Origin of the sequence: Geodermatophilus pulveris, assembly GCF_900188375.1 — a bacterium.
Taxonomy (GTDB): Bacteria; Actinomycetota; Actinomycetes; order Mycobacteriales; family Geodermatophilaceae; genus Geodermatophilus; species Geodermatophilus pulveris.
On sequence record NZ_FZOO01000002.1, the window covers coordinates 1 to 57,671 of the forward strand.

Annotated in this window: 47 protein-coding genes and 2 pseudogenes (1 of these 49 running past the window's edge); 23 read left to right on the forward strand and 26 right to left on the reverse strand. The window is 73.2% G+C overall.

Annotation, left to right across the window (positions count from 1 at the left end; translation table 11 throughout):
* Nucleotides 1-939: IS3 family transposase (locus CHB98_RS03545; protein WP_143424919.1), on the forward strand; the 939-nt coding region annotated here is incomplete at its 5' end.
* 315 nt (nucleotides 940-1,254) lie between these two features.
* Here CHB98_RS03545 and CHB98_RS03550 read toward each other — a convergent pair.
* The 4 genes and pseudogenes from CHB98_RS03550 to CHB98_RS03565 all read right to left on the reverse strand — a co-directional run bounded on the left by CHB98_RS03550 (nucleotide 1,255) and on the right by CHB98_RS03565 (nucleotide 3,651).
* A complete protein-coding gene (locus tag CHB98_RS03550) occupies nucleotides 1,255-1,563 on the reverse strand; it encodes a helix-turn-helix domain-containing protein (protein WP_089304253.1) in 309 nt (102 codons plus the stop codon).
* Nucleotides 1,564-1,691: 128 nt separating this feature from the next.
* Nucleotides 1,692-2,542: pseudogene (locus CHB98_RS03555) on the reverse strand (HARBI1 family protein).
* 72 nt (nucleotides 2,543-2,614) lie between these two features.
* Complete coding sequence (locus CHB98_RS22945) at nucleotides 2,615-2,854, reverse strand: transposase (protein WP_089304254.1); 240 nt, start codon at nucleotides 2,852-2,854, stop codon at nucleotides 2,615-2,617.
* A 182-nt stretch (nucleotides 2,855-3,036) separates the two neighbouring features.
* Nucleotides 3,037-3,651, reverse strand: coding sequence for a metal-dependent hydrolase (locus tag CHB98_RS03565; protein WP_245820959.1), 615 nt, complete (start codon nucleotides 3,649-3,651; stop codon nucleotides 3,037-3,039).
* 221 nt (nucleotides 3,652-3,872) lie between these two features.
* Between CHB98_RS03565 and CHB98_RS03570 the strand changes: the two genes are divergently transcribed.
* The 10 genes from CHB98_RS03570 (at nucleotide 3,873) to CHB98_RS03610 (ending at nucleotide 15,711) form a co-directional block, all read left to right on the forward strand.
* The gene (locus CHB98_RS03570; protein WP_179224140.1) at nucleotides 3,873-4,853 is read left to right on the forward strand and encodes a GNAT family N-acetyltransferase; all 981 of its coding nucleotides are present in this window, start codon (nucleotides 3,873-3,875) and stop codon (nucleotides 4,851-4,853) included.
* Complete coding sequence (locus CHB98_RS03575; protein WP_143424920.1) at nucleotides 4,850-5,644, forward strand: methyltransferase domain-containing protein; 795 nt, start codon at nucleotides 4,850-4,852, stop codon at nucleotides 5,642-5,644. Before CHB98_RS03570 ends, CHB98_RS03575 begins: the two co-directional genes overlap by 4 nt.
* A complete protein-coding gene (locus tag CHB98_RS03580) occupies nucleotides 5,644-6,882 on the forward strand; it encodes a GNAT family N-acetyltransferase (protein WP_089304257.1) in 1,239 nt (412 codons plus the stop codon). Before CHB98_RS03575 ends, CHB98_RS03580 begins: the two co-directional genes overlap by 1 nt.
* The gene (locus CHB98_RS03585; RefSeq protein WP_089304258.1) at nucleotides 6,879-8,042 is read left to right on the forward strand and encodes a glycosyltransferase; all 1,164 of its coding nucleotides are present in this window, start codon (nucleotides 6,879-6,881) and stop codon (nucleotides 8,040-8,042) included. The genes CHB98_RS03580 and CHB98_RS03585 overlap by 4 nt, the downstream gene beginning before the upstream one ends.
* Nucleotides 8,039-9,994, forward strand: a complete 1,956-nt coding sequence (locus CHB98_RS03590; protein ID WP_089304259.1) for a hypothetical protein — start codon at nucleotides 8,039-8,041, stop codon at nucleotides 9,992-9,994. Before CHB98_RS03585 ends, CHB98_RS03590 begins: the two co-directional genes overlap by 4 nt.
* The gene (locus CHB98_RS03595) at nucleotides 9,991-10,833 is read left to right on the forward strand and encodes a hypothetical protein (protein ID WP_089304260.1); all 843 of its coding nucleotides are present in this window, start codon (nucleotides 9,991-9,993) and stop codon (nucleotides 10,831-10,833) included. The genes CHB98_RS03590 and CHB98_RS03595 overlap by 4 nt, the downstream gene beginning before the upstream one ends.
* Nucleotides 10,830-12,125, forward strand: a complete 1,296-nt coding sequence (locus CHB98_RS20935; RefSeq protein WP_143424921.1) for a polysaccharide biosynthesis protein — start codon at nucleotides 10,830-10,832, stop codon at nucleotides 12,123-12,125. The genes CHB98_RS03595 and CHB98_RS20935 overlap by 4 nt, the downstream gene beginning before the upstream one ends.
* A gap of 4 nt (nucleotides 12,126-12,129) precedes the next feature.
* A complete protein-coding gene (locus tag CHB98_RS20940) occupies nucleotides 12,130-13,371 on the forward strand; it encodes a glycosyltransferase family 4 protein (RefSeq protein WP_143424922.1) in 1,242 nt (413 codons plus the stop codon).
* Nucleotides 13,364-14,464 carry a glycosyltransferase family 4 protein gene (locus tag CHB98_RS03605; protein WP_179224142.1) on the forward strand — a complete coding sequence of 367 codons (1,101 nt, stop codon included), beginning with the start codon at nucleotides 13,364-13,366 and terminating at the stop codon, nucleotides 14,462-14,464. Before CHB98_RS20940 ends, CHB98_RS03605 begins: the two co-directional genes overlap by 8 nt.
* Nucleotides 14,465-14,538: 74 nt before the next feature.
* Nucleotides 14,539-15,711 (forward strand): CDP-glycerol glycerophosphotransferase family protein, encoded by a 1,173-nt coding sequence (locus CHB98_RS03610; RefSeq protein WP_179224144.1) that lies wholly within the window; start codon nucleotides 14,539-14,541, stop codon nucleotides 15,709-15,711.
* Between the two features lie 98 nt (nucleotides 15,712-15,809).
* On the opposite strand, the gene CHB98_RS03615 is transcribed toward CHB98_RS03610, so the two are convergent.
* Entirely contained in the window at nucleotides 15,810-16,244 is a 435-nt protein-coding gene (locus CHB98_RS03615) for an FAD synthase family protein (RefSeq protein WP_089304263.1), read from the reverse strand.
* A 56-nt stretch (nucleotides 16,245-16,300) separates the two neighbouring features.
* Nucleotides 16,301-17,698: a glycosyl hydrolase gene (locus tag CHB98_RS03620; protein WP_143424923.1), complete on the reverse strand. Its 1,398-nt coding sequence runs from the start codon at nucleotides 17,696-17,698 to the stop codon at nucleotides 16,301-16,303.
* Between the two features lie 473 nt (nucleotides 17,699-18,171).
* Here CHB98_RS03620 and CHB98_RS03625 point away from each other — a divergent pair, with 473 nt between their 5' ends.
* Nucleotides 18,172-19,089, forward strand: coding sequence for a glycosyltransferase family 2 protein (locus CHB98_RS03625; RefSeq protein ID WP_218822231.1), 918 nt, complete (start codon nucleotides 18,172-18,174; stop codon nucleotides 19,087-19,089).
* Nucleotides 19,090-19,381: 292 nt separating this feature from the next.
* On the opposite strand, the gene CHB98_RS21340 is transcribed toward CHB98_RS03625, so the two are convergent.
* A complete protein-coding gene (locus CHB98_RS21340; RefSeq protein WP_179224146.1) occupies nucleotides 19,382-20,689 on the reverse strand; it encodes a hypothetical protein in 1,308 nt (435 codons plus the stop codon).
* Between the two features lie 89 nt (nucleotides 20,690-20,778).
* On the opposite strand from CHB98_RS21340, the gene CHB98_RS03635 reads away from it, so the two are divergent.
* Entirely contained in the window at nucleotides 20,779-22,041 is a 1,263-nt protein-coding gene (locus tag CHB98_RS03635; RefSeq protein ID WP_089304265.1) for a polysaccharide biosynthesis protein, read from the forward strand.
* A 15-nt stretch (nucleotides 22,042-22,056) separates the two neighbouring features.
* Here CHB98_RS03635 and CHB98_RS03640 read toward each other — a convergent pair whose 3' ends face one another.
* From CHB98_RS03640 to CHB98_RS03655, 4 genes are all read right to left on the reverse strand, one after another.
* The gene (locus CHB98_RS03640; protein WP_089304266.1) at nucleotides 22,057-23,127 is read right to left on the reverse strand and encodes a phosphotransferase family protein; all 1,071 of its coding nucleotides are present in this window, start codon (nucleotides 23,125-23,127) and stop codon (nucleotides 22,057-22,059) included.
* On the reverse strand, nucleotides 23,124-24,449 hold the full coding sequence (locus CHB98_RS03645) for a hypothetical protein (protein WP_143424924.1): 1,326 nt from the start codon (nucleotides 24,447-24,449) through the stop codon (nucleotides 23,124-23,126). Before CHB98_RS03645 ends, CHB98_RS03640 begins: the two co-directional genes overlap by 4 nt.
* The gene (locus CHB98_RS22950; protein ID WP_425432509.1) at nucleotides 24,446-24,814 is read right to left on the reverse strand and encodes a WhiB family transcriptional regulator; all 369 of its coding nucleotides are present in this window, start codon (nucleotides 24,812-24,814) and stop codon (nucleotides 24,446-24,448) included. The genes CHB98_RS03645 and CHB98_RS22950 overlap by 4 nt, the downstream gene beginning before the upstream one ends.
* A 126-nt stretch (nucleotides 24,815-24,940) precedes the next feature.
* A complete protein-coding gene (locus CHB98_RS03655; protein WP_089304268.1) occupies nucleotides 24,941-26,488 on the reverse strand; it encodes a sigma-70 family RNA polymerase sigma factor in 1,548 nt (515 codons plus the stop codon).
* A 1,070-nt stretch (nucleotides 26,489-27,558) separates the two neighbouring features.
* Between CHB98_RS03655 and CHB98_RS03665 the strand changes: the two genes are divergently transcribed.
* Nucleotides 27,559-27,828 carry a hypothetical protein gene (locus tag CHB98_RS03665; protein ID WP_143424925.1) on the forward strand — a complete coding sequence of 90 codons (270 nt, stop codon included), beginning with the start codon at nucleotides 27,559-27,561 and terminating at the stop codon, nucleotides 27,826-27,828.
* 97 nt (nucleotides 27,829-27,925) lie between these two features.
* Here the strand turns inward: CHB98_RS03665 and CHB98_RS22630 are convergent, their stop codons facing one another.
* Both CHB98_RS22630 and CHB98_RS21345 read right to left on the reverse strand, forming a co-directional pair.
* On the reverse strand, nucleotides 27,926-28,105 hold the full coding sequence (locus CHB98_RS22630) for a LysM peptidoglycan-binding domain-containing protein (RefSeq protein ID WP_143424926.1): 180 nt from the start codon (nucleotides 28,103-28,105) through the stop codon (nucleotides 27,926-27,928).
* A gap of 545 nt (nucleotides 28,106-28,650) precedes the next feature.
* Entirely contained in the window at nucleotides 28,651-30,084 is a 1,434-nt protein-coding gene (locus CHB98_RS21345) for a P-loop NTPase family protein (RefSeq protein WP_179224148.1), read from the reverse strand.
* Between the two features lie 798 nt (nucleotides 30,085-30,882).
* Between CHB98_RS21345 and CHB98_RS21350 the strand changes: the two genes are divergently transcribed.
* Nucleotides 30,883-32,046 carry a glycosyltransferase gene (locus CHB98_RS21350; RefSeq protein ID WP_179224150.1) on the forward strand — a complete coding sequence of 388 codons (1,164 nt, stop codon included), beginning with the start codon at nucleotides 30,883-30,885 and terminating at the stop codon, nucleotides 32,044-32,046.
* 353 nt (nucleotides 32,047-32,399) lie between these two features.
* Nucleotides 32,400-32,537, forward strand: coding sequence for a hypothetical protein (locus tag CHB98_RS21355; protein ID WP_179224152.1), 138 nt, complete (start codon nucleotides 32,400-32,402; stop codon nucleotides 32,535-32,537).
* Between the two features lie 1,010 nt (nucleotides 32,538-33,547).
* Here CHB98_RS21355 and CHB98_RS03685 read toward each other — a convergent pair.
* Nucleotides 33,548-34,315 (reverse strand): tyrosine-type recombinase/integrase, encoded by a 768-nt coding sequence (locus CHB98_RS03685; RefSeq protein ID WP_179224154.1) that lies wholly within the window; start codon nucleotides 34,313-34,315, stop codon nucleotides 33,548-33,550.
* 82 nt (nucleotides 34,316-34,397) lie between these two features.
* Nucleotides 34,398-34,547, reverse strand: a complete 150-nt coding sequence (locus CHB98_RS21360) for a hypothetical protein (RefSeq protein WP_179224156.1) — start codon at nucleotides 34,545-34,547, stop codon at nucleotides 34,398-34,400.
* A 539-nt stretch (nucleotides 34,548-35,086) separates the two neighbouring features.
* Between CHB98_RS21360 and CHB98_RS21920 the strand changes: the two genes are divergently transcribed.
* A complete protein-coding gene (locus tag CHB98_RS21920; protein WP_143424928.1) occupies nucleotides 35,087-37,453 on the forward strand; it encodes a choice-of-anchor L domain-containing protein in 2,367 nt (788 codons plus the stop codon).
* Between the two features lie 682 nt (nucleotides 37,454-38,135).
* Here the strand turns inward: CHB98_RS21920 and CHB98_RS22955 are convergent.
* The 7 genes and pseudogenes from CHB98_RS22955 to macS form a co-directional block, all read right to left on the reverse strand.
* A pseudogene (locus CHB98_RS22955) lies at nucleotides 38,136-38,392 on the reverse strand (hypothetical protein); the annotation flags it as partial.
* A gap of 608 nt (nucleotides 38,393-39,000) precedes the next feature.
* Nucleotides 39,001-40,593: an N-acyl-D-amino-acid deacylase family protein gene (locus tag CHB98_RS03700; protein WP_089304277.1), complete on the reverse strand. Its 1,593-nt coding sequence runs from the start codon at nucleotides 40,591-40,593 to the stop codon at nucleotides 39,001-39,003.
* A gap of 11 nt (nucleotides 40,594-40,604) precedes the next feature.
* Nucleotides 40,605-41,495: a serine hydrolase gene (locus CHB98_RS03705; RefSeq protein WP_143424929.1), complete on the reverse strand. Its 891-nt coding sequence runs from the start codon at nucleotides 41,493-41,495 to the stop codon at nucleotides 40,605-40,607.
* On the reverse strand, nucleotides 41,492-42,412 hold the full coding sequence (locus tag CHB98_RS03710) for an ATP-binding cassette domain-containing protein (protein WP_089304279.1): 921 nt from the start codon (nucleotides 42,410-42,412) through the stop codon (nucleotides 41,492-41,494). Before CHB98_RS03710 ends, CHB98_RS03705 begins: the two co-directional genes overlap by 4 nt.
* Nucleotides 42,413-43,181: 769 nt before the next feature.
* Nucleotides 43,182-43,400, reverse strand: a complete 219-nt coding sequence (locus tag CHB98_RS22180) for a response regulator transcription factor (RefSeq protein WP_245820909.1) — start codon at nucleotides 43,398-43,400, stop codon at nucleotides 43,182-43,184.
* Between the two features lie 288 nt (nucleotides 43,401-43,688).
* Nucleotides 43,689-44,354 (reverse strand): response regulator, encoded by a 666-nt coding sequence (locus CHB98_RS03725; RefSeq protein WP_218822233.1) that lies wholly within the window; start codon nucleotides 44,352-44,354, stop codon nucleotides 43,689-43,691.
* Entirely contained in the window at nucleotides 44,351-45,523 is a 1,173-nt protein-coding gene (macS, locus tag CHB98_RS03730) for a MacS family sensor histidine kinase (protein WP_179224158.1), read from the reverse strand. Before macS ends, CHB98_RS03725 begins: the two co-directional genes overlap by 4 nt.
* A 177-nt stretch (nucleotides 45,524-45,700) precedes the next feature.
* Here macS and CHB98_RS03735 point away from each other — a divergent pair, with 177 nt between their 5' ends.
* Both CHB98_RS03735 and CHB98_RS03740 read left to right on the forward strand, forming a co-directional pair.
* Nucleotides 45,701-47,095 carry an FAD-binding oxidoreductase gene (locus tag CHB98_RS03735; protein ID WP_179224160.1) on the forward strand — a complete coding sequence of 465 codons (1,395 nt, stop codon included), beginning with the start codon at nucleotides 45,701-45,703 and terminating at the stop codon, nucleotides 47,093-47,095.
* 139 nt (nucleotides 47,096-47,234) lie between these two features.
* Nucleotides 47,235-48,176, forward strand: coding sequence for a patatin-like phospholipase family protein (locus CHB98_RS03740; protein WP_089304282.1), 942 nt, complete (start codon nucleotides 47,235-47,237; stop codon nucleotides 48,174-48,176).
* A gap of 49 nt (nucleotides 48,177-48,225) precedes the next feature.
* Here the strand turns inward: CHB98_RS03740 and CHB98_RS03745 are convergent, their stop codons facing one another.
* Both CHB98_RS03745 and CHB98_RS03750 read right to left on the reverse strand, forming a co-directional pair.
* Entirely contained in the window at nucleotides 48,226-48,861 is a 636-nt protein-coding gene (locus CHB98_RS03745; RefSeq protein WP_245820960.1) for a dihydrofolate reductase family protein, read from the reverse strand.
* A 664-nt stretch (nucleotides 48,862-49,525) separates the two neighbouring features.
* On the reverse strand, nucleotides 49,526-49,960 hold the full coding sequence (locus CHB98_RS03750) for an ester cyclase (protein ID WP_179224162.1): 435 nt from the start codon (nucleotides 49,958-49,960) through the stop codon (nucleotides 49,526-49,528).
* Nucleotides 49,961-50,269: 309 nt separating this feature from the next.
* Here CHB98_RS03750 and CHB98_RS03755 point away from each other — a divergent pair, with 309 nt between their 5' ends.
* Nucleotides 50,270-51,004 (forward strand): ANTAR domain-containing protein, encoded by a 735-nt coding sequence (locus CHB98_RS03755; protein WP_342744001.1) that lies wholly within the window; start codon nucleotides 50,270-50,272, stop codon nucleotides 51,002-51,004.
* Between the two features lie 419 nt (nucleotides 51,005-51,423).
* Here the strand turns inward: CHB98_RS03755 and CHB98_RS03760 are convergent, their stop codons facing one another.
* Complete coding sequence (locus CHB98_RS03760) at nucleotides 51,424-53,664, reverse strand: malate synthase G (RefSeq protein WP_089304285.1); 2,241 nt, start codon at nucleotides 53,662-53,664, stop codon at nucleotides 51,424-51,426.
* Between the two features lie 336 nt (nucleotides 53,665-54,000).
* Here CHB98_RS03760 and CHB98_RS22635 point away from each other — a divergent pair, with 336 nt between their 5' ends.
* Nucleotides 54,001-54,552, forward strand: coding sequence for an SDR family oxidoreductase (locus CHB98_RS22635; protein ID WP_281251837.1), 552 nt, complete (start codon nucleotides 54,001-54,003; stop codon nucleotides 54,550-54,552).
* Between the two features lie 19 nt (nucleotides 54,553-54,571).
* On the opposite strand, the gene CHB98_RS03770 is transcribed toward CHB98_RS22635, so the two are convergent.
* Nucleotides 54,572-55,222 (reverse strand): TetR/AcrR family transcriptional regulator, encoded by a 651-nt coding sequence (locus CHB98_RS03770; protein ID WP_089304772.1) that lies wholly within the window; start codon nucleotides 55,220-55,222, stop codon nucleotides 54,572-54,574.
* A gap of 74 nt (nucleotides 55,223-55,296) precedes the next feature.
* Between CHB98_RS03770 and CHB98_RS03775 the strand changes: the two genes are divergently transcribed.
* Together CHB98_RS03775 and CHB98_RS03780 are read left to right on the forward strand one after the other, a co-directional pair.
* Nucleotides 55,297-56,859 (forward strand): DHA2 family efflux MFS transporter permease subunit, encoded by a 1,563-nt coding sequence (locus tag CHB98_RS03775; protein ID WP_089304286.1) that lies wholly within the window; start codon nucleotides 55,297-55,299, stop codon nucleotides 56,857-56,859.
* Nucleotides 56,860-57,027: 168 nt separating this feature from the next.
* On the forward strand, nucleotides 57,028-57,671 hold the 5' portion of the coding sequence (locus CHB98_RS03780) for a pyruvate, water dikinase regulatory protein (RefSeq protein ID WP_089304773.1). 250 nt of this gene lie beyond the right edge of the window; the window shows 644 of its 894 coding nt (coding positions 1-644); its start codon is at nucleotides 57,028-57,030; its stop codon lies beyond the right edge, outside the window.

Sequence of the window (57,671 nt, forward strand, 5' to 3'; positions counted from 1 at the left end):
GCCACTCGCGATCACCGGCACCGACCCTGGCAGTCCTCACCGGGCCGCCGCCACCGAGGCTTACAGAGCTACCCGCTGGTCCGCGACCTGGCCGCTGAGGGCATCCCGGTGCGGCTGACCTGCGGGGTGCTGGGCCACTCGACTCAGGCCTACTACGCCTGGACTGGCGCTCCCATCAGCCAGCGCGACCTCGAGGACGCCTACCTCACCAACGCCCTCATCGACGCCCACGGCGACGACCCGGAGTTCGGCTACCGGTTTCTCGCCGACGAAGTCGCCGGCGTCGGTCTGGTCGCCGGTGAGCGGCGCATCTGGCGGCTGTGTTCGGAGCAGAAGCTGTGGTCGACCAGGGTGCGCCAGGGTCGGCGCGCGGGCAAGAGCCCTGGTCCGGCGGTGCACGACGACCACGTGCAGCGGAACTTCACCGCCCAGCACCCTGATCAGACCTGGGTCACCGACATCACCGAGCACTCCACCGCCGAAGGCAAGCTCTACTGCTGCGCGATCAAGGACCTGTTCAGCAACCGCATCGTTGGCTACGCCCTCGACGAGCGGATGACCGCGCAGCTGGCCGTCACCGCCCTGCGCACGGCAGTGGCCCGACGCCAGCCGGCCGGCGTGGTGGTCGTGCACAGCGATCGCGGATCGCAGTTCCGAGCAAGATCCTTCCGCGCCGTTCTGACCGCCGCCGGGCTGCAGGGCTCGATGGGCCGCGTCGCCTCCGCCGGCGACAACGCCGCGATGGAGTCCTGGCACGCGCTGCTGCAGAAGAACGTCCTGGACCGCCGCCGCTGGCGCACCCGCGACGAGCTGCACGGCGCGATCGTGTTCTGGATCGAGCACACCTACAACCGCCGACGGCGCCAGCGCGCCCTCGGCGAGCTCACCCCGGTCGAGTACGAACTCGCCTTCACCAGTCAGGCCGCCGTCGCGGCGTGATCAGTCCCAACCGCCGTCAACCGAACCTGCAGCAGTCCCCTCCGCCGGATCGCCGGCCGCCTTGTCACGCGCCTCTTGGGAGGTGTCGCCGTAGACGGTGTGACGGGTGGCCACTCCGAGGTCGTCGGTGACCCGGACGTTGATCTGCCAGCGCCCGTCCGGTCGGCGTCGCGGCGTGGATCCCTCCCTGTTGCCGCGACGCTTCGCCGAGGACCCGCTCGGCGGCGTCCGTGGACTCACCACTGACCCCTCTCGCCGTCACCAGGCGACGAGTGTCTGCGGTCGGGCCGACGTGGGCCGTCGTGGATCCACAGGTCAGGGCCGGTCCGGCCGACTGTGGACAACGTCGAAGAGCCTGTCCTGATCCGTGCTGGTTCTTCTGCGTCGAGAGCGCGTCCGGGCCGGCTGAGGCGGTGGGGCAGCCTGCAGGTGCTGCACGTAGCGCTCGAGCTCGGCGCGGGAGAGGCGGCAGCTCCGGCCGATGTGCACCGCGTGCAGCTCGCCGGCCTTCATCAGCGCGTAGACCGTCGTGCGCCCGAGGCGGAGCACCGCGGCGGCCTCCTCCGGTGTGAGCAGCAGCGGGTCGCCGGAGACCGGCTCCTGAGGTCGCTGCGCGTTGCTCATCTCGCCCTCCTCGTCGTGTGGCCCCGTGGGCCGGCGTCCGGCGCCGCACGCCCACCTGGAGAAGGCGCCATTTCCGGCCGGTTGGTGACAGTGAGCCATTCCCAGTAACGGCTCGGCCGGCCCGCTGATCATGTGGTGCGGTCGTGCTGATGGTGCAGCAGGACGAGAGCGGCGGCGGTGATGGCGCCGATGCGCCAGGGGCAGAGACTGACCCGGCGCAGTGCCTTGAAGGTGGTCTTGAGCAGCGAGTTGCCGCGTTCGGCCGGAGCTCGGGTGGCCGCGTGCAGCAGGTTGACGGTGCCTCGTCGTCGGTCAACGGCGCGTCGGAGGTCTTCTTGATCGGCGTGGTCAGCGCCGCGCGCTCGCCCTCGTAGCCGAGATCGGCCAGTACGGCGTGCTCGGCGTCGGTCCACTCGGTCAGCAGCGGCAGCGCCTCGGAATGGGTGCGCAGGGCGGTGGTGTCGTGCTCGCGCCCCGGCCGGACGTCCGAGGTCCAGATCGGCCAGCCGTCGGGCGTGGCAATGACCTGGACGTTGCCGCCGTGGGCGACGTGCTTGCCCGACCACCACAGGTCGACCTGGCGGCCGGACCGGTCGGTCCGGGCGGTCGGACCCGGCGCCGAGCAGCGGTCGGTGCGGATCAGCGTGCCGTCCACGGTGACATGCGAGTGGCCGGCGGCGCGGGCCGCCAGCAGCGCGCCGCGTAGTCCGGGCGCGCGGTCGGCGAGGACGTCGATGCCTTCATGCAGATAGCGGTAGGCGGTCGAGGCGCCGATGTCGTTGTCGGCGGCCAACTGGGCCAGCCGGGCGCCGTCGATGAACCAGCGCAGGACCAACACCGCCTGCCGGTAGCAGCCCAGCGCTCGACGCTTGGGCCGCGTGCGGCGTCGGCGCCGCTCGGCGGCCAACAGGCCCGACACGAACTGCACGGTCTCCTCGGCGACCGGGAGCACGGCGGTGTAGGTGACAGGATCGGACACAGCAGGACCTCGGGTGGGGCAGACGATCCGTGAGAAGACGTCCCTCCTACCGAGGTCCTGCGCTTCCTTTCGTCACCTCGCGCTCGTCGGCGTGTCCGGTCCGACCTGCCAGCCGCCCGCTACTGGGAAAGGCTCACTGAGCGCGGCCGGCCCTTCGGCCCGCTGACGGCGCTCGGCCGCGACCCAGTTCCGCAGCGTCTCGTGGTTGACCCCCAGCTCGCCGGCCACGTCACGGACGCTGCGCCGGCTGTCCAGGACCAGCTGCGCGGCTCGCTGCCGAAACTCCTCGGGGTACTTGCTCCGTCGGCCCAACGGGCCCTCCCTCCTCGGCTTGCGCCAAGTCTGGAGGTGTTCAGCCGACGGGGGTCACTTCAGCGAGAGTGAGTGTCTTGTACTCGACCAGGGTCAGTCGGCCGAGTTGGCGTTGCCGGCGGTGGCGGGGATGAGTGCGGCACCGGTCGCTGCGGGTGACCGGACACGGGGAACGAGCGGTCTCACGTCCGGCTGGTATCACCGGTCGGTGGCCGCCGGCTCTGCCCGCGTACCCCACCGGACCGGGGTGAGCGGCTCTCGAAGGCGTGTACCCGGCGGGCGACGGCGAGGGCGGTCACAGCGGCCACGACCCCGATGTAGAGCCCGTACGGCAGCAGCGCACCGCCCGAGCAGAGTGGCCAGGCCAGCGGCAGGCCGGGTCCCGTGGCGACGTCCCGCACGAAGTGCAGCAGGACGCCGACGGCGACGCCGGTCGCCGCGGTGCGCAGCCGCCGGGAGAGGGCGGCGACGACAAGCAGCACCAGCACCGTGATCAGCGAGTGGGTGACCGGGCGCCCACCCGGCGAGCTGGCCAGCGCGCCCCACAGGTACAGCGGCAGGTGGTCGACGTCGATCGCGACCGCGCCGAGCAGGACCCAGCGCAGGTCCAGCCGGCGTCGCGCCCAAGGGGACGCGGCGAGGAAGAGCCAGGCCGTGAGCAGGTGAGCGGGCTCGTCGAGCAGACCGACCACCGGCAGCGGCCAGGGCCGGATCGCCGCGGCCGAGTCCAGGAGGCCGATTGCCAGCAGCGCCAGGGTCGGCGTTACGGCCCGCTTGGTCCAGCGGGCACGCGGCATGGTCACGCCGTCGATCCTGCCTGGGTGCCGCGAACCGCCGGACGCCGGCCGTCGCGCGATGGCCTCGGGACATCGGCGTGGTAACCGGCGACCCCGTGCGTCACCTCTCCCGATGGGTGCGCGCCGTCCCCGGCTCGCGACTCCGCCCCTGTTCACCGACCGAGAGGATGCAGGTGGTCCACGGCGCAACCTCCCCGCCGTTCGTTTCGTCGAGGCGTGGCGTGTCCGGCGGCCCGGGCATCGAGCTGGCGGAGACCCGCGACCCGGAGCGCTGGGCGGTCGCCGCGCACGCATCCGGTTCGACGGTGACGCCGTTCCACTCGTACGGCTGGCTCGACCTGGCGGCACGCATGACCCGGACGAGGTTCACGGCGTTGATCGCGTGCGTCGACGGGGTTGACGTCGGGGTGGTGCCCTGGCTCTCCCGCACACGGGGCCCGGTCACGACGGTGAACTGGCTGCCTTTCCCCTACGTGGGCCCGCTGATCCCATTGGAGCACCTGTCCGGAGTGCTCCGGGCGCTGCGCAGGCTGGCCAGGCGTCGCCGAGCGGTGGTCTCGCAGTTCGGCTTCTCGCCGCTCGCAGCGGTGGGCCGCGATGACCTCGAGGGGCACGGCTTCGCCGTCACGCAGGACGGCACCTACGTCGTGGACACCTCCCAGGACGTCTCCCGGCTGTGGGCCGGGCTCGAGGGACGTGCCCGCACCAAGGTGCGCAGGGCCGAACGCGCCGGTGTGGTCCTGGCCGCAGCGGACGATCCGGAGGAGGTCCTGGCGCGCGTCGTCCGGGAGGCCTTCTCCGCCCGGGGGATGTCTCCCGGCTACACGGGTGACTTCCCGCCCCGGGCCTCTGACCTGGCGCGGTGCGGACTGAGGGTGCGCTGGGCCGTCGCGCGCCGGGGCGACGACGACGTCGGCGCGCTGGTGACACTCGGTCTGGGCACAGCGGGTCAGGTCTGGCAGGGAGGCGTCCTCCCGCAGCACCGCTCCACCCATGCGAACACGCTGCTCCACTGGGACAGCATCCGGTGGGCCAGCGAGAACGGACTGCACACGCTGGACCTCGTCGGACTGCCGGACGAGGGCATCGAGCGGTTCAAGAGCCAGTTCGGCGGCGTGCGGCGGACCTACCCGGTGCTGCAGCGCAGCGTTCCCGGTTGGTTCCGCCTGCAGCGCTTGGCGGTACGTGGGGGAAAGGGATGACCACCCTCGGGGGATCGGTGCCGTTCCTGCGCACGGCCCTGGACAAGGCCCACCGCTTCCGGACGGACGTGTCCGAGGTCGCTGCTCGGCGTGGTCTGGCGGCTGCGCTCGGGACCGCGGCCACCCTCTCCGTGGGCAGCGCACGACGAGCCGGCGCCTACCTCCTCGAGACGGCGGTCGACCTCAAGCTGGGAACCACCACGCGCGGCATGGTCAAGAACGAGCGCGTGCTCACGGCCTCGGCCGGTGCGGACGGTCACGTCTACCAGCCGGTGCCGGTGCGCAAGTTCCGCAGGATCCTCGCGGCCACCACCCTGCGGCCGGGTGACACCACGTTCCTCGACCTGGGTGCGGGGCGCGGACGTGCCCTGCTGCTGGCCGCCGACGCGGGCTTCCGGCGTGTCGTCGGCATCGAACTGGACCCCGGTCTGGCTGCGGACGCTCGGCGCAACCTCGCCCGTCACGCCCAGCGGCGTTCGGCGGGAGCCGGGTCGGTCCCGACGTCCTCGGTGCTGTGCCACGACGCCGTCGACGTGGTCCTGCCTTCCGGGCCGGTCCTGGTCTTCCTCTACAACTCCTTCGGACCCTGGACGCTGCGCCGGGTCCTCGAACGGATCGAGGAGTCGGTCCGGCACGACCCGCGGCTGGTGCAGCTCGCCTATCACAACCCGGTGCACGCCGAGGTCGTCGAGGCGCGTCCGGCCTTCGTGCGCACGGCGGGCGGCCGGGACTGGGCCCTGTTCACCGTCGCGCGGCGCGCTCTCCTGCTCGAGCCGGCCGGACGCGGCTGATGCTCGACCAGGGAGGGCTCGTCGAGCCGGTGCAGTGCCAGCAGCCCGGTGACCGCGCAGCGGAGATCGGGGGGCCGTCCGCTGGTCTCGTCGTCGAAGCCGTCTCCCGCCGGGACGTCGTCGGCGTGCTGCCCGAGTGGCGGGACCTGCACCGCCGGGTGGGCACCTGGTCGCCGTTCAGCGACCCGGACGCCCAGCTCGCCTGGTGCGAGCTGTTCGTGCCGAGCGGGCACGAGTGCATCCTCACCGTGAGACGCACGACGACCCGTGAGCTGGTGGCCGTCCTCCCGCTGTTCCAGGCGCGGCTGGGCGCGGGTCGCCTGGGCGTCCGAGCGCTGCAGCCCTTCGGGACGCTGCACGAGCCGTTGCTGCACGAGCTGCCCGAGCTGCTGGTGGACCCCGCCTGCGCCCGCCGCGTCCTCGCGGCGACGGTCGCCTGGCTGGCCGCTCGCCGGGACTGGGACTGGGTGGAACTCCCCCTGGGACAGGACCAGGCGTGGTTCGAGGCGCGCTGGGCAACCGACGCGGGCCTGGCCCCAGCCGTCGTGGTGCACAAGGAGGTGGTGCCCACCGTCGTGCTCGAACTGCCCTCGTCGGGTGAGTCGCCTGTCCTCAAGCGGAACCTCCGCGAGAGCCTGCGGCGCAGCCGCAACCGGGTCAAGCGGCTCTCCGGGGACTGGACGGTCGACTGCGTCGGCCCGGACGACGCGCGCTGGGACCACGCCGTCGACGACCTCCGCAGCCTGCACCGTGCCCGCGCGGGGATGGACGGCGTGGTGGCCCACGACGACGTCTTCGCTGGCACGTCCCAGGTGGCGCTGGTGCACGCCGTGGCCCGGAGCAGTGCCCGTGCCCGGCCTCGGGTCTTCCGTCTCCTGCGGGACAGGACGGCGGTGGCAGCCCTGCTCACCTTCGACTGCGGCGACCGCACGTGGTTGTCCGTCTCGGGTGTGGCCGCGGAGCACTGGGGGCTCGGTGCGGTGACCCTCCTGCAGTGGGAGGCCGTCCAAGAGGCCGCCCGGGCCGGACGACGGACGGTCTGCTTCCCGACCGGCGTGGACACCGCCAAGCTGCGCTGGGGCGGGGACGTGCGGGTCAGTCACGTGTTCGTGCTGGTCAACCCGAGGCGCCGGTCGAGGACGTGGTTCCACGCCTACTGGCTGGTGCGCAGTCTCCGCTACGTGAGGAGGCTGGAGGGCCGGTCCACGGTCCGGCATTCCCGGAGCGGCAGCGCATGAGGACGCGGATCTGCGTCGTGGGTCCCGGGTTCCACTTCCTCGGTGGGGTCTCGGTGTACACGTGCACGCTGGTCCGGGCCCTGCGCGAGGACTACGTCACCTCAGCGCTGCTCATCCGCCGGCTGCTGCCCCGCCGGCTCTACCCGGGCGCCGCCCGGGTCGGGGACCGGTTGACCAGCCTGGACTACGAGGGAGTTCCGCACTTCGAGGGGGTCGACTGGTGGTGGGGCCGCAGCCTCGTGCAGGCCCTGGGCTTCCTCCGCCGACAGCGCCCCGAGGTGCTCGTCCTGCAGTGGTGGACCGCCGCGGTGGGACACACCTACCTGCTGCTGGCCCTGCTGGCCCGGCTCCGCCGGGTGCCCGTGCTGCTCGAGGTGCACGAGGTGCAGGACCCGGGCGAGGCCGGGAAGGCCGGGCTGCTCAGCCGCTACGGACGGCTGGTCCTCCGTGCCCTGCTCCGCCTGACCTCCGGCGTGCTGCTGCACCACGAGGCGGACCGGGAGGCCCTCGAGACCGCCGGCTTCAGACTCGCCGGCACGCGCACGGCCGTGGCGCCGCACGGACCCTACGACCACCTGGCAGCCGTTGCCGCGACAGCGCCTCCCGAGTTCGCCGAGGACCCCCTGACCGTCCAGGTCGCCGAGGGCGAGTGCCGCGACGTCCTCTCCTTCGGCCTGATCCGTCCCTACAAGGGGCTGGAGGACCTGGTCGAGGCGTTCAGCGGGCTGCCGCGACCGGTGGCCGAGCGCCTGGTGCTCACCGTCGTCGGCGAGACGTGGGAGGGGTGGGACGAGCCGCTGCGGCTGCTGGCGGACTCTCCACACCGCGACCGGGTGCGTGTGGTCAACCGCTACGTCAGCGACGCGGAGGCCGCGTTCGTCTTCGCCGAGGCCGACGTCCTGGTGCTGCCCTACCGGAGGGCGTCCTCGAGCGGCCCCCTGCACATCGCCCTCGCCCAGGGCCTCGAGGTCGTGGTGTACGACCTGCCCGCCCTGCGGGCGGTCACCTCCGGGTACGACGGTGTCCGGGTCGTCCCGGGCGGCGACGTGGCGGCGCTGCGCGCCGCTCTGGAACGGGTGGCCGGGCAGCCACGCCGGCGGTTCGAGCCGGCGGGGGACTGGCGACGCACGGTCGAGGCCTACCGGGAGCTGCTCGCATGACGTTGCTGCAGTCCCGGTCGCCGCGGGCGGCGGACCCGGCACCGGCCCCTGCTCCCACCGCCGCGCCGACCGGCCCGGTCGTCCTGCCCGTGGTCGCCTGGCTGATCGCCGCGGCCGAGGTGCTCGTCGTCGCCGCCAGCTACCGGGTGGCGCGCGACGGCGGCTCACCGACGCTCTACTACGGCGTCTTCTGGATGGGGATGCTGGTCATGGTCGCGCCGTTCGCGGCCGTCCTGCTCTCCGCGGGCGCCTCCGCCCGGGCGCGGACCGTCGCGGTCGTGTCCTTCGGCGTCGTCACCTACGTGCCCAAGTTCCTGCGCAATCCCTACGGGCCGACGTACCACGACGAACCGCCCCACTACCGGGCCGTCGAGGACCTGCTCGCCTCGCGGGAGCTCTACGAGCAGAACCCGCTGATCCAGATCATCGGCGACTTCCCCGGGCTGCACATCGTCACGGCCACCGTGACGGGGCTGACGGGCCTGCCGGTGTGGGGGGCGGCCAGCGTGGTCCTGCTGATGGCACACGTCGCCGCCGTCGTCGCGGTCCTCGTGCTCGGCCGGATGCTGCTGCCCGACCCCCGGGCCGCGGGCCTCGGGGCGGTGGTCTACGGGCTCAACCCGAGCTACCTGTACTTCGACACCCAGTTCTCCTACGAGTCACTGGCGGTCTGCTTCTTCCTCTGGGTGCTCACCCTCACCGTCGGCGCCGTCCGGACGACGGAGTCCCCCAGGGCGCTGCGGCTGGCCGGCGCCGTCGTCCTCGTCCTCGCCTGCATCACCACCCACCACCTGACCACCCTGGTGCTCATCGTCCTGACCGGGGTCGTCCTCGCCACGCACACCGTCGTCCGACGGCTGGACCCGGCGGCCCGCGGCCAGTGGCGACCCTGGGCCCTCGTCCTGGGCGCCGCAACGGTCGGCTTCACCCTGTGGGTGCTCACCGTCGCCGACACCACGTGGTCCTATCTGGTCCCCTACGCGGAGAAGGCGTTCGGCAGCCTCTCCCAGCACGCAACCGGCGAGGAGAGCCAGCGCACCCTGTTCGCCGGCAGCGTGCAGCCGCTGTACGAGCGGCTGCTCGGCATGGCCGCCCCGCTGTTCCTGGTGGCCGCCTTCCTCGCCGTCCTCTGGCGCACCCGGCTGCTCGCGGGCTGGTCCCACCGCCGGACGGCGCTCGGCCTGACCGCGGTCGGGGGCCTCTACTTCGCGTCGCTGCCGCTGCTGTTCACACCCGAGGGTTACGAGGGGACGCGGCGCAGCTGGGCCTTCACCTATGTCGGTGTCGCCGTGGTCGTGGCCGCGGCGCTGGCCCTCCTGCTGTGGCGGGACCCGCGGCGACGCTGGGCGACCGGGGCCGTCGCGGTCGTCCTGGCCGCCGTCATGGTGGGCAACACCGGCGCCGGGCCCAACGACGCCTACCGGTTTCCCGGCCCCTACCAGCTCGGGTCGGCCCCTCGGTCCCTGACGCCCGAGGTCATCGCGCTGGCGGAGGAGTTCGGCCGTCGCCATCCGGACGCACGCACGGTCTCCGACCGCTACACCAACCAGGCCCTGGTGGCCTACGGCGACGCGGTCAGCGCCCAGCCGGGGCCGGGCTTCCGGGTGTGGGACCTGTTCTTCGAGGCCGGCCCCCCGGACCCCTACCTGGTGCACGAGCTGGACACCAGCGACTTCGCCTACCTGGTCGTCGACGAGCGGCTGTCCCGCTACGTACCGGCCGAGGGCACGTACTTCTCCCGTGAGGGCGAGCCGACCATCCGGGGCGACGAGCCCTACGACCCCGACGCCCGGCAGTCGCAGGTGCCGCAGGAGGCGCTCGACCGGTTCGAGGCCGCGCCCTGGGCGACCAAGGTGCTCGCGACGACGAACTACTCGGTGTACCGGCTCGACTTCACCTCGGTCGGCACTCCTCAGTGCGACCAGCCCGGCTGCGAGGTGGCCGGCCCGTGACCGTCGACCTGCAGACCCGCCAGCAGGTCGGCTCCGCGCCCGGTGACCTGTCGCTGGCCCTCACGGCTTGTCTGCTGCTCGCCGTGGCCGCCACCGCGCTGGGCCTGCCGGCCGTGGTCCGGACGCCGCTCGCGCTGCCCGGTGTGCTCCTGGCCCCCGGGTACGCGTGGCTGTCGCTGGCCCGTTGGCGCACCGGGCAGCCGGCCCGCACGCCCCCGGCACTGGTCTTGGCGCTCGTGCTGAGCCTGGCCCTCCTGCCGCTCGTGGGCGTCTCCGTCGGCGCCGTGGGGGCCCCGGTGTCGCCGGTCAACGTCGGCATCGGGCTCCTGGTGCTCACCCTGCCGCCGACCGCCTGGGTGCTGCTGGTCCGGCCCGCGCACCCTGGGGCGAGGGTCGCCGTCCCACCGTTCCCGTCGTGGCGGCAGACTGCCCGGCGCCTGACCCCGACGGTGCTGTCCGTCGGGGTGTTCGCGGCCGTGGTGGCCTGGTCGGCCTCCTGGCAGGAGCGACCCGACAGCGGCCCCTACGCACAGTTGGCCTATGCGGGCGAGCTGGCCGACCTCACCGGCCCGGTCGACGTCCGGCCGGAGGAGCCGATCACCCTACCGCTGCAGCTGGCGCGCAGCGACGGGCAGCCGTGGTCGGGCCTGGTGACCGTCGCCGTCGACGGTCGGGCCCAGGACGCGCAGACCGTGCGCGTCGCGGCCGACGACGTCGTCTCGCTGCAGGCCACGGCACCTCCGGAGCCGGGCCAGCACGATGCGACGGTCAACGCCGTCAGCGATGAGACCGGTGAGGAGCTCAGCTTGACGCTGCGCCTGCAGGTGGGGGAGCCGTGAGCACCACCCCGGTCCGGTCCGCCGTCCGCGGGGGCGTGCGCGGCGTGGTCACTCGCACGATGTCGAAGACCTTCTACCGCAACAGCCTGCTGATCTTGGCCACCCAGGCGGTCACCTCCGTCGTCGGTTACCTGTTCTGGGCGCTCACCGCGCGGGACAGCGGTCCCGCGGTCACCGGCCTGTCGGGCAGCCTGGTCAGCGCTGTGCACGCGACGGCGCTGGTCGCCAGCACCGGGGTGGTCGTGGGCAGCATCCCGCTGCTCGCCCAGGCCGCCGACGTGCGCACCCGGCGTGCCAACGCCGTCGCTGCCTGCGTCGCCGTCGCACTGCTGTCCCTGGCCGGCGGCGTGGTCCTGGTGACCGTCGTCCCCCGGCTGGTCGGTTCCCTGGAGCCGGCCGCGGAGTCGGGGCTGGCGCTCGCGCTGGTCGTCCTGGTGGTCAGCACCGGCGTCGGGCAGTTCATCGACGTCTTCGCCCTGGCCGTGCACCGAACACCGGTCATGCTGTGGCGCGGCGGGCTCGCCGGGGTCGCCCGGTTGCCGGTGTTCCTGCTGCCGGGTGCGGCGACCCTCGAGCTGCTGATCTGGGCGCACGCCCTGGCCACCGTCGCTGCCGACGTGGTCGCGCTGCTGGTGCTGCGCCCGCGCGGCGCGCTCGAGCACCTGCGCCGGGCGATCCCGTCGGTCTGGGGACGGCGGCGCTTCTACACCGGCCACCACGTGACGAGCCTGGGGGCGGCCGGTGCTGTGTACCTGCTGCCCGTGGTCGTGCTGTCCCGGCTCGGACCGGAGGCGGCGGGCTACTTCTACCCGACCTGGCTGCTCGGTGCGCTGTTCTTCACCGTCAGCCCCGCGGTGGCCAACGCCTACATGGCACGGTCGGGCGCGGACGGATCGGCGCTGCACTCGTCGGTCCGGTCGGCCGTCGTCCTGGTCCTGGTGCTGCTGGCCGTGCCGCTGCTGGTGGTGGCCGTCGCCCCCGGGGCGGTGCTGTCGCTGCTCGGGCCCGGCTACGCCGAGCGGGGTCGGGTGCTGCTGTGGGTGCTGGCCCTCTCGGCCGTACCGGACGCCGTCACCAACATCGCCGTGGCGGCACTGCGCGTCCGAGGTCGGCTGCGCACCGCCGCGGTGCTCAACACGGGCATGTCCGTGCTGGCCCTCGTCGCGGCCGTCCCGCTGCTCGCCTGGCTCGGCATCGCCGGCGGCGGGGTGGCGTGGCTGCTGGCCCAGACCGCCGGCGCCCTCGCCGTCCCCTTCCTGCTGCGCCGCCCGCGCGTCCCGGCGGAGGGGTGAGGCGGTGCGCATCCTGCAGGTCAGTGACGCCTTCCCCCCAGCGCTGGGTGGGCTGGAGCGCTACGTCGCCTTGCTCAGCCGGCAGCAGGCCGCGGACGGCGACGAGGTCGTCGTCGCCACCCTCGACTTACCCGGGGCGCCGGCCGAGGAGGTGGTGGACGGCTACCGGGTGCTGCGGCTGCGCGGGCTGACCCGGCACCTGCGCCGCTTCTCCAGCGACCCCGGGCACCACTTCCACCCCACCGTGCCCGACCCCGCGCTGGTCCGCCGCCTGCAGCGGGTCGTCGACGAGCTGCGCCCCGACGTCGTGCACGCCCATGGCTGGATCCTGGAGTCGGTCGTCGCGCTGCGCCGACCGCCGCCCACCGCCCTGGTGGCCACGCTGCACGAGTACGGGGCGGCCTGCGTGCGCAAGACCTACACCCAGACGCGGACCGGGTGCCCGACCGGGCCCCGGCTGCTGCGCTGCACCGCCTGCTCCCGGGAGGTGTACGGGTTGCCCAAGGCGGCGCTGCTGAGCACCGGGCTGCGGGCGATGTGGCCACTGCACGCCCGCGTGGACCGGTGGATCGCCATCAGCGGGCAGGTGGCCCGCGACAACCGGCCGGGCATGGGCGGAGGCGCCGACCGCGTCGACGTCGTTCCCACCTTCGTGCAGGACGACGTCGCCGCCCTGGCCCGCATCCCGCTCACCCTCGACGTCCCGGACGAGCCGTTCCTGCTCTTCGTCGGTGCGATGGGCCCGCACAAGGGGCTCGACGTGCTGCTCGAGGCACGCGAGCTCATGCGCCGTCCCGCGCCGCTGGTCGTCCTCGGCACGCCGCGGGCCGACGCCCCCGACCTGGACCGGCCCGGCGTCGTGCTGCACACCGACGTGCCCCACGACCAGGTCATGGCGGCGTGGGCGGCCGCGGCCGTCGGCGTCGTGCCGTCGGTGTGGCCCGAGCCGTTCGGGCAGGTCGCCGTCGAGTGCCTGGCCGCCGGCACCCCGGCCGTGGTGTCGGCGACCGGCGGTCTCGGGGAGATCGTGCGGGACGGCGTCGAGGGGCTGCTCGTCCCGCCCGCCGACCCCCGCGCGCTGGCCGCTGCCCTGGACCGGGTGCTCGGCGACGACGCGCTGCGGGCTCGGCTCGCCGCCGCCGCGCCGGCCCGCGCGCGCAGGTACGAGCTGGGCCGGGTGCTGCCGGCGATCCGGCGCACCTACGACCGGGCCCTGGCCTCCCGTGCGGAGGAGATCCGTGGCTGAGCACCGGCCGCTGCGTGTCAGCCTCGTCGTCCCGCGCTACCTGCCGCACCTGGGCGGGATCGAGAACCACGTCGCGGCGCTGGCGGTGCGGCTGGCCGACCGCGGGCACGCGGTCACCGTGGCCACCCAGGTGGAGGCCGACGTCTCGCTGTCCCGCCGGGAGGTGGACCCGCACGGGGTGGTCGTCCGCCGCTTCCCCTCGGTCGGGCGGTGCCGGGGGCAGGGGCTCTCCCCAGCGCTGTGGGCCTGGGTGCGTCGCGGGGCCGACCGCGCGGAGGTCGTGCACCTGCACAACTTCCACGCCCTCACCACGCTGCCGGCGCTGGCGGCGGCCCGTTCGCCGGTGGTGTTCACCCCGCACTATCTGGGGCCGGGGGAGGGGGTGATCGAGGAGCTGGTGCACCGCGGCTACGCCGCCGCCGTGCGCCGGGTGCTGTCGAAGGTGAGGCGGGTCGTCTGCACCACCCCGTCAGAGGCCGCGTTGTTCGCCCGGTACGTGGGCGCCGGCGAGCGGTGCGTCGTCGTCCCCAACGGGGTCGACGCCGCGGCGATCCGGGCCGCACAGCCCGTGCCGACGGACGGTGGCCGGCTGGTCGTCGCCGCCGGCCGCCTCGAGGAGTACAAGCAGCCGCAGCGGGTGCTCGAGGCCCTGCCCCTCCTGCCCGGGTACCGGCTGGCCGTCGCGGGCGCCGGCCCGATCGAGCCGACGCTGCGCCGACGGGCCGACGAGCTGGGCGTGACCGACCGGGTGCTGTTCTGCGGCCGGCTGTCCACGGCCGAGCTGTACCGCTGGTACCGGGTGGCGGACGTCGTGGTGTCGCTGAGCCGCCGGGAGTGCTTCGGGCTCACCGTCGCCGAGGGACTGGCCGCTGGTGCCGCCGTCGTCGCCAGCGACATCGGGCCGCACCGGGACGTCGTGGCGCTGGCCGGGGCCCCGTCCTCGAGCCTGGTCCCCGTCGACGCGCCGCCGTCCCAGGTCGCCGCGGCGATCGCCGCGGCCCGACGGCCACCACGGATCGCGCTGCCCGACTGGGACGACGTCACCGGGGCGACGCAGGCCTGTTACGAGCAGGTGCTGCGCGCGGGCGACTGAAGCGACCCCCAGGCGGACGGAGCCGGGGGTGGACGACGAGACCGGGGCCCGCCCCGGGGAGGGGGAACAGAACCGTGCACCACCGGCTGCAGCACGTCGCCCGGGTCGTGGGCCGACGGGCCCTGGACCGGCTCAACGCCGCTGTCCCGAAGCGGGAGCAGCTCCTGCTGAACCTCTATCCCGACACCGACGCATCGCTACCGCCTCTGCTGGAGGCCTGCCGGGACGTCGAGGGGAGGGTCGTCGTGCTGCTCACCCACCCCGCGAACGCGGTCGCCACCCGGGTGCGGGAGGTGCTGGGCGCGCGGGTGCGGGTGTACCGCCGCGGGTCGTTCGGGGCGGTCTGGCAGTACCTGCGGTCGAGGTCTGTCGTCCTCACCCATCCGGTCTACGACAGCGCCCGGCTGGCCCGCCGGCAGACCGTGGTGAACGTCTGGCACGGGATGCCGATCAAGGCGATCGGCCGCCTGGACGGGCGCCAGGACGTGGTCCTCGCCGACTGGACGCTGGCCAGTTCGGGTTTCTACCGCCCGCTCCTGGCCGAGGCGCTCGGCGTCCCGCCGGAGAGCGTGGTGGTCCTGCACTCACCTCGCATCGAGCACCTGTGCCAGGGGCACGCGGACGTGTGGGAGCGGGTGGCTGTCGACCGCTCGGCGTACGACCGGGTGTTCGTGTGGATGCCGACGTTCCGCGGGCGGGAACCCGAACGCGGCGGAGGAGGAGTGTCCAGCGCCCCCCTGCTGTCCCCGGATGGCGCCGCCCGGCTCGGGGAGCTGCTCGCCCGGCGCCGGTGCCTGCTGGTGCTGCGGCGGCATCCCTACGAGGCTCGTGCTGTCCCGCTGTCGGTCCCCGGCGTCCTGGAGCTCACCGACACGGTCCTCGAGGCCGCGGGCGTCGGCATCTACGAGGTCCTCGCCGAGGCCGACGCCCTGGTCACCGACGTCTCGTCGGTGTGGCTGGACTTCCTGCTGCTGGACCGGCCGATCGTCATCTGGTTCCCGGACCTCGACGCGTACACCGCCGACCGCCCGCTGCTGCTCGATCCGTACGAGACGTGGACGCCGGGGCCGCCGCTGGCCGACGAGGACGACCTGCTGGCCGCCCTGGACGCCGTCGCGACCGGCGAGGACCCCTTCCGGCTGCGGCGGCGGCAGGTGCGGGAGCTCCTCATGAGCGCGAGGAGCGGGGGCCTGGCCACGCGGGTCCTCGCCTTCGCCGGGGTCCGCCGCCCCCCGTCCGCTTCCTGATGTGGTCCGGGGGGGGGGGGGGGGGGGGGGGGGGGGGGGGGGGGGGGGGGGGGGGGGGGGGGGGGGGGGGGGGGGGGGGGGGGGGGGGGGGGTGAGCGTCAGCGGGGGACGGCGCGGATCCGCTCGATGGTCGCGGTGGTGGAGATGGACGGCGTCCGAGGCAGGTAGACCACCTGGCAGATGTCGTTCAGGTGGTCGAAACGGTCGCGCCAGTCGTCGCCCATCACCAGGACGTCGGCCCCCGCCGTCTCCAGGTAGGCGCGCTTGTCCTCGAGCGACTCCTCGAAGAAGGTCGCGTCGACGCACTGCAGGGCGTTGATGATCCGGCGCCGCTCGTGCTCCGGGTAGACCGAGGCCCGGCCCTTCTTCGCCAGGTTGAGCCGGTCGGTCGAGACCCCCACTGTCAGGTTCGCCCCGCAGGCCCGTGCTCGTTCCAGGATGGACAGGTGACCGACGTGGAAGACGTCGAAGGTCCCGAACGTGACCACCCGTGGGTGTCGCAGGTGTGCCGTCGCCTGCTCGATCGTCCTCATGGTGCAACTCCGCCTCGTCGATTCGTCGACCCGTCGGTGTTCTCGTGCGTGCTGGGTCACCCGCCGGAGACCTTCCACGAGACGCGTGAGAAGGCGACCGAGCCGCTGTTGCCGCTGCTGCGCAGGTGCACTTGCACCGCCTCGGCTTCCGCAGGCGGCGCCCCTCCGACGATCAGCCAGTGCCACTCGTCGGCACCCGACGGCAACGGGTAACTGCTGGTGTTGGCCAGCCACTCCCCGTCGCCGTCAAACCAGCTGAGCGTCACGTCATTGACTCCGGTGACGTCGGCACCGCGCGCCTGCACGCTCACCGTCCACCGCTGCCCCGGGCGGACCGGCTGCGCGGGCACCGTGTACCAGGAGGTGACGCCGTCGCGCTGGGCTCGGGTCCCCGTGAACACCAGCGCGTTGTCCCCCGAGACGCCCTGTCCGCGCTTGATCCGCGCCGAACCGGTGGGCTTCCACGGCGTCCAGCCGGCGGCGTGCTGGCCGTCGCCCACCAGCAGGCTGAACCGGCCGTTGAAGGGCTGCGCGCTCAACGTGCCGGCGAAGGCGGCGGAGACGACGGCCAGCGCCGGCTTGGGGCTGCCGTCGGTGCGGAGCAGGCCGAAACCGACCTCGGCGCCGGGCAGGTCCTCCGGTACCCCACCCCGACGGAAGTCGTAGAGGGTCCACGGGGCCGCGGGCGGCAGGCCGGCCTCCCGGGCAGCGGTCTGCACGACGCGGTACCAGGCGGCCTGGTCGGCCTCGTCGAGCGCCCGGCCGGGGGAGCCCGGCCCCTCCGGCCGGCTGGACAGCCCTGCCTCACCGACGATCAACGGCGCGGGGGCGACGGCCGCCGCAGCCCGGCGGAAGGTGCTGTACGCCAGGCCCGGGTCGCCGTAGTAGTGCAGGCTGAACAGGTCGGGCGGCGCGCCGGTGAGGGCCTCTCGCAGGGTCGCCAGGCCGTCGACACCGAGCCGGCCGCTGGTGGAGACGGTGACCGGCGTGGTCGGCAGCAGGTCGTGCAACAGCCCGATCTGGTCGCGGGCCCAGGCCATGGCCTGCGGGTTGGACGGATCGATCTCGTTCTGGACCTCCACCACGGCGATCCGCGGGTCCTCGCCCGATGCGGACAGCAGGGACGCCGTCCACGTGCGGCTGCCCTCGAGGTCGGCGTAGTCGCTCCAGTAGTCGAACAGGGTCAGCTGCACGTGCAGGCCGTGTCGTGAGGCGAGGTGCAGCGCCGTCTCCAGCCGGTCGCGCATGCCCGGCTCGACCGCCGGGAAACCGAAGGCCGAGGGGAAGACGATGAGGCGGACCATCTCCGCGCCGGTGTCGGCGATTCGGTGCAGGTCCCGGTCGAGGACCTCCTCGGACCACTCGGTCCACATGCGCTCCCACGGGGAGCCCGAGGGGTAGTAGTTCACCAGCCGCAGCGAGGCGGCCACGTGCGCCGCGTTCTCCTGTCGCACCGCAGCGATCGGTGGCACCCCGGCCGGACCGAGGGGGAGGGTCGGCGCCCGGCCTTGTTCAGCGACGTGCCGCTCGACCCTCGAGGTGCCCCGGGCCCCCATGAGGTCTCCAGGGAGCAGGGCGAACAGGGTGGTCAGCACGGTCAGCAAGGCCAGCAGGGCCGCCATCGGCGGGTGAGGAACAAGACCTCGCGCAGGAGGCGGCGCCCCCGGGAGGGCGGCCGTCGCGGCGCTCACCGCGGCGTCCGAGGAGCCGGGGAGTCCGCCATACGACCGTGCGCTGCCGGGTCGTGTGGGGTCGCTTCCCAAAGGAGTCGGACGCTCCTACGGTCCTGCAGGTCCCCCTCGTCGGGGACGGCCCACCAGGGCGTCCGTCGCCCCGCCCGGAACCCCGACCGCCGGGGTGGGCGGGGGACGGGTGGACACGACGACGCCCGGCCCAGCCGAAGTCCTGCACCCCCCGGAGCTCCGCCATGACCCTGCCGACCTCCCGTGCACCGTCCGCCCCGACCCCCGGCGAGGCGATCCGCCTCTCCGTCGTCATGCCCGTGCTGAACGAGGAGCGCACCTTGCGGCTCGCGCTCAACCGGCTCGTGCACACCGATCTCCCGTGTCCGCTGGAGGTGATCGTCGTCGACGACGGCAGCACCGACGGCACCTGGGACCTGCTGACCGCGTTCCGGTGCGCGCACGGGGAGGTCGTCCTCTGCCGGCACGAGCGCAACCGCGGCAAGGGTGCCGCCGTCCTCACCGGGCTGGACGTCGCCACCGGCACGCACGCGCTGGTCTTCGACGCCGACCTCGAGTACGACCCCGAGGACATCCGCCGCATGCTGCAGCCGGTGATCGAGGGGCGGGCCGCCACCGTCTACGGCACGCGGCTCTTCGGCCGGGACACCGTCTACCAGTCCTTCTGGTTCGCCTTGGGCAACCGGGCGACGACGCTGGCCGCCAACGTCCTCTACGACGCGGCGATCAGCGACCTGCACACGTGCCTGAAGCTGCTGCCCCTGCCGCTGCTGCGCAGCCTGGACCTCGACGAGCAGGGCTTCGGCCTGGACACCCAGATCACCGCGCGGATGCTGATGAGCGGCGTCCGCCCGTACGAGGTGCCCATCAGCTACAACAGCCGCACCCGTGAGGAGGGCAAGAAGATCGGCTGGAAGCACGGGGTCGAGTCGATCGCCATCCTGCGCCGGGAGCGAGCCGCCGCCCGCCGCCGGCCCACCTGGATGCAGGTCAGCCGGGACGTCGCCCGGTTCCAGCGAGGGCAAGCCGTTGAGCGGCTGATCGCCATGGAGGAGGCGCGCATCGCCGCCCGCCTGGTCGCGCGGCTCGCCGGGGCCGACCCGCGGGTCGACGTCGTGGCCCGGGCCGAGGCCGGCGCCTGAGCGCACGGTGTCGGACCCAGTGGCGGTCCCGGGTGCACATCTGCGGGCACCCGGGACCGTCACAGGCGGCCGCGGCATCGGGATCAGGGACGCCGCGACCAGGGGCGCCGGGACCCGGGGGGAGATCCCGGCTGCCCCCGATCGGGGACAGCTGATGGGCGGAGGGGCCCCCACGCAGTCGGCAACCGGGAGTCCGGGGTCTGGCTCGGCACACCCAGGAGACGTGCGCCACCGCCGGTTACCACGGCACTCCCCGGGCCGGCCCGACGAGGCGGTCGGTGCCGGCCTGCCGTCAGCAGTGCGGTGCGACGGCTGCGTACAGGTCGTGCAGTCGCACCGGGTAGGGGTGGCGGACCTCGTGAGCGGGCACGTCGGCGAGGGCGCGGGTGAGCAGGAGCAGCTCCCGTTCGCGCGCCGTCTCCAGCAGCGGGTTGACGCGGTCGGGAAAGGCGTAGCGGAACTCCTGGTAGGCGGTGGTCAGTGCCGCTCGCTCGAAGGCCTGCGAGCTCACCATGCGCCGCGCGACCTCTCCCGCGCCCGGCGGCACGACCTGGGTGCCGCCCTCCCGGCCCACGACGGGCAGGATGACCCGGTCGAGCGGAGCCCGACCCCGCCGCACGCGGGAGCCGAACAGCAGCGTCGGGTCGACGGGGCCCACACCCTGCCAGCGCCATGCACCGTCCGTTGCGAGCCTGTGCAGCGCGGGCACCGGCCGCGTACGCAGGCCGTCCAGTCCCGGGACGGCGCGGTACAGCCGCTGGTACAGCCGCCAGGCCCGCAGCCGGGCCCGCTGCTGCGGCTCGATCCGGGCCCTGTACTGCGGCAGCTGGCGGAGGTGCCAGTCCCAGATGCGGGCGATGCCCGAGCAGCCGTACATGCCCGGCGGGTCGCGGCGGACGACCGTCCACTCGTCGGAGACGTAGTCGGCTTCCGCCGCCATGAGGGGCAGGAGGGTCTCGGTCTTTCCGCCCTTCTGCCACCCCGTGACCAGGACGCCCCGGCCGCGGAACACGAACGACGCCGCGTGCAGGAGCACGTGGTCCCGACGCAGGAGGTGGAGGCCGAGGATCGGGATGAGCAGCGGAACGCGGTCGATGCCGCGTTCGCACACGATCTCGTCGCTGTCACCGAGCCGGTCGACATCCACCCGCGCCCGTCGGCCCCGAGCGTCGAGCAGGTAGAAGTGCTCGTCGTCGAAGCCGACTCTCTGCAGGCCGAGCAGGCGCAGCGACCCGGTGACCGACAGCTCGTCGGTGAACCGGACGGTGACGTCCGGCTTGCCCTCCGGCGGGCGAGCCGGTGCCCCGAGCTCGTGCACCACGGCCTCCCGCACTCGTGTGGGAGCGCCGTGCAATCGGATCCGGACGAGGCCGTGCACGTCGTGGTCCGTGGCGTCGTGGTCTGTGGCGTCGTGGTCTGTGGCGTCGTGGTCTGTGGCGTCGTGGTCTGTGGCGTCGTGGTCTGTGGCGTCGTGGTCTGTGGCGTCGTGGTCTGTGGCGTCGTGGTCTGTGGCGTCGTGGTCTGTGGCGTCGTGGTCTGTGGCGTCGTGGGCCGTGGCGTCGCCACGGACGTCGGAGGCGGGGATCAGGGGTTCCGGCATCGCATCCCATCCGTCGGCGGCCGGGGACGGCTCGCACCGGTCCCCGGCGGGAGTGGTCCGCCCGGCCTCGGCCGACACGAGGACCGATCGTGACCCCGGGCCGGCTCAGGAGCTCGGCGGCGCGGGTCTGGGCGGTGGGCTTCTACCGCAACAGCGTCCTGATCCTGGCCACGCAGGCGGTCACGTCCGCAGTCGGCTACCTGTTCTGGGCGCTGTCGGCCCGGGATGCCGGACCGGCGGCGACCGGCCTCGGCGGCAGCCTGCTGAGCGCCGTCAGCGCAACTCACCTGGTGACCAGCACGGGGATCGTCGTGGGCACCCTCCGGCTGCTGGCCGAGGCGACCGACGCGCGGGTTCGTCGCGCGGAGGCCGTGCGCGCCGGCGTCGCCACCGCTCTGCTCTCGGTGGTCGGGGGGCTGCTCCTCACCACCGTCGTCCCCCGGCTGGTGCAGTCCCTGGCGCCGGCCGCCGAACCGTCCCTGGCCATCGCCCTCGTCGTCTCGGTGGTCGCCACGAGCACCGGGTTGGCGCTGGACGCCGTGGCCCTGGCCGTGGGCCGGACGCCGATCATGCTCGTCCGCGGCGCCGTCATGAGCACGGGCCGGTTGCTGGTCTTCCTGCTGCCGGGGCAGACGTCGCTGCACGACCTGATCTGGTCCTACGCCCTCGCGACGGTGGCGGCAGACCTGCTCGCCCTGGCGCTGCTGCGCCCCCGGGAGAGCCTGCGGCACGTGCCTCGGGCCCTGCCCGAGGTGTGGGACAGGCGTCGCTACTTCCTGGGGTACCACCTGACCGCCCTTGGCGGAGCGGGAGCGGTGTACCTGCTCCCGGTCGTGGTCCTCACGCAGCTGGGCCCGGTGCAAGCGGGCTACTTCTACCCAACCTGGCTGCTGGGCGGTCTGTTCTTCACCATCAGCCCGGCGGTGGCCAACGCCTACCTGGCCCGGAGCGCCGCGCCGGGAGAGCCGTTGCACGCCCAGGTCCGGCAGGCCGTCGTGCTGATAGGCGCCCTGCTGTCCCTGCCGCTGCTCGTCGTGGCCGTGGCGCCCGACCTCGTCCTGGGCGCTCTCGGTCCCGGATACGCCGACAGGGGCCGGGTGCTGCTGTGGGTGCTGGCCGTCTCGGCCCTGCCCGACGCGGTCACCAACATCGCCGTGGCGGCGCTGCGCATCCGGCGGCGGCTGGCCGCGGCCGCGACCCTCAACGCGAGCATGTCCGCGCTGACCCTGCTGTCGGCGTTCCCGCTGCTGGGGCTGCTCGGCATCCCTGGCGCCGGTGTGGCGTGGCTGGTGGCGCAGACCGCCGGTGCCCTCGCCGTCCCTCTGCTGCTGCGCCGGCGGGCGCGGGTGTGAGGTGAGCACAGGAGGTCAGGTCCAGGTGGCACGGGCCAGCCGGCGAGCGCTGGCGAGCAGCAGGGACTGCAGCTGGGCGTCCACCGTCTGCAGCCGTAAGGGGAGCAGCGCGGGTCGCCCGTGCAGCCGCGCCAGCTGGCGCAGCCGCAGCCAGCGCCCGGCCAGCTGCTGCAGGAGGCGCAGCTCGAACACCGGTGCGCACACCCCGGAGCCGTAGCACTCCAGGAAGCGGCCGACCAGCGGGCGGTGCAGTCGCAGGCGCTCGGGCAGGACCGCGTCGACCAGGAAGGGCACCGACCCGGTGGTGAAGGCGACGAAACGCGCCAGATCCTCCTCCGGCGCTCCCGTCCCCTGCAGGTCGATGTCGATCCCGACGACGGTCCGGCCCTCGGGGAGCAGGACGTTGGCCGGCGTGCAGTCGCCGTGCAGCCACACCTGGCACGTCGTCACGGTCCTGGAGGGCACGGCGGCCAGGGTCCGGGCCACGGCGGGTGGCACCGGCAGCCCGGCCGGGGCGAGCCGCTGCTGCAGGCGGACCCGCACCCGTCCGGCCTCCTGCGCCAGGTCGAGCGTTCGGGCGGGCAGCGCTTCGAGCTCGTGCAGGCCGCGGAGGAAGACGGCCGCCCGGCCGACACCGTCCAGCAGCGCCGCGGGCGAGAGCACCGAGCGGGTGTGCAGCAGGTCCGACACCGCGGGCCCGGGGACGTAGGCGGTGGCGAACCCCTCGAGTTCGGGGAGCAGGGCCACGGGCGTCGGGACGCGGGCCGGCCCGCCGCGTGCTGTGAAGTGTCCCGCCAGCCGCAGCAGCCCGGCGAACTCCCGTGCGGCGGCCAGCGGACTGGCGACGTCGTCCTGCGTCCAGTTCGTGCGCGGTTGCTTGACCACCCAGCGGCACAGTCCCGGCCGGTCGGCCGTGCCGAGGAAGTGGACGGTGGAGCGTGCCTGCGCGCGAGCCGACCAGACGGGGACGCACGAGCCCGCCGGCAGGCCGAGTCGGTCCGCGAGGACCGCGGCCACATCGACCGACGGCGTCACGGGCGGCCAGCGCTCGACCAGCCGCGGCGCCCAGGAGGGCAGGCTCCTCACAGCGCGCGCCACACGTCTCGCAGGATCCGGCGGTGCAGGTCGTCGGCTGGGCGCCGACCGTCGAGGCGCCGGAGGCCGAACCGCGGCACGTGACCCTCGTACAGCTGGGCCATGCACTCCAGCTCCCGCGGACCCCAGTGCTCCTGCCGCCGGGCATGGGAGACCTCGCCGGGCACGGCCAGCAGGAACCCGACGGCGGGTCTGGGCGCCAGCAGGCGGAACAGCGCCCGCTCGAACCGGACGTCGAGCCGGCGCTCGTGGCCGAAGAAGTAGTCCAGCTTGACCGCGGTGTCGGGGCTGAACCGGTCGAACAGCAGCACCTGCGTCCGGGACCGCGGCCGCAGGGTCAGCCACCACAGCTGCAGGGCGTTGAAGGCGGCGGCGAGGCCGACCCACAGGTGCGGTGCCATCGTGCCGGTGCGGCACCCAGGGGGGACGAAGGGGTCGAGCGGCTGCGCCCGCAGTTCCCGTCGGCCGGCCGGCGTCCAGGCGCGCCGGTCCAGCAACGAGCAGATGCCGTACAGCTTCCGGCTGGTCGCGAAGCCCGCCCACTGATCGGTGCTGGGCACGCCGAGTTGGGTCAGGGCCTCCCGCAGCCGCCGCACCTGGGTGCTCTTGCCCGACCCGTCCAGGCCCGAGAGCGACACCACGGTGGGCCGTAGGCGCCGGGGGAGGGACTCACGCACCAGGGCGGCCTTGACCCGTACCGGGTCCGGGCCCAGCAGGTAGCGGAGCACCCGGCCGGCACGGGCGGGCGGAGAGTCCACGCGGGACCGGTGGGCAGCCCGCAGGGCCCGCAAGGCGCCTCGGAGACCGAGCTGCCGTGCGACCTCCTCGGCGGTCGTCCAGGCATCCGGGTCCCGATCGAGGACTCGGTCGACGCGGGCCCGGGTGCCCGCGCTGAGCCGGCCCCGGCGCGCGACGACGCTACGGCCGGCCAGGACGAGAACAGCCGCCGGTGAGGGCCGCGCGAGGTGGCGGAAGCACGTCAACGGCTCGGCGTCGGCGAACAGGACCGAGGGGTCCCGCCCGCCCCACCGATCCCGCTCGGCGTGCTCCACGTCGATGACGTACGGGCCGTCCGCGTCGAAGGTCGCCCACCTGTCCTGAGACGGCACGAATCCGGAGGCGACACACCACTCGACGACCTGACGGCGCTGGGGGAGCCGGACCAGCAGGTCCAGGTCCCGGCCGAAGGGCGGGAGCGAGCCGATGACCAGCACCCGGTCGGTCAGCGCAGCGTCGACCGCGGCGGCGACCGAGAGGGCGCGGACCGCAGCGGCCGCGGCGTCCCGGGGCTGGACGGACTGCACTTCGCTCACCGAGGGGAGCCCCACCGGCTGCGGCCCCGCCGCGAGGACGACCGCACGGTGTCCAGCGTCTGTCGGCGGTCCCGTTCCGAGTAGCCGCCCCAGAGGCCGTGGCTGCCCCCGCCGGTTGCCGCCTCGAAGGTCAGCGCGGTCGCCAGACAGCGCACCTGGACCGGGCAGGACGCGCAGATGCCGGTGGCCAGGTCGCGGTCGGCCGGCAGGGCCGAGAACCAGAGTTCCGGATCGCGTCCCCGGCATGCAGCCGACTGCCGCCAGTCCAACGTCGAGGACGCGGGCCCGCGGCCGCACCGGTGCCTTGGCGTGGCCGGCGGTCCGGAGCTGTTCGTGGGCGCCAGGATCACCGTGCTCGGTTCCATGGCGGGACTGCATCGTGCGTGGTCACACGGAGGAGACGGACCGATCCGTCCGGTACCACGTCACTTCACGCCGTCTCCCGGCTGCCGCGCGGTCACCGCCCGGGTCGCTCGAGGGTCGCGTGCACGTCAGGGCGGGGGCGTCTTCGTGTTCGGGCCGGTTGCCGACGGGGTGGCGGACGAGGACGTCGGGGACGACGTGCTCGACGGGGACGGACCCGACGAGGATCCGGGGGAACCCGGCGTCGAGCTCGGTGCAGATGAGCCCGGCGTGGCTGGTGCCGAGGACCCGGTGGTGGGCCCGCTGCTGGTCGCCCCCGTGCTGGCGGACGACGAGCCGGACGTGGACGGGTCGGTGGCAGTAACGGAGCCGCTGGTCGACGGGGGCGGTGTCGGACCCGTGGAGTCAGGCGTCCCGCTCCCGGGAGCCGTGGTGGGGCTGGGCGAGCCGCCCCCCGTGGGGGATGCGCTGTCAGTGGCGCCGGGACCGGGCGAGCCGGAGGTCGGCCCGGTGGAGGGGGATGGCGGTCCGGAGTTCCCGGGCGACGGTGGGGTGACCTGCGCGGGACGCGACTCACCCGGGGGCGCGGGATCGGCGGGGCGGCTGCCGATGGCGACGTAGGCCCCGAACCCCGTCGTCGCGACGGCCGCCGCCACCAGACCGGCGGTGACCGGCTGGGACACCGCCGCCACGGTCGCTGCGAGCAGTCCGCCGGCGCCGGCCGTGGACCCGGCAGCCGACGGTGCGCTGACGGTACCGCCCGCCGCGGCTGCGCTGGCCGCTCCAGCGGTGCCGGACCCGTGGGCGCCGCCGGCTGCCGCGCCGCCCGCCAGTCCGCTCACGCCGTCCCTCGCCGTCCCGACGGCGGCCGCTCCTGCGACCGGGACGGCGGCGGCTGCCGCAGCGGGCGGGGCGCCCCAGGCCAGCTTGGCGATGCTGAGCCCCAGCAATGCGGGTACCAGGATGACGCGTAGCCGGTTGTTGACGTCCTTGAGCTCGTCGCGGAGCCGGCGACAGTCAACACACTCCGTCAGGTGGGTCTCGAGTGCTCGTCGGTCTCGCACGCCGAGGGAGCCGCGCACGTGGGCGGCGAGCAAGTGGACCATCTCCTCGTGCCCCGGAGGTGCGGTGACGATGTGCTCCTGCAGCCAGGCCGTGCGCAGGCCCTCACGAGCCCGGACCGCCAGCTGCGCCACCGCGCGGGGGCTGATGCCGAGCAGCGGAGCCACCTGCGCGGGTGCCTCGCCCTGCACCTCGGTGTGCCACAGCACCATCTGCCACCGCTCGGGCAGGGACTGGAACGCCTGCGCCACCAACTGCTGCTCCAACCGGTCGATCGCAGGATCGGCGGTCGGCTGCGCATGGTGCAAGGGGGTCTCCGCCTCCTCGAGGCTCTCCCGGGGGGTGATTCGCCGCACGCGCCGGTGGCGGTCGATCGCGGCGTTGCGCACGGCGCGCAGCAGGTACGGCCGGAAGGCGACGTCGGGACCGCGACCTTCGCGGAGCACCGTGTACGTGCGTGCGAAGGCGTCCGAGACGACGTCCTCCGCCTCGTCGGTCATCTGCCGAGCCACGTGCAGCGCTGTTCCGACGTGCCGTTCGTAGAGCTGGGCGTAGGCAGCTGCGTCTCCGGCGCGGGAGCGAGACAGGAGCTGCGCGTCGTCATTCACGTCCATGGTCCCGACCTCGGGGAAGTTGTCGACGTCCGGTCGGCTGTGGGGCGGAGGGGCACCTCCGCGTCATCTCTCAGTCAGATACTGCCAGTCACTTGTCGGATCCGGAGGGAATCGAGGGCACGGGCTGGACACCTCCGGTCACGCGGTGCCCTTGCGCCCGCCCTCGCGCCACCGGACGGTGGGTGTGCCTGTTGACGTCCAACGCTGGTGGTCCGGGGAGTCAGGTGGAGTGGATCGCCGACCGCTACCGGCGGGAACCGGCCGGCCGCTCACCCGACGGCATCCTGAACCCGGCACGGGACAGGTTGTCGGGTGCTGTGGTGAGCGTCCTGCACGTGCCGGCGCCGGCCGACGCCGGGGGAGTGGCCGCGGAGGCCGACCGGCTGCGGCGCTACGCCCGAGTGCGCCACCCACACCTGGCCGAGGTCCGCGAGGTCGAGGCGCACCCCGGCTCGCTGGACGTCGTGTGTGAGCCGCTGCGGGGACGTGTCCTGTCCTCCGGCGAGCACAGCCCCGTCACGACGGTGCAGGACGTCCAACGGCTGGCCGGCGACGTGCTTGAGGCCCTGGCTGCTCTCCACCGATCCGGCGTCGTCCACGGAGCGGTGAGCGAACGCTGCCTGCTGCTGTCTCACCGGACGGGTCCGACGACTGAGCTGGAGGTGACCCTCCTGCCGCTCCCCGCCGTCCCTCCCGGCGACGGAGGCGGAGCCACGGCCACCCGGTCGGACGACGTCCGAGCCGCAGCCACCACGTTCCTCGCCCTGCTCGACCGGACGCCGAAGCAGGGCCTGGACGCCTCGGTCCTCGCCGCAGGTCTCGCTCGTGCACTGAGGCGAGCAGGTGGCGTGGGGCCTCCGGCGGACAGCGAGGCCGCCCGCGAGCTCCAGGCGGCGGAGGTGGTGGCCCGAGAGGGTGGCGCCCCACCCGGCGGAGCGGCACCGCGCGACAGCAGTACGTCGGCACCGGACGGCGAACGGTCCTCGCGCACGAAGGCACCTCCTAGAGGGACGGCGACCGACCGGTAGTACCGGTTCCGCGGAGCTCCGACCGGGCGACGTCGAGCAGTGGTGGCCGCGGTGGTCGTCGCGGCGATCGCGGGCTCGGCCGCCGTGCCCCTGTCGAACGACGAGACGGTCAGGCAGCAGGCGGCGCTGCAGGGTGATCCCCCTCCGGATCACGGGGACGGACTCAGCCCCCGGTACGCCACGGCGGCTCGCCTGACCGTGGTCGGTGCCGTGACGAAGCCGGGCGCCTGGTTCGAGGTCCTCGAGGGTGCGCCGGCCCCGCTCGTCCGGGCCCACCCCGCAGCAGATGGCCGACAGTCCCCGGATCGGTGAGGCCGATCGGTGGAGTTGATTGGCACCCCGGTGGCGACAGGGGAGGCGAACCTCGTCCTGCGGCCGTGTCCGGCCAGGGAAGTCGCTCGGGTGACGGTCAGGGCAAGCCGGGCAGCACGAGTTCCTGCCCGGGGTGGATGAGGTCGGGGTCTGCGCCGATGACGTCCCGGTTGGCCGCGTAGAGCCGGGGCCACGCGTCGAGGACCTGCTCAGCCGTCGCCTGCTCCCCGAGCAGCTGAGCGGTGATCGTCCACAGGCTGTCGCCCGGCCGGACCACGTGGTGGGTCGGCTGCGCCGCCGGGTCGGACGGCGCGGACTCCGACGTGTCGCCCGGCTGGCCCGGCGGCGGGCTGGACTGCGGGCCCCCGGTTCCTCCCGAGCCCCCCGGGGTGGAGCTCCTCGTGCCGGAGCTCCCGGTGCCGGAGCTCCCCGTGCCGGAGCCTCCCGTGCCGGAGCCTCCCGTGCCGGAGTTGTCCGATAGAGCGCTCGACGGGACTTCGACGGGTGGACCGGTCGCGTCTGCTCCAGGCAGGGCGTCCTCCGCCTCCTCGGACTCGGATTCCCCGGGCGACCCGGAGGGCTCGGGGCTCGGTCCGCGCGCGCTCCCCTCGGCCGTACCGGCGTCGTCAGCGGTCGGCTGGCCGCCGTCACCGCCATCGATCGCTCCGACCGCCAGGCCTCCGATCAGTCCACCGGCAGCGAGCGTCGCCACCGTGACCGCTCCGATCCGCAGGCGCTGCCGCCGGCGCTCGGCCTGCTGCGCGGCGAACAGGGCGTCGACCTCGATCTGCTTCCCGCCGGGACGGTCCTCTGACCCGCTCGTCATCTCTCCCCCTCGGTGGTTCCTCGTGCTTCCGCCCCCGACCTGGGAGCCGGGCAGCCGCTGGTGGCCGACCGTGTCGCCTGACCTTCGGCCCGCCTGGCGCCGGCACGCCCGCTACCGGCGCCGGCGTCCCGGAGGGCACCGGCCAGCTCGTCGGCCGCTGTCGGCGCGTCCTCGACCGACGGGTCGTCACCCGATTCCTCCGGGTCCGGCACGGCTTGCCGGGGCCGGTTCCAGATCACCGGTGTGCGCGTCCCGTGACCGCGATGGACCAGGACCACGCCGATGACCCGGCTGCCGGCACGGGCGAGGCGGTCGGCGGCCCGACGGCAGTCGGCGACGGTCGAGCTGCCGGCCACCACGACCAGGACGGCCGCGTCCGCGACCGCGGCCAGGCGCAGTGACACCTCGGTGAGCGGCGGGCCCGACAGGACGACGAGGTCGGCGGTGTCGAGGAGCCGGTCGACGAGCAGCGGGAGTCGCCGTGACTCGAGGGCCTCCCGGCCACGCACGTCGGACGCGTCCGGCCAGTCGAGAGGCAGCACCCGCAGATGAGGCCGATCGGTGGGCACGAGCTCAGCACTCACGGCCGCGTCGTCCTCGAGCGTCTTCCGGAGGACCTCGCCGACCGAGCGGCGGTGCGCCTGAGTGCGGGCGCCGACCAGGACCGTCCGCTCACCCGCATTGGCCCCGGCCACGGCCACGTCGATGCTGCGCAGGGCAGGCTGGGCGCCGGGGGAGTCGCCGACCACGAGGACGACTCGGACCTGCGGCTGTCCGGCCAGCGCCCGGTGCAGCCCTCGGTACGGCTCCAGGTCACGGAAGCGCATGTCCAGGCCGGTGGCCGCGTGCAGTCGACGTGGCTCGGTGGTCTGGACGACGATGTCGGCGCCGGTGGCCTGGACGGCGTCCGCGCTCAGCAGGACCAGCCCGCGGCTCCGGTCGTAGACGACCAGCGCTGCCACGGCGAGGACGGCGCCGGCCAGGGCACCCAGCAGCAGCCCCACGGCGGCGCGGGCAGCCGGAGGTGCCGACGACACCACGAGCCCGGTGAGGACGACGGCCGCCGCGGTCCCAGCCAGCGCCGCGCCGGCAGCCAGCCACGAGCGGTGGCTGCTCAGCAGGGTGGCGAGCCGGCCGTCCCGCGGCGGCAAGTCGGCGGCCGGTGCGGCTCGGGCCGTGAGGGTGTCCTCGTCCGACGCGCGACGCCGACCGGACGCCACCAGGACGAGTGCGGCCAGCAGGCCGCCGCCGACAGCGGCCGTGCTGCTGTAGAGCACCGGTCGGGGACGCTCGGGTGCCACCGGGACCGCGGCCGGTGCGGCGAGGCCGAGCGATGCGTTGCGCACGCTGACGAGGTCGGCGCCCTCCTCGGCGGAGACCTCCCCCCACGTGGTGGCCAGGTCAGCAGCACGCTCGGCGGTGGGTCCCACTGCGACGACCTCGACCACCGCGGTGCCCTCGACGGCGACGACCGTCGTCCGCTGCGCCGCCTCGGATGGGGGGAGGGGACTCGGGAGGCGCGCAGCGACACGCTCAGCGAGTTCGGGACCGTCGAGCAGCTCGGCGAAGGTGCGGGCGTACACCTGGTCGGCTGCGGCTCGATCACCGGCCGGCTCGTCCGGAGCACCGGCCGATGCCACGAGCTGGGCGGTGGCGGAGTACCGCGGCGGGATGAAGGACGAGATGAGCGCCGCCAGCGTGGCGCAGAGCGCGGCGGTCGCGAGGAGCAGGAGGAGCCGGGGCCCCGTTCGCCGTGGCGCGCTCAGACGCAATTGTCTTCCCCCTGGTTCCCCCGACGTGCTCCCTGCAAGGCGCGCGATCTGCCCGCTCGGCAGGTACTCGATCGCAGGGAGCTTGGACACCCCCCTGACCCGTGTCAATCGGCCGCTCCTCCGGCCCCCGGGTGGTCCGTCCATGAAGAGACACGGAGAGGAAAGGGTTACCACGCGGGTTCGCCGACCTTTCTCGCGATGGGCAGCCGGGGGCATCCGGACGTGGTCCGCGGTGGCGCGAGGTCGGTTGCTCCAGAGGAGCCAGCCGCCTCGATCGGTCTGCGTGGTCGCGTTGTAACCCGGTGTCTGGGCCGTCTCTCACAGGGAGGTCACCGTCGACGCCCGTCGGCGAGCTGTGCTGACCTCCGAAGGGGGAGCTCCCGTGTTGCTTCACACCACCGTGTCCGGACCCGGCCGGACGACCAGTGCCCGCCGCGCGGCCACGGACGTGCGCGCATGATCCGTCCCGCCATCGTCCACGAGGTGCGCACCGACCAGCGCGGCCAGGAGGAGGTCGTCGAACAGCTGTGCCGACTCTGGCCGCGGGCCGAGGTCGTGACGGCCCTGATCGACGAGCGGACACCGGAGGGGCTGCGGGCTGCCAGGGTGCGAGAGGCCGCCCTGCGCCTGCTGCACCGGAGCGACGGCCGACAGCTGCCCCTGTTCGGGACGTCACCGGCGGCCGTGTCCACAGCGGACCTCTCCGGCTTCGACGTCGTGCTGACCGTGCACCGTCTCTTCGCCCAGTGGGTGCCCGCCCCGAGTGGGATCCCGATGGTCTCCTATGTGCACGGTCCGGCCCGGTCGATGTGGGACCCGCGGATGCGGACGTACGGGGACACCGGCCGGGTGGCCCGGCGGGCGTGGGACGCCCGTGCCGCGAGGTACCAGACCACCGACCGGGCGGCCGCGACGCGCCCCGACGTGCTCGTCGCCGCCTCCCGTGCGGTGGCCGGGCGGATCCGTGCGTGGTGGGACCGACACGCGGAGGTGGTGCCCCCACCGGTGGACGTGGACTGGTACCGGCCGGCGCCTCAGCGGACGAAGGATGACTTCTTCCTCTACGCCGGACGGTTGCTGCCGCGCAAACGCACGGACGTCGCGGTCGCCGCTGCGCGGGCGGCAGGAGTGCAGCTGGTCGTGGCAGGCGCCGGTCCCAGCCGTCCGGCGCTCGAGCAGATGGCCGGCCGGCGCGTCCAGTTCGTCGGACAGGTCGGCGCCACCGAACTGAGGGAGCTCTACCGCAGGTGCGCGGCGGTGGTGGTGCCCGGCGAGGAGGACTTCGGCAGGGTCTCGGTGGAGGCCCAGGCCTGCGGGACACCCGTCCTGGCACTCAGCGCGGGCGGCAGCCTGGACACCGTCGTGGACGGCGTCACCGGGCGGTTGTGGCAGCCGGTGTACGACGACACGGCGATCGGCTCGCTGGCGTACGAGATGGGCAGGTTCGACCCCAGTGCCTACGACCCCGCGCAGCTGCGACGGCACGCCGAGAGCTTCGCACCCGGGCGGTTCTGCCGGGACCTGCAGGTCATCGTGGGCAGGGTCCTCGCCGAGGTGGAGCGCGCGGGAACGCGGACGAGCCATCGGAGCCCCGCCCTGCGTCAGTCGGTCACCTGCTGATCGGGAAGGTGAGGCCTGCCGAGGTGTGCTCCTGCCGCGGTCTGCCGTCGTCGTTCACCCGGTCCGCGGCGACCTGCTCGGTCGGTCGCTGGAGCGAGGTCGGCGCCGGCCACACGAGGAGCGGGGTCGGGCCCGGGTTCGGTGAACGACCGCGGAGGGGGAGCGGTGGGTGCCTGGGCAGCGTGCCCAGGAGGGATGGGTTCATGGCAACGCCTCGGCGAAGGGCAGACCCTGTCAAGGGGGACCGCCCCCGGTTCAGTTGGTTCCTTGGCGGTGAGGCTTCGGCCTCGCTTGGAGGATCAGCATCCCGCCCCGAGCCGTTTCCGGCGGAGTCCCGACGTGAGGCGATCACCGTGGCCCGCAAGGGCGAGGCGTCGGTCGCTCAGGTGGCCCGGGACTTCGGGGTCTTGGGCTTCTGGCTGGCCGCTGGTAGAAGAGGGCCGACCGAGGAGGCGGCCGCCCCCGTCGACCAGCGGCGGCTGCGGCGGTGAAGGCACCGTGTGGCTGGGGCACGGGGGGTGACCAATCCATGACCAATGGAGCGGAGAACAGGTCTCCAGGGGCCTGAAACGGGCCTTCCCGGGCTCCTCCTAAGGTTCCAGGAAGGCTGACAGACCGTAGACCTGCGAGAACACGTGGAGCGGGTGAGGGAATCGAACCCGCGTGGCCAAGTGGGGTGGAGATCGTCGTCACCCATGCTGGGCTCGGCTTCGACCCGCCGACCGGGTGTTCCCTCACTCGCGGGGTGATGCTGTGTGCCAGGCGGTGTGCCACCACGGGGCGTTCACGGTTGTCCGCAGCCATCCGCGGATGACCGCATCAGCCGTCTGACCTGCGCGTCCGTACGACGGCGCACGTCCACGAACCCCGCACCAGGAACTGTCAGTTGCATGGTTTGAGACGGCTCCCCAGTAGGCCAACCGATCATGAACGGCCCCCCCGACATGGCGATAGTTGATGGCGATGAGGCCGCAAACGCGTGGTGCCGCGATGGTGGCCTAAGGTCGGCGTTCAGGGTCATTCGTGACGGTTCGCTGAGAACCGCACATGCCGCTGACCTGCGAGAATGGACTCCGACGAACCTGCGCCGACCCCCATCAGCCGCCCTGGCAGTGTAGGAGTCAGGGTTCGAGTCCCCTCAGCTCCACCTGGAGTGCTCCTGCGCTCGGTGGGGGCGCCCGCACCGAGCGCAGGTCGCGGAGGCTCGCTAGCCGAAGCCGCGGACCGCAACCGGAACCGCAACGCGACTTGGACTCTTACGGACGGTCGCGTATGTCACCGGACGCCGTACCCCTTGCCACCTGGGTAGATGGCACGCGGGCGAACGTCCATGGACGGGAAGAAGTTGTCTGGGGGTCGAGGGGTCGCAGGTTCAAATCCTGTCAGCCCGACAGCGAAAGCGCAGGGCAGAGGCGGGTCGGTCCTTCGGACCGACCCGCCTCTCGCGTGAGTACAGCAACCGCACCGCAACCGGAACCGCAACGCGGTTTGCACCGCAACGTCACCAGTGGATCGCCTGCCCGAGCTTGTCTGCCGCCTCGCGCTGCTGCACCGGCGCCACGTGGCTGTAGATGTCGGCCGTGATGGCGTAGGAGCTGTGGCCAAGGTGCTCCTGCACCACCTTCGTGTGCGTGCCGGCGGCGAGCAGGAAGCTCGCAGCCGAGTGACGCAGCGTGTGCAGGTGGACGCCACGCAGGCCGGCTCGATCGGCCAGTGCCTCTAACCGGCGCAGGACGTTGCGCGGCTCCAGCGGCGTGCCGATCTCCGAGGTGAACACGAGCCCGCTGGACTGCCACAGGCTGCCTGCGGCGAGCTGTTCGGCGGCCTGGCGCTTGCGGTGCGCCCGCAACGTCTCGACGGCGGGGACGGGGAGCGGCACGGTGCGCCGCGACTTCTCGGTCTTCGGCTCGCCGAGCTCGAGCCCGGCAGACGTCCGCGACAGCGTCCAGCGCACCCGGACGACGGCCGCATCGAGGTCGACGTCTCGCCACTGCAGGGCCAGAGCCTCACCGCGGCGCAGGCCGGTCGCCAGCATCACCCGGTACAAGGCCTCGAGGCGGTCACCGCGGACTGCCTCGAGCAGCGCCTCCGCCTGCTGGGCGGAGAGGTAACCCGCGTCTGTGCGCTCGACGGCCGGGCGTCTGACCAGGGCGGCCGGGTCGCGCTGGATCACCCCGTCCCGGACCGCGACGTCAAGGGCGGCCAGGAGCACGGCGTAGATCGTTCGGACGGATGACGCAGAAAGACCCGCGCGGCGCTTGGCGAGCACCAGGGTCTCCAGGTCTGAGGGGCGAGCCGGTCGAGGCGCAGGCTGCCCAGCTTGGGCACCAGATGGCTGCGAGCAATTGTCACTACAGGTCGATCGTCGCCTGCTTGCGGTCGCTCGCCGGCAGCGCCTTCGTCGTCCAGTCCTCCAGCCAGGCGGCCATCGTGATCGACGCCCCCTTGACGGGGGCGCCAGCCTCGACGCGCTCCCGCAGCTCCCGGAGCTTCGCCCGCACTCCGCCTGCGTTCTGCCGCTGACCTCCCGCCGCTTCACCTCGCCGACGTCGTCTCGGTAGGTCAGCGCCGAGTACCACCGTCCGTTGGCCCGCTCGAAGATCGAACCCTCGCCGTTCCCTCGCTTCGCCATGGGGCTGCTCCGATCGCCGGGGCCAGCGGCCCTGGTCATTCGCTGGTCGTCGCGGCAGTACAGCCCTCAGGGGATTCATCAACCTCGACACCCGGGTGTCAACAATACACGTGCAGGGGTCCTGGTATTTGAGGCGGACTGGTCCGTGCCTTATGGGCCCAACCTTGAGTCGCCAGTGGCGAATGAGCACGGTGTGACGAATGTGCCGCGCCTATCAGGCGGATCCTTGCCCGCTCCTGGGAGCGGGCCGTAGCCTCGCCCCGGCCGCCACGACGGACACCTTCGTTCGCTCGTATTCACCGCCGCGGAGCCACACGATGCGGGCTCCGGTTCAGCGAATCGACGGGGATGGGTGTATCAGTGCGCGGAAGAGCGACCCTATTGGCCGCGACACTTCTCCTGACCTTGATGCTGGGCGCCATGCCGGAGGGCGCAAAGGCTGTTGCTCCTACAGTCGGAAACGTCACCGTCATCATCAATGCGCCCGACGGTGTGCCTGCCAACGTGTTCCTCAATGGCGCGACAAAGCAATTGGCTAGCAAGCCGCCTTCTGGAACCTCCACGCGAGTATCCCTGTCGTTACCTGTTACGCCCGTCTCCTATCGCGTCGACGCTCCCCCGGTCACATTCGCGGGTACTCGGTATCTCGGGATATCATCGAGACCGACTCTTGTCATCAGTCCCGGTCAAAGCTCCGAACTTCAGGTCACGTACTCGCCCGAGGCCGGGGCTCAGCAGATACACGCAACGAGCGTGACCCCGAACTCCGTCTCCTTGGCTTGGACAGCAAGTCCGACGGCGCGGTTCGCCCTTCGTCGTACGCCCGGCACCACCCCTGCCGCTAATGTGCAGCAGGGCACCACCGTCCCAGTCGCGGCATTGGGTTCCGTGGACGGGAATCTCACGCCCGGCGCAACGTACACTTATTCCCTCTTCACGCAGGACCGCAGTCGCTGGTACGGCCCCCTCGCAATCACAGCTACGACGCCCAATTCGACTCCAGACGGTTCGATGGCGTCATACATTGCGCCACCTTCCACCCTTATCTTGGAGCCGACGGATATCGCGGCGATCACGACCCTTGATGTCGGTGTCCGTGTTCGACTACAGGCGCAGATCTCGACGCCACTGTTGGGATCGGGCGTTGTGCTGCCGGCGTCAGATACACTGGCCGGCGGCCTTGTCGGTGTCGTTCGAGCCATTTCGACCGACGGGCGCACCGTCGAACTCGACCCGGCGGGTCTGGCCGACGCCTTTGACTACTACGAACTCTCCGTGCCCTCCTTCTCCGTTACTGGCGCACCGCCTGACGAGAGTCAGCCGGCCGCCGGTCCGCAGAACTTGACTCACGGCATTGCAGGACTCCCGGCGCAACTGCCGGCGGCGAGCGCTCAGTGTGGCCGCACGCGTGGGTCCGGAAACTTCGTCAACTTCACTCCCACACTGAAGGCTGACGGGCACTTTGCTACCAAAGTCGACAAGTTTGCGTCGGTGCCCGTGAAGGCCACCGTGAACGCTGGCCTGACTATCCGCCTCACAGGGGCGGCGGAAGTTCAAACCACGCTGAACGTCCGATGCAATGTGACGCTTCCCCATGTTTTCAGGACCTTTCAGGCCGGACCTGTGCCGATGGCCATCTCGTTCCGGCCTACTGCGGAGTTCAATATCCAAGGGGCCTGGGATATCCGAAACGTGGGCTTGACGGTCACCAGCGGTTTCAACGTAACCGCAACCATGGGTGTGTCCGGCAATCCGAACGTCTCGGTCCAGCCGATCATGAACGCTACGCCGCTTACTCCTCAAGTCGTAACGTCCAATGGCAGTCTCAATCTGCGAACCGGTGGCGAGCTCACATTCGGCCCAGGCGCCGGGACGAGCGGTTTGGGGATCATCGCTGGCATCAATGGCGCCGTCCACCCCTTCGACGCATCTTTCGGCCCCAAGTTCCCACACCCGGACCCGAGATTTAACCAGTGCCTGCAATTGGCTGCTGGAAAGTCGTGGGCTCTGACTCTTGCGGTGAAGGCCTTCTTGGGCAAGCTGTCCTTGAGTGCCTCGGTGCCGTTGATGAGCAACACCACTCCTTGGTTCCCCACGCAGCACTACCCCTCTGGGTGTCAGGATCTCCAGGCGCCGTCCGCTGGCACTCCCGACACGCTGCTCGGTGGCGGCGTCACCAAGGTGGACGACGTGACCTCGGGATCGGGGGCTCAATGGGGGCATGTAGACGGTTTCGCCCCCGGCCAGAAGACTTGGGTCCTCAGTACTGGTCAGATCAGTGATGCCATCGGAGCGCCCTCCCAGTTCGCCAGCACGGGCATGGGCCAACCCGGAGATGCACAACTCTCTGCGCTCGCGGGTCATTCGACCAATGATGCTGCCTCATATCAGGTGACCATCACGCCAACAGGGTCGACCTTGCACGTTCGATACGTCTTCGCGAGCGAGGAGTATCCCGAGTATGTGGGCAGCAGCTTCAATGACGTTATGGCAGTCTTCGTCAATGGCACAAACTGCGCCGTCGTGCCTGGCACGTCAACTCCTGTGTCGATCAATACGGTGAATGACCACACGAACAGCAACTATTACGTCGACAACTCGACAGGTGCCGCCGGCTACGGGACGACCATGGACGGCCTCACAGTTCCGTTGACCTGCTCGGTCCCAGTGGTCCCGGGTCAGCCTGTTACTGTGCGTATCGCGGTTGCCGACAGTTCTGACTCGTCCTATGACAGCGCAGTCGCGTTGCTCGATGGCGGTATCTGGGCGGACTGATCGATTAGGAGGAGGCGTGGGAAGACGAGCCCAGCGGCAGCGCAGTGCAAACCCGCGGACTGTCCCGGGATTCGCTCAGGCAGTCGCTGACGAAAAGGTCCCACACGCGCCCGCCACAGCGCCACACCTGTTGCCCGGATTGACCGCGGTCGAGCTGGCCAAGGCCTGCCTGTACCGGACAGTCGTCTTGTGGACCATCGCTTCTGCTGCGGTGACCGGTGCTGACCGCTTTCTCCCAATGCTCTGGTCCAGCCTGCTCGGCTCGTTGGTCGCGCTGCTCGCGATGGTGTTTCCGCTTCGCTGGTGGTCGAAGGTCGGAGCTCGCCAGCGTGATGAGTTGCAGCGCGGCTACACAACGCTGCGGCTCACGGCGGGGAACTTTGCGTCGGAGGCTGGCGCTAAGCGCTGGTCGGACTTGGGAGTGCCGTGGGATTACCGGGGCATCTGGATTCTTGAGTCCACAGGCTCGGTCCTTGTGGAGCCGGACTTCGCCGTCGACCCTCCTGGGTGGTACCCATCCCCGAGCCGGCCAGGTGTATACGAGTTCTGGACAGGAGCAGCTTGGCTCGGCCGCTACAGGGACGCGCCGCTACTACGCTGAGGCAAGTGTGGACGCCTCCTCGCCGATGCACTCGCTCATGCCCGGGTGAGCGTAGCGGCAATCGAAGCCCCTGACATGTGGTCACCCTGGGCTTCGAGCCGCAGGCCTCGTCCCAGGCGCCTGACGCACTGCCAGCGCGCTCCTCGGCGACCGACGCGTCACAGGTATGGGCAGACAGGACAGTGTGTCCCGAGAATCGGCTGACAGCCGCTGGATGCGGCAGCGGGCGAGGACGTCGAGGCCGAGGTGGCGGCGGCCTTCGGTCCATTCGTCGTGCTGTTCGGCCAAGACCGCGCCGACCAGACGGGGACGGCGTCGCGGTCGGGGCAGACGCCGACGACCTGCGCACGGAGCTCGTGCTGGACGTCGTCGGGATGGCCTTGATCGCTCGCAAACCCGGCCCGGGGGCTGGTGCAGACCTCGAAGCGGTCGCTGCGGTCACCCGCGTTCACGATCTCGTCCATCTCGCCGTAGCGGTCCGGCCGGTAGTCGATGACGCGGGCACCCAGCTTGGCCAGGTTGAAGTAGGCGTTGCGCCGGACCAGGGAGTCGAAGGTCCAGCGGATCTCCGCGATGCCGTGCTCCAAGCAGACGGCGCGCTGCCACAGTTTCAGGGCGCAGCCCACCCCGGTGGTCCGGGCCCCGGGACGCACCGCGGCCATGTGGGAGTGCAGGTGCACCCCGCCGTTCCAGCCGAGGAACCCGACGCAGGCACCCACCGGCCCGTCGCCGCGGACGGCGGCCGCGACGGTGCCTCCGGCGTGGGCCATCGCCATGAGCAGGTTGGCCTGCAGCCGCTGGCCCGGACCCCAGACGGTGGAAACGATCTCCTGGACGCCGCCCCGTGCGGCGGTGCGGATGTCGACGCCTGCCGTGCGGGCGGCCTCCTCCGCGTCCCGCCGCGCGGCGTACACCAGCGACCCGGTGACCCCGGTTGCGGCGCCGTTCACGGTCCCGCCGGCGCCAGTCGGGTGCCGTGCCGCCGTCCCATGTAAGTCCCGCCGTCGACGGCCGGGTGCCCGCCGACGAAGACGTCGGCGATGCCGCAAGCCGGGCGGACCGGGTCGGCGTAGTCGGCCTCGTCGTGCACGACGGCGGGGTCGAGGACGACGAGGTCGGCGACCGCGCCGGGACGGACCTCGCCGCGTCCCTGCAGGCCGAACCGCCGCGCGGGCAGGGAGGTCATCTTGCGGATCGCCTCCTCCAGCGACAGCACCCCCGTCTCGCGGACGTACCTGCTCAGCACGCGGGGGAAGGTGCCCCACATGCGGGGGTGCGGTCTGCCGCCGCCGCCCGGGGGCAGCCCGTCGGACCCCACCATCGTCAGGGGGTGGCGGAGCGCCTCGACCAGGTCGTCCTCCCGCATCGAGAAGATGATCATGCTGGCCTCGAGCTCCTCGGCGCGGAGTACGTCGATCAGCGCCTGGAGGGGCTCGACGCCGGTGTCGTCGGCGATCTGCTGGAGGCTCTTGCCGTCGTGGGTGTGGCTGCGGGTGGAGGCCACCACGATGCCGCTCCACCCGCAGGCGTCGACGTGGTTCTCCCACGCGCCGTCGTCGGACTCGATGTCGCGGCGCAACCGGTCCACGCTGGCCGGGTCCGCCAGCCGGCGGAGCACCGAGGGGTTGCCACCCTCCTGGAACCACGGCGGCAGAGTGGCGGTGAGCATGGTGCTGCCCGCCAGGTAGGGGTAGACGTCATGGGTGACGTCGACGCCACGCTCTCGGGCGGCGTCGAGCAGGGCGAGCGCCTCGCCCATGCGGCCCCACACCTTGCGCCCGGCCGCCTTGAGGTGGGAGACGTGTACCGGCCGGCCGGCCGCCTCGCCGATCCGGATCGCCTCGGCGATGCTGTCCAGCAGCATCCGCCCCTCGCCGCGCATGTGGGTGACGTAGGGCCGGCCGGCGGGCATGACCTCAGCGAGGGCCTGGATCTCCGCGTCCCGGGCGAAGAGTCCGGGCGGGTAGATCAGCCCGGTCGAGAGGCCGAACGCCCCGGCCTCGAAGGCCTCCTGCGTGGCCCGGCGCATCGCCGCCAGGTGGTCAGCGTCCGGTGCGCCGTCGGCCATGCCCATCGCAGCCACCCGCAGGGAGTGGTGTCCCACCAGGGGTGCGTAGTTGGTGACGTAGCCGGCGGCGTCGGTCACGGCGAACAGCTCGGGCAGCGTACTCCAGTCGGCCGCCAGGGGCGGGAAGACCCGGCTCATCAGCCCGCGGAGGGCATCCCGGTGGGCGTCGGAAACCGGTGCCAGGCTGAACCCGCAGTTGCCGACGACCTCGGTCGTCACGCCTTGAGTGATCTTGGACCGGTCGTCCTCGGCCAGCAGCGGCGCGTTGTCCGCGTGCGAGTGCACGTCGATGAACCCCGGGCAGACGACGGCGCCGCTGAGCTCGCGGACCTGGGCCGTGGCCGCCCCCAGCCGCCCGGGAGCCTCCACCGCGACGACGAGCCCGCCCTCGAGGAGGAGGTCGGCCGGGGTGGCGGGACTCCCGGTGCCGTCGACGAGCCGGCCCCCGCGCAGCAGCGTCCGCTCGCTCACCGCGACGCCACCTAGGCCTCGTACGCGGTCGGCACGACCGGCGCCGGTCCGGCGTCGGCCGGCCACCAGTGTTCGACCAGCGCCCGCCCGACGAGACCGTTGAGGACGGCGCCCTCCGCCTCGGGGAGGAAGGAGATGTCGGAGGCCTCGTGGTTGGCCACGGCGTAGCAGAACCCGCCGCCGGCGGCGAACCGGACGATGCCGGCGTCCACCCGGGTGCCGGTGAAGGAGCCGGTCTTGCTGGCCACCGAGAGCGGCGCCATCAGGCCCAGCTCGCGGGCGTAGGGGTTGGCCAGCGTGTACCGCATGGCCTGGTCGAGGTACTGCTGGGTGGCGAGCACCTCCTCGGCAGTGGCGCTCACCATCTCGCCGAATGCCTTCCGGGTTGCGATGAGCCGGCCCAGCTCGCAGAGGTCGCGCACGGTCGCCTCGCCCAGCCGGCGCACGTCGTTCCCGATGAGCTCGAAGTCGACGGCGTTGTGCAGCCGGATGCTGTCCAACCCGAGCTCGGCCATCGCCCGGTTCACCGGCTCGGGACCGCCGATCAGGTCGAGCACCATGTTGGTCGCGGTGTTGTCGCTGACCGCGATCATCAGGGTGGCGACGTCGCGGACGGTCGGCTGTAACCCGCCCTCGAACAGCTTGAGGACGCCGGAGCCGCCGACCCGCTCCGAGGCCTCGAGGGTGACGCGGTCGGCCAGGTCGACCGTGCCGGCCTCGGCCGCCCGCAGCAGGGCGATCAGGATCGATTCCTTGATCACGCTCGCGGTGGGCAGCAGCAGGTCGGGCTGCCACTCGACCCGCTCGCCCGTGGTGAGGTCCACCGCCGAGACCGCCAGCTGGCCGGTGAAGTCCGTCGCGAGGTCGGCGATGCGGGCCGCGACGTCGTCGGTGCCGGTCACAGCCCCGCCACCTCCCGCACGTACTGCAGAACGCCGCTCTCCTCCAGGTACTGGTTGTCCTCGACCAGCGGGGGCAGCTGGGAGACCTCGACGCTGCCCGGCTCGTGGTGCTGGTCCACCGTCTCCTCGTCCAGGATGATCTGCGGCAGCGGCGTCACGTCGGCCGGCGGCTCGGCGCCCTCGGCGACGGCCTTGGCCATCGCGGCGGCGTAGGCGCCCCGCCACGCGACGAAGATGTCGCCCTCGGCCACCCACCGCGGGACGTCCCGCAGCGCGGTGATGCCGGTCTCGTCCCCACCGAGGCCGCCGACGAGCAGCGTGATGTAGAGGACGGCGACGCCGCGGGCCGCAAGGATACCGGTGAGCCGGAGGAGCTGGTCGCTGTCGTGCGAGGACAGCGCAGCTGTCGGCTCGTCCAGCAACAGGATGCGGGAACGCCGTGCCAGCGCCTTGAGGATTCCGACCTGCTGCTGCTGCGCGAGGGGAAGGGAGTCCATGCTCCGGTCCAGCGGGAGGTCCAGGTCGAAGGTGCGGGCCTCCTCCTGCGCCCGCCGGCGGATCGCCCCGGGGCTCGTCGTCCGGAGGCGACCGGGCACCCGCCCCAGGCAGATGTTCTCTGCGACCGTCAGCCGCGGGACGTAGATGAGCTCCTGGGGCATGAAGGAGATGCCATGCCGGATGGCCGCGCGCGGGTTGGTCAGCGCGACCTCCCGTCCCTCGACGGCGACAGTGCCCGCGTCTGGGGTGATCGCCCCGGCGAGCACCTTGGCCAGGGTGGACTTGCCGGCACCGTTCTCCCCGAGGAGGGCGGCGACCTCACCGTGGCGGAGCGAGAACGACACGCCCTCGAGGACCCGCTGGCGGCCGTACTGCTTGACGAGTCCGTGGACGGACAGCGCGGCGGCTTGGCCCTGCATCGCATCTCCCGTTGCTCGGTTCAACAAAGCTAGAGCCCGCCCAGGACGTTGATCTCTATGTCGAGCCGGACGAACACCCTCGGTACCGGTGACGCCAATGCACGAAGATCGTGGCGAAGAGTGACGTGGCAAGATCCGGGCAATACGGCCGCAACGACGTGGTGGGGCATCGGCCGCGATACACCCCTCTGGACGAAGACGTCCCCCCGGCCGGAACGCAGGCCGGACTTCGAGGGGCGATCATGCGTCAGGCTCTCAGCCCCATTCAAGAGATGCCGATGCGTGAAGACGTGCCGATCACTGCCCTCGTTGGCCGTCGGTAGGCACAATGCGATGGCCAGCCACGCCGGCGCCCTGGGACCGCCTCAACCGGCACTGAGAAGGCGGTGGAGTTGGTATCGCGGGGCGTGCGTCAGCCCGACAGTGGGGAAGCGCACGTCAGAGACGGGTCGGCCGTGAGGGTCGGCCCGCCTCGTGCAGATCGCGCGACCTCCCGGACTGACCGACGAGCCCGGCACCGGGTACGCGGTCGCCGAGGACCCCTGCCTTCTCGACCGTCGCTGCGATCGCCGACGTCCTCGGGCTCTCCCTCGATGCACTGTGGGCGGAGGTGAACCGGTCAGCAGGCGAGGTCGTACCGGCCGGGGCCGGTCGCGACGTGGGTGACCGCCTGGTCTCGTAGGCCTCGACGCGGTGCCCCGGCCGCCGTCACCCGATCGCGTGTCCGTCGATCCCGGTCACTGCCCACGGTCGACCCCACCAGAGGCATCTACAGCCAGTCGTGCGCACGCGCGTAGCGAGCCGCCTCGTGGCGGGTGTGGGTCTGGGTCTTCTGCAGGGCGCTGGAGAGGTGGTTCCGCACCGTTCCCTGCGCCAGGTACAGCCTGGCTGCGATCCCGGCGACCGAGTAGCCGTCGCGGGTCACCCGCAGCACGTCGATCTCGCGTTCGGTCAGGGGGCAGTCGTCGACGATCGCGGCGGCTGACACGTCCTGGTCGATCCGTCTCCGGCCCCCGTGCAGTGCCGCGATGACCGAGGCGATGTGGGCCGGCTCCGCGGACTCGCCGGCGAACCCCTGGACGCCGAGTCCCGGGGCGCGGCGGAGAACGCCCGCCGATGCCCGCCTCCCCGCGGACGACGAGGACGCCACTGTGCCCGGCGCGCGCCCGGGCGAGCAGCTGGTCGACCACCTCCCGCTCGGCACGCCGGCTCAGGAGGCCACGGCCCACGCCGTCATCTCTTCCTGGATCGCCCAGCGGGAGGTGCTCACCGGAACTCAGCGCCGGCCGGCCCCACCCCCGTCGAGTCCCTGCTCGATGGCGTAGCGGACCAGCTCGACGCGAGTGTGCAGCTGCAACTTGCGCAGGGTGTTCTGCACGTGGTTCTGCACGGTGCGGTGGGACAGGGTCAGCTCCTCGGCGATCTGCCGATAGCTGCGGCACGTGGCGACCATGCGGAGGACCTCGTACTCCCGCGGCGTCAGGCGCGGCACGTCGGGGTCGTCTCCGCCGACGCGGTCCTCGGCCAGGCGCCGGAACTCGCCGAGCACGAGGCCGGCCAGGCCGGGGGTGAACACGGCGTCACCGGCGCGCACCGACAGGACCGCGGCCAGGAACTCCTCCCGGGAGGCGGACTTGACGAGGTAGCCGGTGGCCCCGGCCTTCACCGCAGCGAGCACGTCGTCGCGCTCCCCGCTGGCGGAGAGCACCAGGACCCGCAGCGACGGGTCGGCCCGGACCAGTTCCCGGGTCACCTCGACCCCGGTCATGGTCGGCAGGCGCAGGTCCACCACCGCCACCTCGGGACGGGTCGCCGGGGCTCGGCGCAGCGCCTCCTCGCCGGTGCTGGCCGTGGCAACCACCTCGAAGCCCGCTTCCGCGAGGTCTCGGGCGACGGCGTCGCGCCACATGGGATGGTCGTCGACCACCATCACCCGGGTCACGGCGCAGTCCCGCGACCAGTGACCGTCCGGCGCGGCACCCGCAGCTCCCACTCGGTCCCCGTGCTCGCGGAGGTGATCAGCTCGGCCGTGCCACCGAGGGCGGCCAACCTCCCGACGATGGAGCCGGTGACGCCCATCCGGCCCGCGGCGGCCGCCTCGTCCAGCCGACCGGCCGGGATCCCCGGCCCGTCGTCGCCGACGCTGACCACGACGGCGTCACCGGTGTCCTCGAGCAGCACGTACGCCGACGCCCCGCCGGCGTGTCGCGCGGTGTTGCCCAACGCGGCAGCCACGGCAGCGACCAACTCCTCGGCGTCCGGACCCGGCAGCGGCACCGGGCTCGCCGGGGTGGCCACCGACACCGCACGGCCCGTGTGGCGGTGCAGCAGCACCGCGACGTCGCGGGTGCCGGCCGCCGGCGGCGCTCCCGGTGCGGCCCGGGCCGCGGAGCCGTCGACGTGGCCCTGCACCAGCCCGCGCAGCGCCTCCTCCTGGTCGCGGGCCAGGTCGGCCAGCTCAGCGGCCGGGCCGCCGATCTCCGCTCCCCGCCGCTGCACGTAGGCCAGGGTCTGCAACACCCCGTCGTGGACGGCACGGGCGAGCCGCTCCCGCTCCTCGGTGGCGGCCTGCGCGGCTGCGGCCTCGGTCCGCTCGCGGGTACCGGTACGTACGAGGGCGGCGGCGTAGCCGGCAACCAGGCCGGTGAGCACGAGCAGGAACACGTACCCGGCGCCGGATCCGCTGGGGGCCGCGTGGACGGCGAGGTCGACCCCGCCGACGACCAGGGCCGACGCCAGGCCGCCCCGCCACGCCCACTGCACCGCACATGCCAGCACCGGGGCCGCGATCCAGAAGCTGGCCAGGGTCGGGGCGCCGCGATCGGCAGCCGCGGCGCCCTGCACCCACGGTGTCATCAGCAGCGCCGCGACAGCGAGCGCCGACTCCGCCACGACCAGCCGGGGACGGCGGGCGGCCACTCGGTACAGCCGGGGCGCGACCAGTGTCCACGTCGCGAGGGTCCCCAGCACCGCGCCGGCCGCCAGGGGATGCCGGTACTCCTGCACGTGCAGCGCGTTGACGACCACCGCGTAGCCGAGCAGCACCACCCGGGCCACGCCCAGGGCCGGCCACAGGATGCCGGTGTCCTCGGGCCGGGGGGAGGCGCTCACGCCGCCCTCGTCTCCGCGCCGCGACGCACGCGACTGAGTACTCGTACCCGGGTCAGGTCGGGTCGCCACACGGATGGAGCGGGCTCCGCCGTCCGCCAGATTCGTGGGCATGACCGACCAGCGCATCGCTCGGGACCCCTCTCCCGCCGTGGCGGAGCCGTCCGGAGGACAGCAGCAGTGATCATCAACGACGTCCACTCCCGACTCAACCCCACCCGCCCTGCGGCGCTGCTCCCGGTGGGTTCACTGCCCGCCCTGCGCGCCGCGGTGTCCGGGGCACCGGGCCGGGTCAGCGTGGCCGGCGGGCGGCACGCGATGGGCGGCCAGCAGTTCGCGACCGGCGGCACCGTGCTGGACACCCGCGGCATGTCCCGGGTGCTGCACCTGGACCGGGGACGTGGCCTGGTGGAGGTGGAGGCGGGGATCCAGTGGCCCGAGCTCGTCGACCGCCTCCACGCCGTGCAGCGGGGGGAGAGCCGGCAGTGGACCATCGCGCAGAAGCAGACCGGCGCCAACCGGTTCACGGTCGGCGGGTCGGTGTCGGCCAACTGTCACGGGCGCGGACTGACGATGGGCCCGATCGTGTCCGACGTCGAGGAGCTGCGTGTCGTGACCGCGGACGGCTCGGTCCTCACCTGCAGCCGGACGTGCAACCGCGAGCTGTTCTCCCTCGTGGTCGGCGGCTACGGGCTCTTCGGCGCGGTCTACTCGGTGACGCTCCGGCTGGCCCGCCGGCAGGTGCTGCAACGGATCGTCGAGATCACCAGCGTGGACGACCTGGTCGATGCCGTCCACGGGCGGGTGCGGGCCGGGTTCCGCTACGGCGACTTCCAGTTCGCCATCGACCCGGACTCGCCGGACTTCCTCCGCCGGGGGGTGTTCTCCTGCTATCGACCGGTCGGGGCCGACCGGTCGGTCCCGGACGGGCAGCTCGTGCTCCGTCCGGACGACTGGCAGGACCTGCTGGTGCTGGCCCACGAGGACAAGTCCAGGGCGTTCGACCGCTACGCGCGGCACTACCTCGCCACCTCGGGCCAGCTCTACTGGTCGGACACCCACCAGCTCGCGGTGTACCTGGACGACTACCACCAGACGCTGGACCGCCGACTGGGCGCGGTGCGACCCGGCACGGAGATGATCACCGAGGTGTACGTCCCCCGGCACCGGCTCGCGGACTTCATGGCGGCTGCGGGGGAGGAGCTCCGTCGGGTCCGAGCAGACCTCGTCTACGGCACCGTGCGCTTCACCGAGGCAGATCGGGACACCTACCTGCCGTGGGCACGTCAGGCCTACGCCTGCGTGGTCTTCAACCTGCACACACCGCACACACCCGCGGGCATCCAGCGGTCGGCCACGGCGTTCCGGCGGCTGATCGACCTCGCCGTCGCACGCGACGGCAGCTACTACCTGACCTACCACCGGTGGGCAGGACGCGAACAGCTCCTGGCGTGCTATCCGCAGTTCCCACGATTCCTCGCACTCAAGCGCCGATACGACCCGAGCGAGCGGCTCCACAGCGACTGGTACGCCTCCCTCCGGGACCTGGCCCGGGACATGACTCCCGCGGCGTGACGGCCGCGGACGACGCCCCTGCGTCTGACACGACCACCCGAGCCGCTGGCGGGAGTGGCCCCCTCGGCGGCCACCGGTGCCCCCGGGAAACGGCCGAGCGGAAGACGGTGGGGACGTCGCTCCCGGGTAGGGGGCACGGATGAGAACAGTCGCGATCGCCTGCCAGGGCGGCGGGAGCCACACGGCGTTCACCGGTGGAGCACTGCAGCGGCTGCTGGGCGATCCCGGCCACCGGGTCGTGGCGCTCTCCGGCACCTCAGGGGGTGCGGTCTGCGCCCTGCTGGCCTGGTACGGGCTGCTGACGGGAGGCGCGGCCGAGGCCGGCCGGCTGCTCGAGCGCTTCTGGGAGGCCAATGCGACCACCACGCTGAGCGGGAAGCTCGCGAATGCCTGGCTGGTCGGTCTGGCCCGGCTCGAGGGGCGGGTGTCGCTCCCCACGGTCAGCCCCTACGCCTATCCGGACATCGCCGGGGGTGCCCTCACCGACCTGCTGACCCGTCACGTGGACGTCGATCGGCTGGCCCGGTTGCAGGAGTCCCCACCGCAGGACCAGCCGCTGCTGCTCGTCGGCGCCGCGGACGTCCTCACCGGCGACTTCAAGGCCTTCTCCAGCCGGCGCGGGGAGATCACCGTGAACTCCGTGCTCGCCTCGGCCGCCGTCCCGCTGCTCTTCCGGGCCGTCGAGGAGGAGGGCCGCTACTACTGGGACGGGCTGTTCAGCCAGAACCCGCCGGTGCGCGAGCTGGCCGATGCCCGCCCCGAGGAGCTCTGGGTCATCCGGATCAACCCGCGCAGCCGGGCCACCGTGCCGACGACGGTGAGCGACATCGCCGACCGGCGCAACGAGCTGGCCGGGAACCTCTCGCTGGAGCAGGAGCTGTACCTCATCGGCAAGGTCAACGAGTGGGCCGATCGTCTCGGGGACCCCTATCGGCGCATCGAGATCCGGGAGTTGACGCTCGATCTCGGCGCCGACCTGGACCTGGCCAGCAAGCTGGACCGCCGGCCGGCATTCATCCGTCGACTGGTCGACGCCGGACGGGAGCAGGCGGCGGGGTTCCTGGCCGGGCTCCCGAGTTGACGGCCGGGCACCGGTCCGCGCCCGAGCCTCATCGAGGATCCCTGGGCCGTCAGCGCCGCCAGAACAGGTGGTGGACGACGCCGCTGGGGCTGGGCACGACGTCGTGGTGGTACCGGTCGCGGAGCTCCTCGGGGGACCTCCACAGCCGGGAGCCGGCGCCGAGCTGCACCGGGGCGACGGCGATGTGCAGGGTGTCGACGAGGTCCGCGTCGAGGAACTGGCGGATGGTGGTCGCGCCTCCGCCCAGCCGGACGTCCTTGCCCTCGGCGGCCGCGAGGGCTCGCCGCAGCACGCCGGCCGGCTCGCCGCCGGTGAAGTGGAAGGTGGTGTCCGACAAGCGGAAGGAAGGCCGCTCGTGGTGGGTCATGACGAAGACCGGCGTGTGGAACGGCGGCTGCTGGCCCCACCAGCCCTGCCACTCGTGGTCGGCCCAGGGCCCGCGCTGCGGGCCGAACTTGTTGCGGCCCATGATCTCGGCACCGATGTTGCGGTGGAAGTCCCGGACCATGTAGTCGTCCAGACCGCGGCTCCCTCCCGGGTCGCTCCGGTCGGGCCAGCTCGCCGTCGCGAACGCCCAGGCGCCCAGCCGAGCAGGGTCGGCGTGGCCGAACGGGCGTTCCCGGCTCTGTCCCTCACCGGCGGCGTAGCCGTCGCTGGAGACCATGAGGTTGTGCACTCGCACCATCTGCGCCACGTCGACCTCTCCTCCTCGTCAGGTGCCCCCGGTCAGTGTCGTGACTGTTCCGCCCGGCCGGACTCATCGCGGCGCACGACGCCGATGTCGCGGCGTCCGGCGGATCCCCCGACGGCACACGCGGTGCACGGCACCGCCGGGCTGACCGTGGTCCTGGGCGGCGGAGGTCACCGGCTCCCGCGCTGACCACGCCCCGCAGACGCAGCGCCCCCGGTGTCGGAGGGGCGTCAGCCGGTGGCCACGGTGGTCGCGCCCACCGGTACCCCGCGCCGGCCCGGGGCCGGCGTCCGCCGGCGGGGCGGCGACGACGTCCGGCTGCCCGGAGACGGGTCGCCCGGACCTCGTCGAGGCGGCCTCGTCGAGCCAGACGGCCTGCTCCCAGGTCCTCCGGGCGACGTCCCCCCTGTGCCGGATGCGGCCTTCCGCACCCCCGCCGTCCGGACGTCCTCGTGCGGGGACCGGGTGAGGGGTGTCGGCGGTTCGCCGGCGCAGAGCCACCCTCGGCAGCGGGGGTGCGTGGGCGGTGCGCAGACCGGCGCCCGCCCCCCGTGCGCCGGTCCTCGGGCAGCGGCCCGAGCGCTCGGCCGGCGCGGCCGGCACGGCCGGTGGGCCGACGGGCTGCCGCCGGGGCAGCCGCGCAGGTGACCTGACCGGCTCAGGCGGGGGCCGGGACGGCGCCCAACTGCACCAGCAGGCCCAGGAAGTCGGCGGTCGTCCAGCGCTCGACCACCTGGTCGCGGCGGAACCGCATGATCGTGATGCCCTCCAGCACGTAGGGCCGGCCCGTGGCGGCCACGCCCATGAAGTCGCCGCGGTGCTCGCCGGACACGGCGAACCGGCAGCCGTAGCGGTCGCCGTCGACGAGGTGCTCGTGGAAGTCCAGCTGCGGGTTGGCGCGACCCGGTGCGCCCATGGCCGACCAGAACTGCTGGTAGAAGCCGGTCACGGACGGCTTGTCCATCGGGTCCGGTCGTACGCCGTGGAACTGCAGGTCCTCGGCGTACAGCTGCAGGTAGCCGGGCAGGTCCCCGGCGTTCCACCGCTGCCGTGCCCGGTCGACCTGCTCGGCTGGTCGGGCTGGAGTGGTCACGGCTCCTCCTGCGCGAGACGGCTCGTCAGTCCCTCCGAGCACCCTGGCAGCGGGTCCTCCGCCGATGGAGAGGCCTTCGTCCCGCTGCGCAGTCCGGCGTGCGCCCAGGGCTCCCGCCGCCCAGCGCGGCTCCGCCCTCGACAGGTCGCCCGACGCGCCCGGAAGGGCGTAGGGTCAGGTGCCTCAGCGCGGTGATGCCGCGCAACGGGCGCGTCCAGCAGCGGCGTGGCCAAGCACGGAGACCTCGATCACGAGGCCCTGTGGCCGAGGCTCGTCACCCCGGTTAGACCGAGACCGGAGTGTGCCCCCGTGGCCGTCGGCGATCACCAACCCCCACCGGGCCAGGCCGGGGTGGCGCTGGAGCGGCTGGGCCGCCTGGCGCTGCGCGACCTGTCCATGGAGGAGCTGCTCGAGGCAGTGGCCGACTCGGCGAAGGCGGTGATGCCGGGCAGCCCCGAGGTGTCCATCTTCGTCCGGGCCTCGGATCGCCGGGTCACCATCACCTCCACCGGGCCTCTCGCCACCGACCTCGACGAGGTGCAGTACAGCCAGGAGCAGGGGCCGTGCCTGTCCGCGGCCGCCACCCAGGAGCTGACCGAGATCCCCGACACCCGGGCCGAGACCCGGTGGCCGGACTACGTGCGGCGCGCGGCCGAGCGCGGGAACCTCAGCTCGCTGTCCGTGCCGCTGCGCATCGACGAGGAGACCTCCGGGGCGCTGAACATCTACGCCCGGCAGGCGCGCGCCTTCGACGACGACAGCCGCGGCGTGGCGACCGCCTTCGGCCCCTACGCCGCCGTCGCCATCGGCAACATGCAGGACTACCAGAGCGCCCGGGGCATGGTGGGCAACCTGCGGGCCGCGCTGGAGTCCCGCGCGGTCATCGACCAGGCGAAGGGCATCCTCATGGAGCGCCACAGGATCACCGCAGACCAGGCGTTCCAGCTGCTGGCCCACGCGTCGATGACCACCAACACCAAGGTCCGCGACGTCGCCGACCACCTCGTCCACACCGGCGAGCTCCGGGGTCCGCAGAGCCGCTGAGCCGGCCGTCCGTGGGCTCCCCCCGAACAGCCGCTGTCGTCTCCCGGGGGACGACCGCGGTCAGGCCCCGCTGCTCGAGACACACGGGCAGCGGGGCTGCCCCCGGCCACCGCCCGGTCGAGCTGCGCTCAGCCGACGTCGGGGCGCTGTCCGTCAGGCGGTACCGCAGCCACAGGACGCCGCCGGCGGCGGGCGGGTCCAGGCCTCCGTCGTGCGCGCGGCGATGCCGTCGAGGCGCAGGACGCGGAGTCGTCCCGGTCGTCCCCTCGGCCGCGTCGAGGCGGGCTGGGACGACGGTCGCCTCCGGATCGTCGTCGGGTCACCGGCCGCGGGCACCCGGGCAGCGGGGCGCCGCCGGTCGGTCCGGCGGCGCCCCCTGCCGTCCACCCCGCGGCCGTGGTCGGCCGCGGGCTCCCGCGTCAGGTCGCCGGGCTCGGCGACCGGTCCTCCAGGACGGCCTCGCGGGTCGGCGACTGCTCGTCGCCGCCGTCGACCGCCTTCGCCTGCTGCCGCCACTGGGTCAGCGCCCGCTCGGTGTAGCCGTTCGGCTCCCGCCGGCCGGAGAACACCAGGTCCAGCGCGGCCTGGAACGACGGGCTGCCGTCGAGGTCGGCGCACATCGGCTGGTACCCGGGCTCGGCCGCGTTCTGCTCGTCGACCACCTGGGCCATCCGGGCGAAGGTCTCGCGCACCTGGGCCTCCTCGACCAGCCCGTGGTGCAGCCAGTTGGCGATCTGCTGGCTGGAGATCCGCAGCGTCGCGCGGTCCTCCATCAGGCCGACACCCTCCAGCGTCGGGACGGTGGAGCAGCCGATCCCCAGCCCGACCCAGCGCACGACGTAGCCCAGGATGGACTGCGCGTTGGTCTCCAGCTCGTGCACCTTGGCCTCGTCGGACAGCCCGGCGCCCGCGTCGGGCAGCACCGGCGGGACGAGCAGGCCGCGGCGGTCGGCGAGGGGGCGCTTCTTCAGCTCCTCCTGGACGGCGAGCACGTCGGTCTCCAGGTAGTGCAGCGCGTGCAGCGTGGCCGCGGTCGGCGAGGGCACCCAGGCGGTGTTCGCCCCGGCCCGCGGGTGGGCGCCCTTGGTGTCGAGCATCTCCCGCATCGCCGCGGGCTTGGCCCACATGCCCTTGCCGATCTGGGCCTGCCCGGCGAACCCCGCGCGCAGGGCCACGTCGACGTTGCGGTCCTCGTAGGTCGTCAGCCAGGTCTGCGACCGCTGGTCGTCCTTGCGGACCACCGGCCCGGCCTCGAAGTCGGTGTGGATCTCGTCGCCGGTGCGGTCGAGAAAGCCGGTGTTGACGAAGATGACCCGGTCGGCGGCGCGGGCGATGCAGGCCTCCAGGTTGGTCGACGTCCGCTTCTCCTCGTCCATGATCCCGATCTTGAGCGTCGTGGGCTCCATGCCCAGCGCCTCCTCCACCGCGGCGAGCAGCTCCACCGACAGCGACACCTCGTCGGGGCCGTGCATCTTGGGCTTGACGATGTAGACGCTGCCGGTGCGGGTGTTGGAGTACCGGGCGCGGCCGCGCAGCTCGTGCAGCGCCGCGGTCGCGGAGACGAGCGCGTCGAGGACCTCCTCCAGGATCGGCTCGCCGGCGGCGGTCCGGACGGCGTCCAGGCGCATGTGGTGGCCCACGTTGCGCACCAGGAGCAGCGAGCGGCCCGGCAGGGTCAGCTCGCCGCCGTCGGTGCCGACGTAGGTGCGGTCGCCGTGCACCTCGCGCGTGACGGTGCGCCCGCCCTTGCCGAAGGAGGCGGTCAGCTCCCCGGTGCGCAGCCCGAGCCACGACCGGTAGGCGCCGACCTTGTCCGGCCCGTCGACCGTGGCGACCGAGTCCTCCAGGTCGACGATCGTGCTCACCGCGGACTCCATCAGGGCGTCGGACACCCCGGCGTGGTGCTGGGTGCCCACCCGGGTCGACGGGTCGACGGTCAGCTCCAGGTGCAGCCCGTGCCGGCGCAGCAGCACGGCGGCGGGGCGGTCGCCCTCCCCGGCCCGGTGCCCGGCGAACTGGGCCGGGTCGGCCAGGCCGGTCGTCCCCGACCCCGTGTCGACGGCCAGCTCCCCGGGTGAGGGCACCCGGTAGGCGACGACGTCGGCGTGGCTGCCCTCGGCGAGGGGGAAGAAGCGGTCCAGCAGGCGGTCGGCCTCGGCGATGACCTGCGCGCCCCGGCGCTCGTCGTAGCCGGGCTCCAGCTCGTGGTCCAGCGGGAGCGCGTCGGTGCCGTACAGCGCGTCGTAGAGGGAGCCCCAGCGGGCGTTCGCGGCGTTCAGCGCGTACCGGGGCACGGTCGCCGGCACCACCAGCTGCGGGCCGGGCACCTCGGCGATCTCCCGGTCCACGCGGGTCACCCGGACCGTGGGCTCCTCCAGCGGCAGCAGGTAGCCGATCTCGGTGAGGAAGGCCTCGAGGGCCTCGACGTCGCCGGCGCCGTGCTCCCGGTGCCAGTCGTCGATCTGCTGCTGCAGCTCGTCGCGGCGGCGCAGCAGCTGCTCGACCCGCCCGGCGAACCGCTCGTTGAGCTCGGCGACGGTCGACCAGAACCTCGCGGGCCCCAGGTCCAGCCCGGCCACCAGCTCCTCGGCCACGAAGTCGCGCAGTACGGGGTCGACCTGCAGTCCACCGGTCGAGGTGTCGTCGCTTCCAGTCTCCACGCTCGTCTTCCTCCTTCTCCTCGGGACGACCGTCCCGTCACGGGGAGCACCCTCTCGGCTCTCCGCCCGCCCGGCCACCTCGGCCGGTCCCCGGGGGGCCTCCGCACGCCGCGGTGTGGCACCGCGACGGCCCAGCCTGGCACCCCGCCGGCGACCCCGCGTCGGCGCCCCGGTCCGGGTGCCGTCGCCGTCCGGCCTGCCCGGTCGGCGCCGGTGCGGTGACCTGGCCGCGTGACGGTCGTCCGGGAGCGGGGGGTGGCGGGCCGGTCGTACGTGGTCACCGGCGGGGGACGCGGCGTGGCCGGGCGGTCGTCGAGCGCCTGCTCGCCGACGGCGGTGCCGTCGTCCTCGTCGAGCTCGACCCGGCCACGGTGGCGTGGGTGGGCTGGACACCGCCTCCGCGGCCGAGGGTCCTGGAGCTCGTCGTGGCCGACCTGGCCCCGGCGGTCGTCGGGTGCTCGACGGCGGTCCGCCGCTTCCTGGCCCGCCGGTGGCGGCGGGGCGATCGTCAACGTCTCCAGCCACCAGGCGCAGCGGGCGGTGCGCGGCGCGCTGCCCCACGCCACCGCCAAGGCCGCCACCGAGGGGCTGACCCGCGCGGCGGCGGTCGACCACCGGCCGGCGGGCATCCGGGTCAACGCGGTGGCACCGGGGTCGATCCGCACCGAGCGGTACGACGCCCACCTGGCCGCGCTGGGGCCCGCGCGGGCGGCGCGCACCGAGCAGCAGATGGCGCGGCTGCACCCGCTGGGCCGCGTCGGCCGTGCCGAGGAGGTCGCCGGCACCGTCGCCTGGCTGCTCCCCGACGCGGCCGCCTCCCTCACCGGCGCGACCGTCCCCGTCGACGGCGGCCGGGCCGCCCGCGGGCCCGGTCCCGAGGAGTCCTGATCCCGACGGCGACCCGCGGTCAGCCCGGGCCGCCGGCCGGGACCGACGCCAGCAGCCCGGCCTCGACGTGGTCGAGCAGCTGCCTGCCCACCCGGTCGGCGTGCGCGTCGTCCAGACCCCGCAGCGGCCCCTCGAGGAGCAGCATCGACAGGCCGTGCACCGCCGACCACGCCACCATCTCGGCGTCCCGGCGGCGCTCGGCCGTCACCAGGCCGACGCGGACCAACTCGTCGAGTGCGGCGTTGAGCAGCTCCAGGGGCGTCAGCCCGGAGTCGCCGCAGGCGTCGTGCTCGTCGGTCAGCTCGTCGGCGGCGGCGAAGGCGGTCCGGAAGAGGCCCGGTTGCTCGCGGGCGTAGCGCAGGTAGCCGGCGCCCACCGCGCGCAGGCGCAGCAGCGCGGTCCGCTGCGGGTCGGCCGGCGCGACCGCGGCCTGCTCGGCCTCCATCGACCGGGCGAGCTGGGACATCGCCACCGCGCACACCGCCCGGAGCAGGGCGCGGTGGTCGGCGAAGTGCCGGTAGGCGGCGTTGGGCGACACCCCGACGCGCCGGGTCGCCTCGCGCAGCACCACCGCCTCCGGGCCGCCTCGCCGGGCCAGCTCGGTGCCGGCGGCGAGCAGGGCGGCGGGCAGGTCGCCGTGGCGGTAGGCCGTCCGGGTGGGCTTCGACATGTTGACAGTGTCCCCGGCGGCGGGCACTGTGCACACCGTCCACATTGGTGGACACCGTCCACATGGGAGTCGGCATGTCCCCAGCCACCCGCACCCGCCCGGGCGCCGTCCTGGCCGTCATGTGCCTGGCGGTCTTCACCGTCAACGTCGACACCACGATCGTGAACGTCACGCTGCCGACGCTGGTCGCCGAGCTCGGCGCCACCACGCGCGACCTGCAGTGGATCGTCGACAGCTACCTGCTGGTCTTCGCCGCGCTCGTCTTGGCCGGCGGGAGCCTGTCCGACCGGCTCGGCCGGCGCGCGCTGCTGGTCGCCGGGCTGGCCGTGTTCGGCCTGGGCAACGCCCTCGCCGCCGTCGCGGGCACCCCCGGCGAGCTGATCGCCGCCCGTGCGTTCACCGGCATCGGCGCCGCGGCGGTCTTCCCGACGACGCTGTCGATCCTCACCCAGGTCTTCCGCGAGCGGGCGGCCCGGGCCCGGGCGATCGGGCTGTGGGGGGCCAGCACCGGCCTCGCCGTCGCGTTCGGGCCGATCACCGGCGGCGCCCTCCTCGAGCAGTTCTGGTGGGGCAGCACCTTCCTGGTCAAGCTGCCGATCGCGCTGCTCGCGCTCGCGCTGGTGCTCGCGCTGGTCCCGGAGAGCCGCGACCCGGCGGCGCCGCGGATCGACACGGCCGGCCTGGTGCTGTCCGCGCTCGGCCTGGGCGCGCTCGTGTACACGATCATCGAGGCGCCCGGCCACGGCTGGGGCTCGGTCCGCACGCTGCTCGGCGCCGCCGTGGCGGCCGGGCTGTTCGCGGCGTTCGTCCGCCACGAGCGGCGCACCTCCCAGCCGATGCTGGACCTGCGGCTGTTCGCCGACCGCCGGTTCACCGCCGCCGCGCTGGCGATCACGGTGGCGTTCTTCGCACTGTTCGGGTTCATCTTCCTCGTCACGCAGTACTTCCAGTTCCTGCGCGGCTACGGCCCGCTGGAGACCGGGGTGCGGATCCTGCCCGTCGCGGTGTGCGTGGCCATCGGCTCCGTCCTCGGCTCGCTGCTGGTGGTCCGGCTCGGCAACAAGCTCGTCGTCACCACCGGCCTGCTGTCGCTGGCCGTCGCCTACGCCTGGGTCTCCACCGCGAGCGACGTGACCGGCTACGCGGAGATCGCCGGGCAGATGGTGTTCCTCGGGCTGGGCATGGGCCTGACCAGCGCCCCGGCCACCGAGTCGATCATGGGTGCGGTGCAGACGGACAAGGCGGGCATCGGTTCGGCGGTCAACGACGCGACCCGCGAGGTCGGCGGCACCCTCGGCGTCGCCGTCATCGGCAGCGTGTTCGCCTCGCTGTACGCCGTCCAGGTCGAGTCCCTCCCCGCCGGTGTCCCCGCGGAGGTGGTGCGGGCGGCCGGGGACTCGGTCGGGGCGGCGTTCACCGCCGCCGCCCAGGTGCCCGCCGGGCCGGCCGAGCTGGTGCGCGCCGCCGCCGAGCGGGGCTTCTTCGACGGGCTGGCCGCGGGGTGCCTGGTCGCCTCCGGCGTCGCCCTCGCGGGCGCGGTGGTCGCGGTCCTCGCGCTGCCCGCCCGGCCGCCGTCCGGCCCGGTCGTGCCCGGCGGCACCGCGGGGCAGGGAGTGCTGGCCGCCGACGCGACGTGACCCCCGGCGGGCCGGCCGGCGCCGACCGGCCCGCCGTCCCGGGGCGGTCTGGCAGGGTGGCCCCACGGGGGGCACAGTGACGTCCGTCTCCCCGGGTGCCCCGGGCCCGGCTGCAGGCGCCGCGGGCCGGGACGGCAGGTGCCCGGGGTCGGCGGGGAGGCGGGGGAGATGACGCAGGACGGCGGCGAGGACGACGCCACGGTGCCGGTCTTCTTCCTGTCCGACAGCACGGGCATCAGCGCGGAGACGATGGGCAACGCGCTGCTCATCCAGTTCCCCGACCTGCACTTCGAGCGCACCCTGATCCCGTTCATCTCCACGGTCGAGCAGGCGCGCGAGGTGGTCGCCCAGCTCGACGCCGCGATGGACGGACCGGTGCCGCCGCTGGTGTTCACCACGGCGGCGGTCGACGAGGTGCGGGAGGAGCTGCTGAAGACCAAGGCCCCGATCATCGACTTCTTCGGCATCCACATGGCCCGGGTGGAGGAGCAGCTCGGCGCCCGCGGGCTGCGCGAGGCCCGGCGGCTGCACGGGGTCGGCGACGTCCGGCGCTACAACGACCGGATGGCCGCCATCGAGTTCGCCATCGAGCACGACGACGGCCTGAGCCCGCGGGGGCTGGACCGGGCCGACGTCGTCCTGCTGGCGCCGTCGCGGTGCGGCAAGACGCCGACGGCGATGTACCTGGCCCTGCAGCACGGCCTGTTCGTGGCGAACTACCCCCTGGTCGACGAGGACCTGGAGACCACCGACCTGCCCCGCCCGGTCCGGGACCTCGCGGACCGCTGCTTCGGGCTGACCACCACCGTGGC

Excerpts from the sequence above, each read along its gene's own strand:
- CHB98_RS03550 (WP_089304253.1), bottom strand. The coding sequence starts at position 1,563 with ATGAGCAACGCGCAGCGACCTCAGGAGCCGGTCTCCGGCGACCCGCTG.
- CHB98_RS03565 (WP_245820959.1), bottom strand. The coding sequence starts at position 3,651 with ATGCCGCGTGCCCGCTGGACCAAGCGGGCCGTAACGCCGACCCTGGCG.
- CHB98_RS03575 (WP_143424920.1), top strand. The coding sequence starts at position 4,850 with ATGACCACCCTCGGGGGATCGGTGCCGTTCCTGCGCACGGCCCTGGAC.
- CHB98_RS03580 (WP_089304257.1), top strand. The coding sequence starts at position 5,644 with ATGCTCGACCAGGGAGGGCTCGTCGAGCCGGTGCAGTGCCAGCAGCCC.
- CHB98_RS03585 (WP_089304258.1), top strand. The coding sequence starts at position 6,879 with ATGAGGACGCGGATCTGCGTCGTGGGTCCCGGGTTCCACTTCCTCGGT.
- CHB98_RS03590 (WP_089304259.1), top strand. The coding sequence starts at position 8,039 with ATGACGTTGCTGCAGTCCCGGTCGCCGCGGGCGGCGGACCCGGCACCG.
- CHB98_RS03615 (WP_089304263.1), bottom strand. The coding sequence starts at position 16,244 with ATGAGGACGATCGAGCAGGCGACGGCACACCTGCGACACCCACGGGTG.
- CHB98_RS03625 (WP_218822231.1), top strand. The coding sequence starts at position 18,172 with ATGACCCTGCCGACCTCCCGTGCACCGTCCGCCCCGACCCCCGGCGAG.
- CHB98_RS21340 (WP_179224146.1), bottom strand. The coding sequence starts at position 20,689 with ATGCCGGAACCCCTGATCCCCGCCTCCGACGTCCGTGGCGACGCCACG.
- CHB98_RS22950 (WP_425432509.1), bottom strand. The coding sequence starts at position 24,814 with ATGGAACCGAGCACGGTGATCCTGGCGCCCACGAACAGCTCCGGACCG.
- CHB98_RS03655 (WP_089304268.1), bottom strand. The coding sequence starts at position 26,488 with ATGGACGTGAATGACGACGCGCAGCTCCTGTCTCGCTCCCGCGCCGGA.
- CHB98_RS21350 (WP_179224150.1), top strand. The coding sequence starts at position 30,883 with ATGATCCGTCCCGCCATCGTCCACGAGGTGCGCACCGACCAGCGCGGC.
- CHB98_RS21920 (WP_143424928.1), top strand. The coding sequence starts at position 35,087 with ATGCTGGGCGCCATGCCGGAGGGCGCAAAGGCTGTTGCTCCTACAGTC.
- CHB98_RS03710 (WP_089304279.1), bottom strand. The coding sequence starts at position 42,412 with ATGCAGGGCCAAGCCGCCGCGCTGTCCGTCCACGGACTCGTCAAGCAG.
- CHB98_RS03740 (WP_089304282.1), top strand. The coding sequence starts at position 47,235 with ATGAGAACAGTCGCGATCGCCTGCCAGGGCGGCGGGAGCCACACGGCG.
- CHB98_RS03745 (WP_245820960.1), bottom strand. The coding sequence starts at position 48,861 with ATGGTGCGAGTGCACAACCTCATGGTCTCCAGCGACGGCTACGCCGCC.
- CHB98_RS03770 (WP_089304772.1), bottom strand. The coding sequence starts at position 55,222 with ATGTCGAAGCCCACCCGGACGGCCTACCGCCACGGCGACCTGCCCGCC.
- CHB98_RS03775 (WP_089304286.1), top strand. The coding sequence starts at position 55,297 with ATGTCCCCAGCCACCCGCACCCGCCCGGGCGCCGTCCTGGCCGTCATG.